Raw genomic sequence first — 44,668 nt, forward strand, 5'->3', positions numbered from 1 at the left:
ATTATTTTAATGGCGGATAGACAAACGGCTGGCGGCTATCCGAAAATCGGACAAGTTATCACGGCTGACTTAGGTAGCTTGTCGCAAGTGAAACCGAATGCGAAACTATATTTCAAGCTCATTACACATGCAGAAGCCGAGCGCGAACTCATCGCCAAAGAAGAACTGATCCATCAAATCAAAATTGGTATCCAGCATAAACTCAACTACTAAAAAAACCTATGCGCTTCAGCATAACTGAATCACAAAGGTCTACTTTATCCTATATATCCAAGCTGCCTAGAAATTTCTGAGGCAGCTTCTTTCACTTTAGGAACCAACGTCTTCAAATTCTCTTCCTGATAATTCGCTTCAATGCCCGCGATACTGATTCCGGCAATCACTTCACCACTAAAATCAAAGATCGGTGCCGCCACAGCCGAAGTGAAATCCTCAAGCTCCGAATTACTGAGCGTATAGCCATTGCGACGCGTCTCCTCGATAGACGCAAGCAATGATTCCCGATCGGTATACGTACCGTTCGCAAACTGCTGCAACTCCGTCTTATCCAAATACTCCGCAATATAGCTATCCGACAGATTCGATAAAATAATCCGCGAACACGCCCCTGCATAAAGCGGACTGCTTCTCCCGACCGCAGTATATAAACGAACCTTCTGATATGTATCAATCTTCTCCACGTAAATCGCCTGATCCCCTTGCCTCACAATCAAGTTGATCGCTTCCTTCACATCATTGTGAAGCTCTTCCATAATCGGATACGCAATCTTTCGGATATCCAACCGCTTCGAAACGAGGCTGCCGTATTTGAGCAGCAATAAACCGAGACGATACTGTGAATCCGCGCCTTTCTCGAGAAACTTCATTTCTTCGAGTGAAGATAGCATGCGGTAGACGGAGGATTTAGGAATTCCCGATAGGTCGATGATTTCTTGGAATGTTAGGGCTGGGTGATCGACGAATAGGTTGAGTATGTCTAGGGAACGGACTACTGTTTTGTTGTTTGTGCTCATGTGGGCTCCTTTCTATTCAGTAATCGCTTCAATATTTTTGATAAGTAATATGACTGATTATAGCATTGAAGTTGTGGGATTCCTAGGTGGTGTATATTTTGTAAACCATCCTAGTACTTTCGAATATAAAGGAAGTAAAAGTTATTTACTTTCTCGAGCAGCTTCCACAAACCTCTCAAACAACCTCAACGAAGTCGCATCATCCCGCTTCACCAATGCCTCAGGATGCCACTGAACCCCTACAAAGAATCTGTGTTCCGAGCTCTCAAACGCTTCAATCACACCATCCTTAGCCATGGCGGTCACAACTAAAGGCGCTTGTATCTCCTTAACAGCCTGATGATGCAACGTATTCACCCGAATCTCCGAAGTACCTGCACATTCCGCAAGCTTACTATCTGGAACAATATCCACTAAATGAGTAGCAAATTCTAAATCCGTCAGTTGATGATGCTGCAATAAATCATCTGCTAGTTGCGCGTGGATGTCTTGATAAAGCGTACCGCCAAATGCCACATTCATGATTTGGTACCCTCTGCATATCCCGAGTACCGGCTTGTCTCGTTCCGCCATCGCTTTAACTAGCGCAAGCTCCATCTCATCACGCTGTGGAAATACTTTGCCCAGCTTCCGATGCGGCTCTTCTCCAAATAGTGACGGATCAACATCTTCCCCGCCAATGAGTAATAACCCGTCCAAATGAGTACACACCTCATCAATCGCTTCCATGCCTACCGGTAAAATGATTGGCACTCCACCCGCACGACGTACAGCTGTTATGTATCTGGTCTGGACCAGTGTATCTCCTTTTTCATCTATGTCTGATGTCACTCCAATGAATGGCTTCAATTCGGTCACCCTTTCCTTCGCTACTATCCTACATAGTTACGATGTATGCTATACCCCGATCTGCAGTACGTTAACCGAACGTGATTCCTTCATACTATAAATGTATCATGTTATACTAGTAGCACTTGTTAAAAAAGGAGTTTTTACTTATGCACTATGAATTACTATTATTCGATTTAGACGATACATTATTTGATTTCAATGAAACAGAAAAGCATGCGCTCGGCAACACGTTTAATTCTTTCGGTTTGCCAAATGGCCTGGAGCAGTATCGCGACACATACCGTGCAATCAGCTCCGTCATCTGGGATGATCTAGAACAAGGCCGCATCACGCTCGAGGAATTAAAAGTAGAACGTTTTCGACGCCTATTCCAAGAGCATGAACTGGAACTGGACGCACATCGTTTTGGAGAGCTATATATTGAAAACCTTGGACATGAGTCACACTTAATAGAAGGCGTGGAAGAAATGTTCGTAAGTCTAGAGAACTACCGTCTGGCGATCCTTACAAATGGCTTCACATTGGCTCAGTACGCACGTATCGCAGGCTCACCGCTGCGTAATACCTTTGAAGCAATTATTGCATCCGAACAGACAGGCTTCAAAAAACCGCAACCTGAAATTTTTGAGTATACTTTCGACACACTCGGGATTACAGACCGCTCAAAAGTTTTGATGATCGGTGATTCATTGACGTCTGACATACAAGGCGGGATCAACGCAGGAATTGATACGTGTTGGTTTAACCCAGAAGGCAAAGAAAACCGTACTTCGATTACACCTACTTATGAAATTCGTTCGTGGAAGGAATTCAGTTTCGGTCGTAAGACGGTTAAAAACTGATACTCGCTATACAAAACTGCTTCGGCATCCCGGAGCAGTTTTTGTATCGTATTCATGATGCCTTTACTCATGCCCATACAAACGATAATACTGTTCCAACCCCTCAATCAAGCGCTCCGTCCGCTTCGCTGTATACGCTTCAAACGAAGGATCTTCCAGTTCTTTAACGAGCGACCATAACGACCAGAGAAAGTCCGACTTCAACTTTTGCAGATCCAGCGACTGTTTGGAATCAGCTGGCAAACCGTAATAATCGAGTAACAGTTGCTCTTGCTCCTCACTCAACTCACGTTCCAAAATAAACGCTGCCAAATCCCATTCCGGCAAATAATTCGCACTGTACTCCCAGTCGATCAAAAGCAACTGCTTGGCCTCATTCTGAATAAAATTCCCCGTCACCGAATCCATATGACACGGCACATACTCCTGTCGCTCCCCTTGCGTCAAATTCCGTACCCGTTCCTCCAACAACACATAAAGCGAAGGCATTTCAGTCAACGTACTTTTATACTTCTCGACCTCTTCCCAATAATTAAAGCGATTCGTAAATTCCTTTTCAGACGAATGAAGCGTAGACAACACCTCCGCAACTTTTTCCAAATACTCCGAAGTCACAATTAGATCCCGCGTTAGATTAGCCGTCGCATCGTAATACGGTGTCATTTTAATGCCGTCATCAGTAAACACCACATTATCGACTGTCACTCCGATTTCAGCCGCAATTCGTTGATTCTCTTTTTCATGCTGGCGGTTAATAATGTCTTCAAACTCATGTGCCGGGAAACGTAAGACATATTTTTGTCCTTTGTGTTCGACAAGGAAGTTCAGGTTAGTGAGACCGCCTAGTCTTTTTATATAGGATAGTTCTTGGATTAGATACACTTTTTCGCTCCTTTGTTTTTCGTATTGTATGCTTGCCGATCTGCTAATAGATTTTCGTATGGAGTTTAATTATATCAGATATGAAGTGAATTCAAACTATTGCGACTACACGAAAATAGTTAAAACTAATGAGGTAGACTAACACATTCTAGCGAAGAATTATTTTAGCGTACCTATGTTGATTCTACTTGGTGTCATCCTTCACTCATCATATAGAGTTATTTTTCAAAAAGGATACAAGTAATTTGGAGATTGATTGTATCTGGCGGGGTTTTACTTCTACAAGAGGTACAAACAATGCGATCGTGGATGAATTTATGTGTAGTGGCGAACTGGGGGTTGAACTGGCTTCCTGTTTCGTCATGCAACTAATTTATAACTACATGTGCGACGTCGAGATTCATCTCGACAATGGTCTTATTCTTTATATTTAAAGTTCTTTTAAGTTCTTTGGTTATTGGCCGTCCCAAAGTGGGATACGCCATCGTACCAGTGTGATACAGCATAGCGTTCCATTGTGGGTCGACAGTCATCTCAGGTTGGATGGGTGCTACGTCCAATAATGAGTCAGCCGGTATTTCATATAATAGGGAGGCTACAATTTGACACATAATTCTAACGATCTCATAACCTCCAGCCAACCACTTTTATGTAACAACTGTTACATAAAAGTGGTTAATTTAAATAACCCCTAATTGGAAGGTCTTCGAAAATGTTATATGTGATATCATTGTAGCGTATGGAACAAAGGAATTTATTTTTTAAAAGGAGGACTTCATCAACTTGGGCCTTATCGTAGCCATGATTCTCGTTATTATTGTTTTGGTTGTCGGACTGATTTTGACCCTATCCGTTGCTAATTCCAGTACGGATTCCAAGAATAAAAATTACAGTAGTAAAAAAAGTTTTTCTAATTTGCTGTGGATTTATGTTTTATCAGTACCCGTGATTATTGTATTGACTGTTATCGCTATATTTATATTTTATTAACGCTGGAGGACGGTTTGGGAGTACTGAAGAAGCATATTTTTTTCGAGTCTCAGTAACCGTCTTGATTTTTGCGCATCTATGCATCACACAAATCGTAAACGATTCTGAATAGCTTCGAAATTGTTTAATGCACAGGTGCGTATATTATAAACTTCACTAACCTTCAAAAAAACACCTTGATTTGAAGCTGTTTTTCTTATATTTCATTAACTAACGCATCCCTGATTTTCACACATCATCATCATCTTCTTCTGTGATATCAAATAGGTCTAAAGCATCCACCCCATCGCCATCAGTTTGTTCATCCAAATGTGCCTCTTCTTGTAAACGCGCTAATTCTGCTTCAACTTGATCCTTTATCTCGTTGCCAAGTCTTTGTAAAAATTCTACCTTTAATTGTGGTGACCAACTTCCCCTTCTTATATTATCTTGGTAACAATCAATTAAAGTAGGTAACAATTTAATATAAGTATAGATAGCAATGTTATTCTGCAATCTTTCTTCATCAAGATTCAACCAAATCCCTTGATATTCCTCTTCCCAAATTCTACATGTTCCTGTTAGGCTAATCTCTAACAAAAACACTTCTCCGTTATATTGAAGTTGCGGGCGCACTGCTTTTAAATTTTCGTTGTTAAATAGGAAAGCAAGCGTACCTAAGATTGTTGATATTCTTCTGCCATTACCTCTCATTGCATTAATATTATCTCTGGTTTTACCCGTATAACTTTTTAGTGCTGTTACATATAAATTATGGACAGGAGATAATGGTGATTCTCTAAGATCTATAAACTTCCTGAATATCCAGTACAGTAAATCCTCTGTTAGAGTCGCTTCTACGGCAGCAAAATTACCCCATTGTTCTGCTGGTAGACAATCCCTAATTATAGTGCCTGCACGACCTTTTCCGGTAAATACTATACCTCGGACCAAATTATTGTACTCAAACAATAATACTTTAGTTTGATAAACATTTATTCTTTTTTCTCGAGGTCTAAGTTGTCCTTGTGAACTAAACCAAAATTGGGCATTTCTGGATCTCTCGGTTATACAATCCACAATTACATAATTTATCTGATTACCATCTACTTCTAAACTTTCCGGATTGTTAATATCAAAACCGTTAACCTGATTAATTACGGCAATTAAAGGTTCATCCTCCCAATCTTCGGTCGTTATAATTGGTCGCGAGTCTCTTATTAAGTTAATAGCTTCATTCAAATCTTCTAAACCTGTAAATTCCCACATTGAGAAACTTTTCAAGTTAATCACTCCTAATCTACGATCTTGTAGAAATAATATTATGATGACTTTCTTCTATTTCAAATAATAAAAAGATTAGGATATATGCAGCTAATCTGCAGTACCACCGAGTAGAAGCGGGTTTGATTTCAGAAATCAAATCTCCTTCTACAAACGATGTTGCATTTGACCACATTTCTGCACTTATATAAAGACATGAACTTGTAGATCTAGCTTGAGTCCCTTTATCTAACGAAATTGAAATAAAATCAATATTTGTTAAATCAAACGTGTCTTCGTGAAAATTACTTTTGTTTCTAATTTCAAAAGTTACCCAATGCGGGATGTGTATATATAAATTTAACCCTCCTAAAGAATTAAATATTCTCTTAATTAGAAGGTTACGATAGTCCATCTTTACATCAATATCTACTTTCTTTCGTTGCTGAAGTTGTCCCAGCGCTAAATATGTAGTGTCTTTTCTATCTTTATTTTTTACACTAATCGCGAAGTTTCCAAAATGACGATACAACTCTATAGCAAGATTAATAATAAATATGATAATTGCTTGGTTTATTATAAAAGCCGTAGCATCTTTTGATATTGAATTAAAAAATTTCTCGTTAAATAAATCTTTAAATAGATTTAAAGGCTCAAAACCGAAAAAGTAAACAAGCCCTATTGCAATAATAGGACTTCCAATTGTTAAACTTTTTATTAGTCTTTTTCTAAGCTTGAAAATACTAATCATTAAAACACCTACTCAATACTTTTCATCATATTAATTACTTGTTCTTTAACAATTTCATCATCAATTAGAAGCACTCCATTGTTATAAAGGCTCACTTCTACTTGAATAGGTGATGTCTCCGATTTAACTCTTATACTCAAATCCTTTATATCAATACTTTCATCGGTAATAATCCATTCTAATTCAGCAAAAAACTTACTGACTATTGTCTGTTTCTCAAATAATTTTTTTTCAGCATTAACTCTTTGTCGATAATGGGAAATTATTTCTTGGTTCTCTTCTGGAACAGACTCTAAAAAATTTAGGGAGTTAATAAAATAACCAGACTCAATACTGTAATTAAGTACCTTGAAAAACTTCTCTGGTGTCATAATGTATTGTTTTACAGGCATATCTTTTACTGTTTCAAGCACTTTTCTATAACCATTTTTTCCGTAGTCATAAGGGATGCCAATTATATCAACACTGAATTGGATTATATTTGGAAACTTTTCGACTAATTTTTCCATCGTTGATTCACCTTTATAAACTCTGAATAATTTCAACTGTAACATAGCACCCCTCCTTACCACGAGTATACCTGTATTCTACAGTGGATATATATGTATAAGCAATTAATATCATTTTTTTTGTATTTTGATTTCCATAACATTATTCATTGCACTAGCGTGTGTAACAATTGTCCGAACAATCTTTGTATCGAAAGACATCAATAAAATCAGCTTGTTTAAATATAAGAGTCCCATCAATATCTTTGGTATATGCAGAACGTATCAAGTCATCAGTTAGTAATAGGCTTATCAATTCTTCATCGTAGTCTTGAATCGCTTCAATAATTTTATATTTGTCAATATAGTTGTCGCACTTTACTCAATTCCTAGATTAACTACTGATTTGATGTTAGCTCAAAGGTCCCAACACAATTCGGAAACAATTCTGAATTAAAATAAAGTTGTATGGGGACCTGGTACCAACACATTAAACTCTCTTATCTGATTAAACATCTCTTTCGCTATATTCGTATCTCGGATACGCGACTCAGCCGCCACCAGGTTTTCGACGTTGGTATCATTTGATCTTATTTACCTGTGCATCACACAACTTGAGATCAATTCAGAATAGTTCCTGAATTGTGTGATGAACAGGTGCGTATTTGAATTCACTCACCGCAACAACCCCAAAACCGCTTCATGCCTTTGCTTATCATGCCCAGCCAGCGTCTGTCCCACCTGCGTCAGCATCTGCAGTTTCGTACTGTTCATTAATTCCTTCGCTACATCCACATCTTCAATCCGACTCAGTGCAGCCATCATGCTTTCTTCTCCTACTCGCAAGTTCGCCGCAATATGCTCTAGGCTGTTCTCTACAGCTCCGACGTTTCCGAGCTCTCCCAGTATAAAGTTCATAGACCGGTCAATGATCTCTAGACCTTTCTCCGCATGCTCAGCGGTGCGGATGCAGACAGCGCTCATGTCGACGAGCAGGTTATCAAACGAGGCAATATTCAAGACTTTGTTGTTGCCCGAGTTGCCACCTACCTGGAAGGTGTAGGAATGACCTTGTTTACCTGTGCATCACACAACTCTGACACTATTTAGAATCGCTTCTAAGTTGCGTGATGCACAGGTATGTCCCACTAAACAAAAAGTAGGCATCACGTCGTTCAATTCACCGATTACGAAGGAAAAACACTAAGCGTAATTATGAGCTTATGGAAGGTGACCGCTGAAGAAATTGCCGATATATATAAATCTCGTTTGGCAATTGAATTATTTTTTCGTTAGATTAATTAAAACTTGAACATCCCAGTACTGTTCGGAACAATAGAAAATGCAGTCTTTAACTAGCTTTTTGCGGCACTTATTGCGTATGTCTTACTCAAATTTCTGCATTTGTACGAAAGTAAAGAAGTACACTGTAAACCCCTGTCATTCGCAGGTTTTTATCGCCTTCTTCTTTGTGAAGTTTATCCATTTAATGGATTAATTTTTCCGGAATATAGTGAATTAACAAAGGCAGATCAGTCATGTCGGTTTGTATAATTATGGCTAATCAACACGTATGATAATTTAGTGAAATAATCTATATGTAGCTTCTTCGTATAGTAAGGAAGGTACCAGGTCCTGGCACAAATCGGGAACAATTCTGAATTAAACTAGAGTTGTGTAGGGACCTGGTACCAACATATTAAGGTTCCTCAATTGATCTTGAAACGATGAACTTTCCGCATCTTCTGTATTAGATTTAGACTCAGGAAATAATGTTTCTAACAGATTATTTGCGACTTCTAGTTCCCCATGAATAACCTTGTTTCTTATTTGAGCTATTAATTTATAAGAGTGTTTGTTCTTAATCAACGAAGCATCTATTGAATGCATAAAAGTTAAATTGTTTTTTTCTATCTTATTATTTTCTAGGAAAAACGGTAATTTACTTGCACATTCATCTGTTACATAGTATTTCTTCTTATTATTATCATATCTACTTTTTGATAAAAGTATTGTTTCAATTATCGAGAAGAATAGTAATAACTGAGAGTAACTTGATTCATAGCTTTCTCTAAGTGCCATAGTACTTTGGATAATTAAATGCCATAGTGATTTGAAGCCATGTCGTTGTGCATAAGTTTCCATCCCCTCAACAAATTTCATTACATTATCAACATTTAAATTCCTATAGTAGGATTTAAAATATGTAAAGAAAAAGTATAATTCCGTATCAAAACTGTTTTCATTAGTTCTGTCAATATAATCACCGTATACATCTTTTAGTAAAGAACTATCATAATGCTCTGTGTCAATACAAAGATATTGATCTTCAACTTGAAATAAACGTACATTACCTTTTCTAAAAAAACTATCTGGGTTATTCTTTAAATATTGCAATTCAGCCTTTAATGATGAATCTAACTCTTGATATTCTTTTAACGATAAAGCTAATTTCTTAGATAAAAGCATCATTACCAACGCCTTCCATATTAATATTAATCCTTTCGGTTAATCATGTTTAATTTGATAATTTGTAATTAAGACCGCTAATAATTCTGCAACGACTCAATCACCGCCTTATGCTCCTCTATCTCCTTCTCCAACTCCCGCGTTTCTTCCCCACTAAGCCAATACTTCGACGCGTACTCCGCAATCTCTCTCATTTTATACAACCGCTTCTCTATCTCTTCCAATATTCGATCCTGCTGTTTAACCTGCTCCAGTTGTTGTTTCAACCGCTCGATTTCCTCTGAGTTATCCTTCATTTGCTGCTCCTCCTTTACATTTTTATACCAGTTCTACTTTCAGATTATAATTAGCTATTTATCCTCCAACATAATATAATAAGAACATATATTCTTATCTTGTAGGAGGGCTAGCTATGACGATTGGAAAATTGATGTACTCAACGAATTCAAGATCTTACGGCTTTTTACTGGAAGATGGTAAAGCGGCAAAGGAACAATACACTACCAATTGTAAGAACAGTAATCTACAAATAAATTCATCTTCCTCTTCTACTGAACAATTAAACAGTCTGCTTTGTGCCTTGCTTCTCGATAGTGGACGTATTATATCTTCCGCTACTAACCGCAAGTATTTTCGGTTTTCTTTCCATGTAAAACACAGTGAATGGGCTCATTCCTGTTATCAACAGTTAAAAGCGTATGGACCGGACTTTGTTATAGAGAAAGAACAGACAACAGATACGCGGAGTGAACTCGGCTTTACAGAGCGTATAGTGATTGAATCTGCGCCTAATCCTAACGCAGAGGCGTTACACACTGCTTGGTATCAGAATGGCTTCAAGGGTATTCCTCTGGAGTTTGTTGAACAACATATGACGGCTAAGACACTTGCGTGGTGGTACCAGGAATCCGGACACTTGAAAGTGAAAACTTGCGGCACGTTGGAGAAGTTGATCCTCTCCACCGAGCAATGGACCGAGGACGAGCTTCCATTACTTCAATACGCATTAAATAGAAAATTCAATATGCTGTTTGCGATAGATGGGCAACGAAGACTTATTTTATATGACCAGCTGCAAATCAAATACTTTCTTAGCCTCGTTACACAGTGGATCCATCCTGTGTTCGCCTATAAAATCAGGAATGCAGATGTTCACAAGTCAATCGCGAAACGGACGACTATACGTTTGCCGAATCATATATCCATTCCCTCACCTACTAAAGAAATCAATCAAATAATTCAGCAATACGCCTCCTCGATTGAAGTGACAAACGATAATTTCCAAAGGCTAAACTACGCCAGGCAAGAAGACAATGAATCCAAACGCTACCAAGTGATCCTAACTGAAGAAAATCGAGACATTCTTTGTTCCGTCCAAGCATCAACAGGTTTAACTTTAGGTGAGATTGTGCAGGAGTGCTTTCATCAACAGAATAGCCTTTCTCCTCGCCCGTTGAATACGTTAGATGATCTTTCGACTACACAGCAAAATATTATGCTTGGTTCTATCATTGGAGATGGTACATTAAGACATACTGCTTCTAAATCTATGGGAATCAGAAGCAGTTATCATGAACATTTTTCTATTAAACAAAAAGAATATCGCGCTTGGAAAGTGATGAAACTTCATCCTTATCTTGAATTTAAATGTAAAGGTACTGTTATTGAATCAAAAGTTAGTAACTTATGGAGTACACTACAATCTGATTTTTATGCCGAGAAAGTTAAAGATAAAAAAAGAATCAAGCGCTTGCCTGTAAACCAACTTGCTAATTTAAACGATTTGCACAGTTTGGCGACTATCTATATGGATGATGGCTCTCTATTGCTATCTACACGAGTGAATCATAATTATAGAAAGATTTACGTTACGCCGCATGTAGCATTGTATTTACAAAGTTTTACTTTCAAAGAATTGTTGGTGTTAAATGAACAAATTAAAAAGCTGACCAGCGCAGAATTTGTTCTTACTGGACTGCCAAATGGCAATGGCTATTATTTACGTACTAGTCGCACCGCTGACACTCTACAATTCCTTCAGGATATAGAACCCATCGCCATCACATGTCCTTCTATGAGTTATAAAACAAACTGGCGTTACCGCTTCTATATGGAAAAACAAAGATGGCACTCCAAGCACCCTGACTATCAATTAATAGCAAGCTCCAGAAATCGAATGCGTGCTTACTCTTCAGATGAAATAGCAACTCTAAAGCGTATGAAACAATCCGGCAACACTGATCAGCAAATAGCTGATGCACTTGGACGCACCTACTGGTCAGTTGTTTATAAAGCAAGTGAACTACGAAGTCAAAATTTGCTATAGAAAAAGAGACTTCTTTTCAGAAGTCTCTTTTTTGATACAAAGGTTCTATTAACGTAATAGTTGTAGAACGCCCTGAGGAGCCTGGTTCGCTTGTGAAAGCATTGCTTGTGCTGCTTGAGTTAAGATATTATTCTTTGTAAAGTCCATCATTTCTTTTGCCATATCCACGTCACGGATACGTGATTCTGCGCCAGTTAAGTTTTCTGAAGAAGTTCCAAGGTTATTGATTGTGTGTTCAAGACGGTTTTGGAATGCACCTAATTCAGAACGTTGTGATGATACAGTTTCAATTGCATCGTTGATTACTTTGATTGCAGCAGTAGCTTTTTCGTGTGAAGATACATCCAAAGCTGCTTCTTTGCTTGTGTTGTTTGTACCATTGTTAACATTGTTTGTAGCTGAGAAGCCGTCTGCTCCTGCTTTACCTGTAATACCTAGTGCTTCAGAACGCATATCTGCAACTTCAATAGTCATAGATTGACCTTTGTTTGCTCCTACTTGGAAGTTGGCTTTGAACTTATCCTGAACTCCACCGTCAGTTACACGTATGGCATTTCCAGCTGGGCCGCCTTCTTTTGCAGTGATATTTAACTTACCAGTACTTGCGTTTTCTGAGAACACTACGTCTTTAACTTGCGGACCAGCTTGATCAACAATAGCTTTAACAATTTGTGATCCAGTTGATGCTCCACTGATATTAACGCCTATGCCGTTTCCAGTATAAGCCCCTTTATCTGCATTGTAGAGTTCTATCTGCTTGTCACCAACAGTAAAGCCTGTTCCTGCAAAATCTTTAGTAGGAGCTGTGCTAAAATCAACCGCATCAGTCACTGATGCTTTAGCATTTACTGTAGTACCAACAGAAGCACCAGTAGCAGGCACTAGAGCAGTAGTACCACCTGTAGCTGCAATGTTTCCTGCCGCACCAGCTGCCAACCCAGTTTTAGTTGCTTCCACAGTCAACGCAGCACCCGAATTTGAAGCTGTAAAGTTACCTTTTAAGTTTTCATTCTTTGAGATAACTTCTTTTAATGCTTCGGCAAGAGCTGCTGCTGATTTAGTTGCATCAGGGGAAGTGACATCCACATTAACTGTTGCACTGTTACCAGTAACATCAAATGATTTCCCACCTTCACTAGCAGTGGTATTAGCTGCAAATGTAATAGTGATTTTTTCACCATTTAACGTGAATTCTGCGGTTTCTGTAGCAGCTGCTGCTTTAGCAATTGTCATCGTTTGTGTCGCTTCAACAGTAGTTGTTGCTCCATTAATTAAATTAGCGTTTTTAGCTGTGCCAGTTTCAGTTAAATTATTTTTCCCGTCACCCTTTAAAAGAGCCTGAGTATTAAATTCAGTAGTATTACCAATTCGGTTAATCTCTGAAGATAAATTGTTCATTTCTTTTTGGATTTCCTCACGGTCAACGCCAACGTTAGTATCGTTTGCTGCCTGTGTAGCAAGCTCACGCATACGTTGAAGAATATCGTGTGTTTCGTTCAAAGCACCCTCAGCTGTTTGAATCATAGAGATTCCGTCTTGTGAGTTCTTTTGTGCCATATCCAAACCGCGGATTTGTCCACGCATTTTTTCAGAGATTGCTAGTCCTGCTGCATCGTCTCCGGCTTTATTGATCTTAAGACCAGAAGATAGTTTCTCGATGTTATTAGCTGCTGCTGCGTTGTTTGAACCTAGTTGGCGGTGCGTGTTCATCGCTGCCATGTTGTGATTAATAATCATTATAATTTCCTCCTTGAGTGTTTGTTGGGTACACGTCCATGTGTCCCTTATTTTTTTCAGCGGTTTCGAGATTCGGCCGAAACTCTCTCGCCCGCTTACACTACTAATATCGGATGAGTAACTAGAGTGTTTAGCGTTTTACTAAATCTTTTTTAGTTATTTTCATATATGAAGAAAACGTGACGTTCTCTCTAAACATCGTAAAGTGACTTATTCTTTATCCTCAAGATTTTTATACCAGTTGAGATCGAGTGTTAGTGATTCAGTATTGGTTTCTTTAATGGATTGGATCAATTCACCTCGTACAATATCTACTGATTTCGGTGCTTCAATGCCAACTCTTACTGTATCACCTTTTATTTCAAGGATTTTGATTTTTATATTGTCTGCGATTTGAATAGTTTCGCCCGCTTTGCGTGATAGAACTAACATATTATTGTTTCATCCCGTCAGTTATTTTTTCTTTCATTCCGTTCAATCTTTTTATATCAACTGGATGTTTAATTAAATACCGCTTATCATTTAAAACTGCCTGCTTTGCTTTTCTATTTTTGGTTTGGAATAACAATGGTGCTTGTAAGTTTATGGTCGAATCTTCAAAAGGTTCTTTAATGAATATAATCCCTAGTACCATTAGTTCCTCTGGATTTCTGACTTCCAGTAAATCCACAGTCGGATCATCGATTTTAAAGTCGTAACCTTCAACCAACTTATATGGATTGGCAACTACAAATGCAATACCTGCTTCTTTTGTTGACTGAAGGACTTGAAACTCGGGATTATCGCCAATTGGTAATAGAACAAATTCTTCTTCATCCTCAAATCCTGGAAGCCCTTTAGGGAAATGCCAGGCCAGTGAAAGATCCACTTTGATTATGTCGTGAAACTTCGTTTTTATTTCTTTTAGTTGTTGTACCATTAGTAAAATCTCCTTTTAGTCATATTTATAATTGAAATTCATCTAGTATAATGATATAGCTGAATATACGATAAAGTTAATCTATCTGAATTCAAAATAAAAAGAACGGTTCTACACCGTTCCTCCAATTAACACTTGTAATACCCAGATCTACTTTAAAAGTCTTTATATTCACACTACACTTTCCAATCTATTTGAATAGATCCGTATTGTTGCATCTCAACAGATACTTTGCCAGGAGTGTAATCATGGATCGGCTTATTTATTTGCGCATCTATTTTAGGTTTCTGCGGTGTTACGTTAATATCCAGTGAGCCTGGAGTGATCTCCATTTGGATTTTTGAACGATCACCAACGAATCTTACTTCAATCTTAGCCATCGGTTTCTCAGAACTCTGTTGAATGATGTCTGCTAAGTTTGCACCGTTCTCAATCTTCATTAGTTGCTGACCTTCCTCTGCACGGCGACCAGATCCTTCTAGAGCTTTTTGCTTTCCGTATTGCGCATTTTCAGCAGTCCGGCGAAAAATACTTTTTAAATCGATATCTGCACGATTTTCTGTTGTGTCGATTGATAATTGTGGTCGTGTGGTAGACATTTCTAAAATGGCTGCTGGTTGTTCAATACTTAAAGTTGCTTTTGGTTGTTGTATTTCCTGAATTGGTTTAGTAACTTGGAGATTAATTTTTGCAGGCGTTGTTTGAATTTGAAGTTGTGGCATGTTCAATTCTTTCACTTCCTTCGCTATTTTATATAAAAACAGCTAACAATTTTCCAATGTCCGCCTAAACCTTTAGCGTAAGAAATCCATTAATGATGGTTGCATGATTCTTGCCCCAACCGATAATGTTGCGCGATGTATGGATTCCGAAGTAATCAAATCTGTAATTGTTTTTTCGTAATCCACGTCTTCGTTTTGAGAACGTTGCTTTTTGGCAGCACCCTCCTGCATTTCCAAACGATTATGCATAAGTTCAGCACGATTGGACCGTGCACCGATGTCTGCCCGTTTTGATAAGACAACATCCATTTGATTGTCAATATCCTCAATCATTTTGCTGAAACTTTCTCCGGTAGCGGATGAACCTGTTGCTGTTAGGTCTTTTACCGTCTCCAACATATCATCAATGTCTTTAAACATTTTTGTTACGTCTGTACTAACACGCAAACTAACCCCATCGAACACTTCAATTTCTACATTACTTTTAAAAGAATCGCCTTGTTCAAAACCTTTGCCGACACCTGCATCATTTCCCTTATTATATAGAGGTCGGTCCGTCATACTACCGCTAAATATATGCTTGTCTCCTACTTTGGTATTAGCGACGTCTTGTAGATGTTCACGTAATTGACTAATTTCTGTTGCTATTGCTTTTCTATCGTTTTCTGTCATTGCACCCGTATTTGAAGCATTTGTAGCGAGCTCTTTCATTCGTTGTAATACTTGCCCTACTCCATCAAGCGCATCATCCGAACTATCGAGCCAGTTATTCACTTCGCCCATATTCTTCTGAAATTGCTCAACTTTGTCGACTTGCATCCCATACCCCATCCCCTTCATAACGACAACAGGATCATCGGAAGGACGAGTAACTTTCTTACCAGTATTCAATTGTTCTTGTAGTTTACCCATTTTATTATAGCTGCCTGATAAGTTACGCAGCATATTTTGAGATAGCATAGATTGTGTTACACGCATGAAGATTCCTCCTTAGTTATCTGCCGACTGTACCCATTCCGTTGATGATTTTGTCGAGTGCTTCGTCCATCACGGTAATCATGCGGGCAGATGCGTTGTACGCTTGCTGGAAGCGGATCATGTCGGTCATTTCTTCGTCGAGTGAGACGGAACTGATCGAGTCGCGTCGGTTGGAAACGGACAATAGCAATGCACCGGAGCTGTCTGTCATTTTGATTGCTTGTTGACCTTCTACACCTAGTTGACCAATTGTTTGTGCGTAGAAACTTTGAACACTGGATCCATCTAGTCCATCCAGTTTAGCAAAGAATACATCACTAAGCAGCTTAGCATTTTGACCATTTCCTACTTCTGCATTGTTCTCTGGTGAAGTAGAAGCAGCCAATAAGTTGGAGTCTTTTCGAATAGCTTCATTTACAGCTATATTACTCGCAGTGAATTTATTGTTTGGTGGATTGCTAGGTGGATTACTCGTAACAAAGAACGGTTCCCCCGCTGCACCTTTCAAATCAGTTCCATTCTCATGTACTTCATTAAATGCATTTGCAAATTCATTCGCCATTTTATCTAGTCTTGCCATCATATCTGGATATAAACCTTTAACGCCAGTTGGTGTATTATAACCGTATGAGTCTACAAGCGACTTCATTTCTCCGCTTTTGACCATATCATTGACTGATAGTTCCTGGCCATTTGCTGGCCCACCACTGAATGTGAATCCTGTCATGGGATCGGGCATAGGTCCCTCATCAACTTTTCCATCCACACTCAGTTGAGACACTTCATTTTTCTGCAATACTGTTATAGACTCGCCAGAAGTTTTAAACTTGATCGTGACCGTACCTTCCGCAATCGCAGGAGCTCGTCCACCAGTGGGTTCATAACTCGTTTCAATCGGTACCAAACTAGACAACTGATCAAGCAAGCCATCACGCGCATCATATAAATCATTCGGTAAATAGCCATTCGGCTCTACAGTAGCAATTTGTTTATTCAACTCACCAATTTGACTAAGCAAAGAGTTGATCGTCTTCGTACCAAAGTCAATCTCATCACCTAAGTTCCCTTTAATCTCAGAAACAGATTTAAAAATATAGTTAAACGAATCTGCCACCGCAGCCCCACGCTCCACAACCACCGCACGAGCTCCACCGTTCTCCGGATTCGCCGCAAGTGTCTGCAAAGATTGCCAAAAGTCGCTCATAGACTGCTGTAACCCATACTCCGAAGGCTCACCAATCACATCTTCCATCTGCGCAATCGCATTCGAGCGCGATTCCCAGTACCCTAACTTCGTCGATTCACTACGAAACTGATGATCCACAAACGAATCCCGAATCCGCTGAATACTGCCTGCTTCTACGCCTGTCCCAAGAAATCCTGGCATCGTTCCTGCGTTCATTCCTACTCCTGGAAACCCAGAAGTCGCCTGCATATTTACGCGCTGACGTGAGTAGCCAGGCGTATTCGCGTTTCCTATATTATGTCCTGTCGTATAAAGAGCGGTTTGCTGTGTATACAAACCGCGTTTGCTTGTTTCTAAACCCATAAATGTAGAGCGCATAGTATGATGTCCTCCTTATGCTTGGGAGTCGAATGAGGAGAGCTTCGTTTTCGCTCCGCTTTGTGACTGCCCTTGTACTTCGTTTTTTGAATAGTTGACGGTTTCCGGACGCGGACGGACCATGTCCAGCGATAGATTCACAAATTGAAGAGATTGGTACGTTAGCTGCTGATTGAGTTCGTTCTGTTGTTTCAACTCATGAATCGCATGCAGGAGACGGTCCCTCGCCTCTGCTAACTGTTCTTTGTCCGGAATGCTTGCTAGTTCAATCAATTGCGTCATAGTTGGTTCAGCAGGTACTGCACTTCCTTGTGCGGTTAAATACTGCTTCACTTCCTGCACGCGCTTCTGGTCCATTTGCACAATAGCTGCTAAGTGAGATTGCTCCTCCTTCAACAGCTGGTCAATTCCCTCGATGTCGCCGCTTTTCAGCAATGCGGTCTTATCGTTTGAAAGACGGAGCAAGCTCGTATGCAGTTTTTCCAGGTGACTGAGCGTTGTCAAAATTGGTTCAATGGACATGTGTAACCCTACTTTCTTTATAGCTTATTAAAGTACGACAGCATATTCGAAGCGAGTTTGCTCGCATCTACTTGATATTCTCCAGACTGTACTTGTGCTTTCAATTCCTGCACACGTTGTTGTCTAGCCGATTCAATCGGTGAAGCTGCGGATAACTTTTTCGCTTCCGATGAAATTTCAATCTTGTCTGTTTTCACCTGGCTCGCTTGTTTCGTTTGATCGACTTTCATTTGTTGACTTCGGTATGGGTTGACTGCTTGTGGTTTAAATCCTTCTACTTTCATACGTCTCGCTCCTTTCAAATTTTGCGTGGTATTTGGGTCCTACTCTTTATTTCGGCAGATTTACCGAAACGTTTAGAGGCATTTCGAACGAAAAAACGAGCAGTACCAACTGCTCGTATCGCTTGCTTGTCATCCTCGTTCTTTTCGTGCATAGTATGTGCCTCGATCTTGCGCTTTAATGGCTTCTCGAAGCTCTGTTGCCGCATCAAACGTCTGCAAGTCAGCCTGAATCTCTTCCGTACATTTGTCACAGATCTTGCCAGTCGATGTTAATGCGCCACATCGATCACATGGATAGCCAAGATTCGGAAATAGTGCAGGTTGCAATCTGCCTTTACGTACCCATTTATGGAGTAATTCCTGTGTAACGCCTGTTACTTCGACGATGCGATCGATATTCGCCGCACGGTTTTCGCGTCTGCGCAAAAATTTATAGACGTTTTCGTACATCGTCTCTTCTGTTTGTGCACACGTAGGACAAACTTCCCGCAATCCCGTGTAATTAAACATACTGCCACATGTCGGGCAATTTCTTGCTTCCGCCATCTCCATCACTTCTCTCTTATAGGTCTAAATAACGTCACAGCTTCTACTCGGTGTACTCCACGCTGTTTCAGTGCTCGTGCCGCGTGACGCAATGTGGTACCCGTCGTGTAAATATCGTCCACAAGCACATACACTGCTTCATTACTTGGTATATCGGCCGTTACCTGAAATAGTTCAGTCATCGCCAAGCGTTCGCTACGTGATTTTTCGCCCATGACCGATTCCGTCGTTTTCGCAAGTAGTAATTGATACGAAATATTCGCTGCTTCTAGTAACGCATCCACTTGCGAAAAGGTTCGTTTCTTTTTATTCGTAGGATGCATCGGGATCGGTACGATGATCTTTTTCGGATCACGTAGTACTTTCCGTAGCGGTTGCGCGAAAACGTCCGCCAGCGCCACGTCCTGCATGAACTTGAACTGATGCAAGTACTCTCTCGCTGCTTCATTATATGCATAGAGCGAATGAACAGAATCGAGTACGTCATCTTGTTCGATACAATCAATGCGTTCGAACTTCTCAAAACAGGTGGGACAAGCAGACAGGTCTTGTTGAATACCGAGGAAGTGTTGCCAAGTGGGCTGGTCGTTGAGTAGTGTGTCGCAGAGTACACACGTCATTGCGGTACCTCCGTGCGATTCAGCTTGCGGATTTCCCGCTTCGCTTCATCCATGGCGCGTGTAATGCCTTGATGGAACAGTACGAAGTCGCCTGACGTATTCGGCACGGATCGACCGACGCGTCCTCCGATTTGGATCAGCGCGCCTTTATTGAAGATCGTTTGCTCCGCTCCGACAACCGCCACTTGCACGTTCGGTATCGTAATCCCTCGCTCGAGAATCGTTGTCGTCAGAAGACCCGGAATCTCTTTCTGTCGAAGCAACTGCACTCGCTCTTTCCGGTCATCATGTTCCGCGTGCACAGCACAAATTCGTTCGTCGAGTTTCTGGAATAACGGTTCCGCTAGTTCCATCAGTTCAATCTGATGGAAAAAGATGAGGAATGGTTGTTGCTTGTCAAGACGTTCGGTCGTCCAGCGTAGTAGTTTCACTGGAATGCGTTTCTTTTTCAGCTGCTTCTCGTAATTCCATAACGCTTCATTACGCGGTACAGGTAGTGGCTGGCCGTGATAACGTCTTGCAAGAACCGAGATATTGCCTTGCTTTTTATTCATAGTAAGCAACTGACTCGAAGGGGTCGCCGTGACGAAATGAATCGGTGCATGAGGTTTTGCGGCTTTTCGGACCGCCCGCTGCAACGTTTCATCCGCTGTATACGGAAAAGCATCGGCTTCATCCACAAAAATCGCATCGAACGCTTCGTGAAAACGATAAAGCTGATGGGTCGTTGCGAGGATTAGCTGGGCATCGAAGTGTTCTACTTCCGCCCCTCCATATAAAGCTTCTACTTTCGTATCTGGAAAGGCTGTAGTTAAACGAGGCAGTAATTCGAGAATGACGTCCACTCGAGGCGCTGCGAGACAAACCCGTTTGCCTTCCTTCAATAGATAGTGAATCGGCTGGAATAACATTTCCGTCTTGCCCGATCCACATACCGCATACAGTAGATGGGATATCCCTTGTTTCGTACTTTCGAGTAATTCAGTCGTCGCTTTTTGCTGGGATGGTGTTAAATTGCCTTGCCAGTTCATGCGGTGTTCTGTCGGGTACAGGGGTGGCGTGCCTGTCCATGTCAGTAAATCAGAACAGCATGATACCCGTCCCATATTGAGACAATTTCTGCAATAGGCACAGCTTGTTTCGCACTGCGCACAAGTAAATATCGTGAATCGTGCTTGATTATCGTTATGGCAACGCTGACACGTATAGTGATGACCATGCCAAGTCGTTTTCGTTTTGACGCCTTTTTCTATATGGATATCACCTTGACGGATTGCTTCATCAACGGCTTCTTCCGGAAACGGCAACAAATGGCGCAGCCAGATGCGGCCTGCCAAGAATTGCTGTATTTCTTCGGTCATACACGTCCCCCTATTCAGGTTCCGCGTCGTTTCACCCAACCGAGTCCCATGGCCCCTTCGCCAAGATGCGTGCCGATAACCGGGCCAAAGTGGCTAATCGTGAAATCGACGTTCGGATGTTTTTCTTCTAATTGTTTCTTCCATTCTACTGCGTCGTCATAGCGATTCGCATGAATAACTACCGCATCGAGCAATTGATTCTTTGCGTCTTCAGATAGTAAGTCTGAAATACGCTTCATTGCTTTTCTAGTCGTGCGGATTTTCTCGAATGGCACGATGATTTTATCTACAAAGTGTAGGATCGGTTTTACTTGCAGTAGTCCGCCAACGAGCGCTTGTGCCCCAGATAAACGCCCGCCACGTTGAAGATGCGTTAGGTCGTCCACCATGAAATAAGCTTTCATCGAATGTTTCATTTCGTCGAGTTCTGCAAGGATCGCATGCGGGTTGACACCTTCATTCGCCAGTTGCGCCGCACGGATTGCGTAGAAGCCTTGGGGATAGGCCGAGATTTCTGAGTCGAACGCCAGCACTTCTATTTCCGGTACGAGCTCGGCAGCCTGTACAGCGCCCATATAGGTTCCGCTGATGCCGCTTGAGAGGTGGATGGAAATGACTGCGTCGTAGTCTTTCGCCAGTTCGCTGAATAGTGTTTGGAAGTCACCGATGGCGGGTTGTGACGTTTTCGGCAGCGGGCCTTTGCCACGTACCATGTCGTAGAATGCTTCGGTTGTGAGGTCGGCTTCTTCTTTGAATTCTTTGCCGTCGATGGTTACGAGTAACGGGATGGTATGGATCCCGAGTTCTGCTTTTATGTCATCCGGCACATACGCCGTCGTATCTGTCACAATCGCTGTTTTCAATATGATCAACTCCTGCCTTTTATTCTACCTGAAATTAATGGAGTTGGCATCTGTAAAGGGGACATTGGGCACGGTAGAGGATTTGCGCTTCAGAGGGGGACGCTTTCCGGAGGGCGTGGCTTGAGCTTCCTCGTCCGCTTCGCTACCTGCGGGATCTCAAGGCGCACGCTGATCCTCTCGGAGTCGCCCCCTCTTACGCTTCAATCCTAGTTTTAGTGGGGCGGCACTTCATGTCGTTCATTGAATTTAGGCTAGATATCTAGTTCAAGTTCAACACAAGACTTTGAACTGCCCCAATCAGAAAGAGGACACTAGTGAAGCGGAGTGGAAGGCGGCGACTCGGGGAGGATCAGCTCGACAGGTAAGACAACCAAAAGAGAGCGAAGCGAACTGGTTGGCTTACCGCGGGCCCTCCCGAACGCGTCCGCCTGGAACGCAGCGTAACGATGCCCTTCCCCTTCCAACTCTCTAAAACTGACGAAATAAGCCCTTTCATGCTATCTTGTAACTAGACTAGACACTTCAAGGAGGCGTTTGACCATGCAAGACATTATCTACGAACAAAAAGACGCAGTAGCCTACGTAACACTCAACCGACCTGACTCTATGAACGCATTTAACTACCAACTACTACTCGAACTCGGGCAAGTAGTCGAAGGCATCCGGATCGACCCCGACGTGCGAGCAGTAGTATTTACAGGCAGCGGTGACCGAGCATTTAGCGTGGGCGCTGACTTAAAGGAACGCAAGACGTTGACGGAATCCATGGTCCGTCGAAATCTGAACAAGATCGGTGACGTCTTTACGATGATCGACCAACTCCCCCAGCCAACCATTGCGGTCATCAACGGCTTTGCATTCGGTGGTGGCATGGAACTTGCATTAGCTTGTGACTTCCGGATTGCGGCAGACAGTGCGGTGATGGGATTGACGGAAACTGGACTCGCGATTATTCCAGGAGCTGGCGGCACGCAGCGGTTGCCTCGGTTGATTGGTGAATCGAAAGCGATGGAGCTGATTTTGACAGCACGACGCGTGTCTGCTGAAGAAGCGTTGTATTTAGGTATGGTGACGCAGAAAGCGCCTTTAGATTCATTGGAAGACACGGTGAATACGTTTGTGGATTCATTGCTTGCTAACGGGCCGATTGCGATTCAGCAGGCGAAGTTTGCGATCAAGCAAGGGATGATGGCAGACTTGCAAACGGGGCTCGCGATTGAGCGGAAGGCATATGAGATGACGTTGCCGACGGAGGATCGTGTAGAAGCGTTGATTGCTTTTTCGGAGAAGCGGAAACCTGTGTTTAAGGGTAAGTAATGGTTTTGGGATAGAGCGGATGAATGACCTGATAGAGCACTCAGCTTGACGCATAGAGCGAACAAACGACCTGATAGAGCACTCAGCTTGACGCATAGAGCGAACAAACGACGCGATAGAGCACTCATCATGTCCCATAGAGCGGATAAACGGCCGGATAGAGCGCTTAGCGTGTCCCATAGAGCGAACAAACACCCCGATAGAGCACTCACCCAACAACTATGAGCATCACTTAACGAACGCTTTGGTGTTTGAAAACAATTTAACAACTTCCCTATCAAAGCTGGCCGATACCGATGTGGCGAAGGAAATGATGACATTTGTCCAGCAGGATATTCGTTCAAAGGGTGATCAGATGTTGATCAACTCGGTGAATAGTAATTTGAAAGATACGGTTTCGTTGTTGAAATAAGCAAAAATCCTTCCGATTAATGATCGGAAGGATTTTTTATGTTGTCGCATCTAGGATTTTGCCCGACGATACCGGCAGCCCAGGCGACCTTCGTCAAGATAGCGGTTGCTCCTTGGCGGTCGGCTTCGTGGACGGCGCGGATGTAGGCGCTGTTTGATTCTTCGACGATGTATTGCGGTTTGACGTTGTTGAGCGTCATGGCGAGTACGTCGTTCATGCAGTGGTCGCATGTGCACGGCATGTTGAGTTCGTTTTTATACTTGGAAATGACGTCACGTACGACGACTTCCATAATGTTATGCACTTTCATAGCGGGATACTCCTTCACACTTAGAGTAGTGGAGATTGGAGACTCAGATAAATAGATAGTGTTCTGAAAACCGTTGATTTCCGTTGCAGGCGGACGCGTTCCGGAGGGCGGGCGGTGAACCACACCCCTTCGCTTTGCTCGCAGGGTGTTTCACCTGTCCCGCTGATCCTCCCGGAGTCGCCGCCTTCCACTGCAATCAACTAGTTAGTAGTGATACTTTATTAAGTTCAATGACATACGATCTTTAAAACCAAGTACAAAGAAATTAGTACTTAAAATGCAAGTATTATTTCTAAGTGTCTTCCACTACCAAAGTAGGGAATGGGGCGGAAGACGGGCGACTCCTGGGGATCAGAGTGATCTTGAGACCCTGGACTGAACGAAGTGAGGGAAGCGGCTCAAGATCACTCCCCCGGAAAGCGTCCCGTCTGGAGCCCCATTCCCAGAACCACTATCCCCCATCAAGCCTCACTTATTTAGAAAGAATAATCTTCTTCTTCAATAGCTCTTTACCCGAAATACCAGGCTTCGTCATCTCGAACGGATGTAGAATCGTATCCAAATCTTCTTTAGACAGGATATTTCTCTCGATACAAATCTCGCGGATTGACTTGTTCGTCAGCAACGCCTCTTTCGCAATCTCAGACGCCACTTCATATCCAACGTGAGGATTGATCGCTGTGATGATACCGATACTCTTCTCCACGTACTCTTCCAAGTGCTCGACGTGTGCCGTGATGCCGTCTAGACAATAATCGCGGAATACGCCGAATACGTTTGTCATGATCTTCAATGACTGCAGCAAGTTGAACACGAGCACTGGCTCCATGACGTTTAATTCGAACTGGCCAGCTTCAGATGCCAAAGCGATTGTCATATCGTTACCGACTACTTGGAACGACACTTGGTTCATGACTTCTGCCATTACTGGGTTGACTTTACCTGGCATGATGGATGATCCAGGCTGTCTTGCAGGTAATGAAACTTCGGATAAACCTGTGCGTGGACCGGATGCCATGAGGCGCAGGTCGTTACAGATTTTCGACTGGTTCAGCATCGTGCCGCGAAGTGCTGCGGATACTTGAACGTACGAGTCTGTGTTTTGTGTTGCGTCCACTAGATGTGTAGAAGACTTTAGTTCGAAGCCACTGTTTTCAGAAAGGTAGCTAGCTACTTTTTTGATATAGAGTGGATCCGCGTTTAAGCCTGTTCCGACAGCTGTTGCGCCCATGTTGATTTCATATAAGTAGACGCGTGATACACGAACGCGTTCGATGTCGCGACGTAGTACCATTGCGTAGGCTTCGAATTCTTGTCCAAGACGAATTGGAACCGCGTCTTGCAAGTGTGTACGGCCCATTTTCAAGACCGATTGGAACTCGATGGACTTTTTCAAGTATGTTTTATGAAGGGATTCCATCACTTCTAATAGTTTATCTACTTTCATTAATGTCGCGATATGGATGGCTGTTGGGAATGCGTCATTTGTCGACTGCGCCATGTTCACGTGCGTGTTCGGGCTAATGATGTCATATTCGCCTTTTTGGTGGCCTAGAATTTCAAGCGCACGGTTGGCGATGACTTCGTTTGCGTTCATATTGACGGACGTTCCTGCTCCACCTTGGATCGGATCGACGAGGAATTGGTCACGCAATGCGCCATTGATTACTTCTTCAGACGCCTGGATAATCGCTTCGGCAAGATTCGCGTCCAATTGACCAATGTCGCGGTTAGCTTGTGCAGCTGACTTTTTAACGATTGCGATCGCACGGATCAAGTCGCGGTTGACGCGATAGCCCGTGATCGGGAAGTTTTCAGCTGCGCGCAATGTTTGAATTCCATAATACGCGTCTTGTGGTACTTTCTTGTCACCGATAAAATCCGACTCTATTCTGTATAGTAATTGCTCTTCCATCATGCAGAACCTCTTCTCAAGTAGTTTTTAGATGTTTAATTCGTCTCTCATTATACACACAATATTTCGCATGTATAGCGGTTCGGGCATACAATCTCATATTACCTTATAGATATCGTTTAAACCACCCGGTAATCTCTTCTAATCGTGCAATTCGTAGATTTGGTTTCCCTGTTCTTGACAAATTGTGATCAGATTCGGGGAAACGGACAAATTCTGTCTCTTTACCTAAATCTTTCAGCGTAATATACAATTGCTCCGCTTGCTCGATTGGACAGACGAAATCTCGTTCTGCATGAAGAATCAATAACGGTGTCTCGATATTCTCCGCATATTTCAGCGGGGATTGCTTCCATAACTTGTCGACGTCTTTCATTCCGGCTTGTAAATGCCAGTCGGTGAAGTAGTAGCCGATATTCGATACGCCGAAGAAGCTGATCCAGTTACAGATCGACCGTTGCGTGACGGCTGCTTTGAAGCGATTGGTATGTCCGACGATCCAGTTCGTCATGAAGCCACCATAACTCCCCCCTGTTACGCCAAGACGTGTTTCGTCAATCCAGCTTTCAGTTTTCAACACTTCATCCAGCCCTGCCATGATATCTTCGTATCCACCGCCACCGTAATCGCCACGCACTGCATCGACAAACGCTTGACTATAGCCATGACTGCCACGTGGATTGAGGTAAAGAACGCCATAGCCTTCCGTTGCTAACACTTGCATCTCATGGAAATACGTAAAGCCGTACATCGCATGCGGTCCACCGTGAATTTCGACGATCAACGGATACGTTTCACCTTCTGTAAAGTTCGCTGGCTTCATGAGCCACCCTTGGACGTTTGTATTCCCATTCGTATAATGGATCGTTTCAGGCTCCACCAACTGTACTTTCTTCAGCCAGTCTTCATTGAATGAAGTCAACTTCGTCCGTTCGCCCGTCGCTATCGTTTGACGATACAGTTCCCCTGGGTTCGTCATCGTGCTAACCGTTAGCAAAGCGAATTCAGCATTACGTGCGACATCATAGCCGTAGACATGCTCTTCTTCGCCCGTCGCGGGATAGACCGCACCGTCAAGTGTAGCCGCATATAGACGAACGTCTCCCATACTCGATAGTTGGAAATAAAGTTGCTCGTCTTCCGTCCAGACGACACCTGGTGCAATCGTTTGCTGCAAGTGATCAGATATACTTTCGTCTCCGATCGGTGCATCGATACCTGCTGTCAGATTCATCGTCTGACCGTTTGATTGGTCATAGACGAATACATCTGCCTGCGTAACATTGGCGAATGTCAAAGCATAGCCTGTATACGCGATATAGCGATCGTCTTTTGAGAATGCAACCTCGCCGAAGTATCCTTGTTCGTCGAGGATCACCGTTTCGTTTTTCGTCTCGATGTCTACGAGTACTAACGGTAAACTAAAGTCATGATCGACGTTTTCATTGCGATTGACGGCCATCACCAATTGCTTGCCGTCATGCGACACCGCCTCAAGCGTATGATCGAATGGTTCTGACGTAAAATCAAAGATGGTGCAAGTTGCGATGTCGACATAGCCGATTTGTGTGTACACCTCTTGTGGCAATACCCCGACGAAATCCGCTTTGTATTTCATGTTGGTTACGCGGATCGGCTGTGGCATGTTACCTTCTTTTTTCTCCGTAGTAGAAAACGTTTTGCCCGTTCTAACAGCCCCTGTAAACCAAATTTTCTTGCCGCACGGTGACCATTCGAATGAATCAATTCCTTCTGTACAATTCGTCAATGCGCGTGCTTCTCCGCCAGCCTTTTGCATGACATAGAGTTGATCCGTCTCACTACGATTCGATATAAACGCGAGTTGTTTGCCGTCCGCAGACCATTTCGGCGCACGTACTTGCTGTTTGCCATACGTCCACCGGGTCACGACTCCTGTCTCCAACTCGATATGGTGAATAGCAGAATAATACGTATTGTCTTTTCTATTTAGCTCCGTTACCGTAAATACCGCTTCTTGATCATTTGGTGCCAGTACCGGATTCGTTACGGATTTCGTTTCGAATAAATCTTCAATTGCTACCTGTCGTTTTTTCATCTAATCCCTCCTATTACTTGAATGTATCTTCCTAAACCATAACAAGACGATACTCCTCTTGGCAATGGATGTGTGAAGAATGAACGACAAAAAAACGAGTGATCGACGGTTACCGTCTACTCACTCGTTTGATTTGCTATTATATTTTGATTTGATCTTTTAGTGAACGGCGCAGAATCTTACCTGTCGTGTTCTTTGGCAATTCATCCAAGAACTGAATGGACTTCGGAACTTTGTACTTCACCAAACGTTTCGCACAGAATTCTTGCAACGACTCTTCCGTCGCATCCGAACCTTTCTTTAATACTACATAGGCTTGTACTTCTTCACCGAAATTCATATCCGGCACGCCAACGACTGCCGCTTCCACAATATCGCGATGACTGAACAGCACTTCCTCTACTTCACGAGGATAAACGTTGAATCCACCGACGATGATCATATCTTTCTTGCGGTCTACTATATAAAAGTAACCGTTTTCATCGCGTCGCGCCAAGTCTCCTGTATAGAGCCAACCGTCACGGATTGTAGCAGCTGTTTCTTCAGGCATTTTATAATAGCCTTTCATGACATTCGGCCCGCGTACAATTAATTCGCCGACTTCATTGTCAGGCACTTCCTCGCCCATTTCATCGACGACTTTATTCTCGACATTCATGATATTCGTCCCAATCGATCCCGGAACGCGGTCGCGATCTAATGGATTGAAACAAGTAACCGGCGAAGCTTCCGATAGACCATAGCCTTCTGAAACACGCACTTGGAATTTCTCTTCGAAATCATGAAGCAATGAAACCGGCAATGAAGATCCACCTGAAATAGCCAGTCTGATAGATTCAAAGTCTTCTGTTCTTCCCTCTGGATATTGATAGAGGAAGTTGTACATCGTAGGCACTCCCGCAAATACTGTTGCTTTCTGCTCGCGAATCATATGGAAGATTTCACCTGGGCTAAAGCGCGGCTCCAGTAAAATTGTCGCACCTTTAACGAGTGGTGCATTCGCAACTACTGTTAACGCGAATACGTGGAACAAAGGCAACGTGGCTACGATTTTATCGTTTTCTGAGAAGCCTAAATAGTCCCCTACATCACGTGCATTCGAGAAGATATTTTTGTGTGTCAGCATAGCACCTTTCGGACGACCTGTCGTTCCAGATGTATACAAGATGATAGCGCTTTCATTTTCGTCAACTTCCACCACTTCCGTCAATGGTTTCGATTGCTTCATCAAAAGGCTAAATGGATGAACTTTCGGCTTAACCGAATCAGGCAATGCAGCTAACTTCTCCCCTGCATCCGGACTCATTTCACAGACGACATAGTTCTCAATCGTCGGGAAGGACTGGCTCGCTACTTCTACTAGTGGCAAGAGTTGATCGATCGCAATAACGGCCTTGGCGTCGCTATTTTCCAGGATGAATGAAATCTCATCCGGTGTGTACAGCGGATTAATCGGCACAGCTGTCGCTCCGATTCGCATAGTGGCATAGAGTGAGATTAGGTAGTGTGGCGTGTTACCAAGAAGGAATGCCACTTTGTCACCGTGTTTGACTCCTAGGTCTTGTAGCGCGTTGGCGAACATGGATACGGACATGTCGAACTCTGCGTATGTCGTGTCTTTCCCCATGAAGTGATAGGCAATTTTACTTGGCTTGGTCTGCGCTGTTTGTCGGACGCTCGAAACTAGATTCATGCTTTCATCTCCCTAACAAGTGAATGAATAACCATTCAGTAATTCATTCATTATACTAATAGAATAATTAATTGGCAAGAGTTTACTGAGAAATTTGTATTCTTTATTTATTTGGGTAGGCTGGCAGGGTGTTGGGGTGGGGATTTGCGCTTCGGAGGGGGACGCTTTCCGGAGGGCGTGGCTTGAGCCGCTTCCTTCGCTTCGCTACGTCCAGGGTCTCAAGGCACACGCTGATCCTCTCGGAGTCGCCCCCTCCTACGCTTCAATCCCTTACATAGTGAGTAGGTGACACTTTTTGTTGTGCATTAAAGTAAGTGTTGTAATAGGTTTTGAACTTCAATACTTGAATCTAAATAAGTAAAGACAAAACAATAATTCAAATACAACGTTCAATGAGTGATTTAAGTAACTGTACTATCAACGTAAGGATGGAAGCGGAAGTTGGGGGCGACTCCCGATGGATCAGCTCGAAAGGAGAGACAACCAAAAGAGAGCGCAGCGAACTGGTTGGCTCACCGAGAGCCCATGGGAAAGCGTCCCCCAACTGGAGCTTCCATCCCGAACCACTCACAAACTCACTCACCACTTTTAAGCACTTGCACTTGCACTTGCACTTGAACTTGAACTTGAACTTGAACTTGAACTCAAACTATGTAAAAACAAAAAACACCCACTCCCTAAGAAGTAGGTGCCTTAATATGTGCAATGTAACGCCAGCGGATCAAATAGAAATAGAAAATCTGCATCAGCGCAAAGCCGCAGAGCACGAGCGCCAGCTCCTTGACAATCGAAATCTCAGCCAGCGCATCCCAAATCACCTGCAACGACAAAAACGCAAACACACTATGAATAAACGACACACCCCACGGGAAGAAAAACTGCGGGATCAACTGTCGATTCACAATCCTCTTAAACTCCCGATCCGTCATCCCAATCCGCTGCAACACCGCATACTGCCGTCGATCGTGCGTAAGTGACGTATACAATCGGAAATAGATAAAACTGCCCGACGCGAGGAAAAATACCCCGGCAAGCAACAAGCCGATAAACAGCAGCAACGAGAACGTCATACGGATATGCGAGTAATTCAGGCCCGGATTCTCGAACTCATACCGCACCGGATCGCGATCTTCAAGCACTAGTCCTGCGAGCACTTGCGCATTGATCGACAGTCCGATTTCTCGTGTTTCCTGCCAGTCCCAGACGTTAAACGCATAATAATTAAACGCCAACGAACCACGACCTGCTTGTTCTTCAATGCGGTCGAAATCCAAATGATTCACGACGATCGTATTGAGTCCAAGTGCGTTCGGTGGAAATAATTTATACGGATAGACCCCTTCAATTTCAAGCGATACTTTGCTGTCGGCCAGTTCGGTATTGACTGATTCCGTCGACAATTGATTTGCTGCGGCGGCGGTTGCCGGTAGGAATAGCGCATGCCCTCTCCGTAATGATAGAGGTTTCTCACCAAAGGTTGCGGCCAGTTCATTCAGATCGGACAACTTGACGATATTGACTTTGTTCTTTGTGTAGGAAGACTGCTGCTCAAGTACGCGGAAACGCACAGCCCAGTAATCCAAACCTTGTTGTTCGAGTTCATTCGTCAGTTGAGCGATATGTGGGTACTCGAATTCATTATGCGGCAAACTTTTATACACTAGACCGAGTGGATTCACTTCGCGGTATTGCGAGGCGAATGACGTCAGCGACGCGAGAATACCGACGGACATGAATGCGATCGTCGACACAATGGTGACGATAAAGAACATCCGCGCGTTTTCTTTCAACCGTACGATGCTTTCCGAGATCGAGATCATCCAGTAATCGCGCCAGAAGAATGTCTTTTGCCGTCGCAGTGCATGCAATACGAGCGGCAAGGTGTCCGTGAAAAAGAAATAGGTTCCGATCGTAATGAGTGGCGGTAGCAAGAAGAACAGGCTGATAATACTCGAGCGCGATACGAGTGCCGCCATCGCGTAAGCCATCAGCAACAGCACGACGCCGAAAACTCCACGGCTTTTCGAGTACGAATAAACAGACTGAACCGCCATGTCTCCATTTAATAAGTCCGATACTTGTCCTTGCTGAATGAATACGGGTGCGATATATGAAATGATAGCGAATAAACTAAGAAATGCACCCATCGTCAGTACGAATGGTTTCCATGACAGATAAAGCGGTAATATCGGAATCTGTACAATCGCTTTGACAATCATAAAGAAAAACTTCGAGAACATGAAACCGAGGAATATTCCGCTTATGATAGAAGCAAATCCGAGTAGCATCGTCTCGATGAAAATCAGTCGATGCAGTTGGCGTTTTGCCATTCCGAGAAGCAGCAATACCCCGAACTCTTTAGATCGTGCCTGCAAAAACGCACGCATCGAATAGAATAGAAAAAACAACGTGAAAATGAATAGAATGAGTTCCGCTATTCCCATACCAAGTACGGAAATCTCTTTTAGAAAGGAGTTTTCAATTGATGGATGGAATAATAACATGGAATAAAGAAAAAAGACCATGACAGAAAATACACTCGCCATGAAAAATGCCGCATACACTCGGCGATTACGTAAAACATTACGGTAAGCGAACTGTCGAAAAGTCATTCACATTACCTCCAAGTAATGACAACACATTCAAGATACGCTGGAAAAAGGTCTGCCGGCGTTCATCTTTGTAAATTTCATTGAAAAACTCACCGTCTTTAATAAACAATACGCGGTCACAGTAACTTGCGGCAATCGGGTCATGCGTCACCATGATGATCGTCGTCTTTTCATGTTGGTTAATATGTTCGAGTAATTCGAGCACATCTTTCGCAGACTTTGAATCGAGATTTCCTGTCGGTTCATCCGCCAGTACGATGCTCGGCTGATGAATGAGCGCTCTTCCAATTGCCGTACGCTGTGCTTGCCCACCCGATAATTCGTCAGGTCGACGCTCGAGAATGTCTGCCAAGTTTAGCTTGTTCGCCATATCGTCCACGCGATTTTTCATTACATCAATCGGCAATCCGTCAAGAGTAAGTGGCAATACGAGATTTTCTTCCACTGTCAGCATTTGCAGTAAATTGATTTCTTGGAAGACGAAGCCGATTTGCCGTCTGCGAAATAGCGCAATGTCATTTTGACTGAGCTTTTCGGGCTCCACACCGCCTATCACAATTTTGCCGGTAGTTGGAATATCTGTCGCCATTAATAAATTCAGCAATGTGGTCTTCCCACTCCCAGACGGTCCCATGATGGCGACAAATTCTCCTTCTTGCACATCGAAATCTAGTTGATTCAATGCACGATGGATCACTTTACCTTCATAGATCTTCGTTACATCTTCCATCTTAACGACTGGTTGCGTCATCTTACTGTTCACCCGCCTCTCCGTCTTTAAATAATAAGGCGATCGTCGTGCCTTCCCCTTGTTTCGAGGTAATCGTCAATTGATGACCGAGTTTCTCACATACTTCCGATGCGATATACAGCCCCATCCCTGTTGACTCGCCAGACAATCTGCCGTTTTCCCCTGTGAAGAAAGCTTTCGTCACACGGTGTAAGTCGGATGCCGGTATCCCGATTCCTTCATCGACAATCTCTAGACACAGTCCTTCTGGTTGCTGAACTGCATTGACATAAATTTTCTTTCCTTTTTCAAATGTATATTTCACTGCATTCGTAATGAATTGATTGAGCATGAACTTGATCCACTTTCGATCGGTCGCAACGGTTAAATGATCATCAACGTTCAACACAGGGAACAAGCCATTCGTAATAAAGAGACGTTTGTTATCATTGAGTACTTCTTGCAACACTTGTCTAAGTAAAAGACGCTCAATTTGCATATCCTCTTCAAACGTTTCAAGCCGTGCATTGACCAGGACGTTTTCCAATCCATTTTGGATGCGTTCGACTTCCTGCTCGATACTCTTCTTATCCATTTCATCTTCTTGCAATAATAATTTAATGACCGAGATCGGTGTTTTCATTTGATGCACCCATTGATTCATGAAGTGCATATGACGATTTTGCCCATCATACAACGTCTGTACTTCACGCTGATATAGGCGGTACAGTTCACGTGTAAATTCCGTCGTCATTTTATGTTCGGGCGTCAAGACGTGCCGGATCAATGCGTCTTCCATCAGTTTCGGCTTTTCCACGATTTTCGTATAAAATGTTCGTCGCATGATGAATTTTGCCACTAAATAGCCCGTCGTAAATAAAATACTCATCGCAACCGAATAGATCGCTGTATTCGGATTTCGGAAGCCGTCGAGCCAAAACAACAGTAAAATGAACGACACGAGTGCGATTTGGAACACCATGAACGGGATATGTTCTCTAATGAACAGCGTGAATGCTTTCATTAAGCTTCCGACTCCGGCATGAAGCGATAGCCAGCTCCACGCACTGTTTCAATCCAGGACTGCACGTTGTAGTCGGTTAATTTCTTGCGTACTCTCGCCATATTAACGTTGAGCGTATTTTCATCAACGAATGACTGATCATCCCATAGTTCTTCAAGCAATTTTTCGCGCGACACGACTTTTGGCGACTCACTCATCAGCATTTCCAAAATAACGCACTCTTTCTTTTGAAGCGGAATTTCTTCCTCCCCTTTTTGCAGCGCCATCCGTTCTATGTACAACGTCAAATCACCGGATACAATAATACGCTCCGACTGACTGGGCGAATATTCCCCGAATGACCGACGCAAATGGCTTTTAATTTTCGCCAGTACAATTTCATAATGGAACGGCTTCGTAATGAAATCATCCCCGCCATTTTCCAGCGCAAATACTTGATCCATATCGCCAGAACGTGCTGAGATGAAAATAATCGGACACATCGTATGCTGTCGTAATTGCCGGCACCAATAATAGCCGTCATAGATCGGCAAATTGATATCAAGAAGCACTAGATGTGGATTGTACGCCACGCATTCTTCGACCACTCGATCAAAGTCCTGAATGATCGCGACTTCATACTGATATTTCTCAAGCGTTCCCGCCAATAATTGTGCAATTTTCAAATCATCTTCCACAATGAATATTCGATGTTTCACCGTAACCCCTCACTTTCTCGTTATGCCTAGTATACCGTATTTCCGAACGCACATAAATGAATCTCTCGTATTCAAAAAACGCATGCCCCGTAAGACATGCGCTGTTCCTTAATAAATAACATTGACGAATTCTTCTAGCTGAATTCCGCCTAGAATCTTCTCGACGTCCATTGATTTAAGTGCTTCCGTAATCGCCTGACGCTCATATTTCAAGCCAATTAAACGATTTTCAATTTCCTTTACTTCCCCAACGCCGAAAAAGTCTCCGTAAATACTGACGTTTTCGATCAACCCTTTTTCTACTTGCAGGCGAACATCAATGCCGCCAACTGGGAAACGTTTTGACTGCTGCAAGTTGAACTTCGGTGAACGACCGTAGTTCCACTCCCAGTTACCATAGCGCTGAGCAGATAATTCACGGATCTTCGTCCAGTCTTCATCAGTCAACACGCGGTATTCAATGTTTTCTTCTCCATCGAACATAGAATTCAAGATTTCTTGTCTAAACTGTTCAATTGAAATAGGTTCTTCGAGAAACTCGGAAATATTCGCGACACGACTGCGAATAGATTTAATGCCTTTTGATTCGATCTTGTCCTTTTTCACTTTAAGTGAATTCACGACACCTTCCATATCTGTATCAAACAGCAATGTGCCGTGACTGAACATGCGATCTCCTGTTGCGAATTGTGCATTGCCTGAAATTTTACGGCCATCAATCAAAATATCATTGCGCCCAAGCAATTCCGCTTTGATACCCATTTTTGCCAGCGCGTCTGTTACAGGCTCCGTAAACTTTTTAAAGTTACGGAATGATTCTCCATTGTCTTTCGTAATAAAGCTGAAGTTCAAGTTTCCTTTGTCATGGTACACAGCCCCACCGCCAGAAAGTCTACGCACTACATGAATGCCTTGACGATCTACGAACTCCGTATTGATTTCTTCTACGGTGTTTTGATTTTTCCCGATAATGATAGAAGGTTCATTGATATAGAACAGTAAATACGAATCTTCGTCTACATCCATCGTATTGAGCACATATTCTTCAATGGCTAGGTTAATACGTGGGTCTGTAACGCCTTGATTATCGATAAATTTCATACTTTCTTCTCTCCTCACAAAATTGTCACATTTATTTTTAGTATATTCTTTCAATTCAGAACGTTTAAAACCACTTGAAAGCACGCCACAAAAGGCTTGAATCCATTTTAACAGAACTATAAATGAAATGTTGACTTTCAGCACCTGTTATAATACACTGTGTATATACCAAAGAGTTATACAACAAACAGAAGGGAATTGATTGAATATGGTAGAAAGCATTGTAGAATTTTTCAAGAACTTGCCGGCGAAGGTTTGTGCGACTTGTGGAACTGAAATTGAAGAACAGCATGAGTGTTACTCTAATCACTGTGATCACTGCAACCTAAAATAAAACAAAACTTCTATTCGGCGGATATTCCTATATTCGCTTTTTTTATGCGGAAAATACATAGATAAACGACACTGCGTACTCTCTGTACAACTAAAAAGCCGTACAACAAGTCGATGAACTTGGTGTACGGCTTCTACTATTTTATTTGAACAAACTCGCGATTACTTGATCTTTCGCTACGACTCCTTGATCGATACAATCAGGCAAGCCGACTCCTTTATAAGAAGCTCCCGCAAGTTGGACCATTGGGAATTCATCGTGCAATTCTTCCCTCGCACGCAAAACCTTCTCTTTATGGCCTACGCGGTATTGCGGTCGATCGTCTTTCCAGCGTGTGATGATACAGAATTCCGGTTCGCCTTTAAGCTGCAGAATGTCTCCTAAGTCTTTACGGACAATCTTCTCTATCTCAGCATCGGGTAAGTCCACGATCGCTTCTTCCCCAACCCGTCCGACGAATGCTCGCACCATCACTTTATCGTCTGGCGTCGTCGTCGGCCACTTGCGATTGAGAAGTGTACATGCCGTGATCGAATGATTGCTACTGCGCGGAACTAAGAACCCCGTACCGTCTATATCCTTCTTCATGGCGTCTTTCGGGTACCCTAGAGCTACCGTTGCAACTGAAGTCGTTAAAATCGTTCCCAATTCTTTCAACAAACCATGCGGCTCAAACAATCGACTCGCTACGGTGTGGCTTGTCGCCATAATGACCGCATCAGCTTCAATTTGTCGCTGATCATTTAATGTGAGGACCGCTTGTTCACCATGTTTTTTTATCTTGGTAACGCGCGTGCCTTTCATAATCGTCACATCGGTCAGTTGTTGTTCAAGCGCTTCAACCAAAGTTTCCAGTCCATACTTGAACGTATGGAACACGCCTACCTTTTTCGAACTGTGACTGTTCTTTTGTGGCAGTTGCTTAGGTTGGCTTTTCTTCATCCCTAAAATCAGACTACGGTGTTTTTTCTCCACTTCATAAAACTGTGGGAATGTAGATTCCAAGCTCATATGATCGATATCTCCTGCAAAAACACCAGACAATAAAGGTTCAATCAAGTTCTCCACTACTTCAGTGCCGAAGCGACGTCGGAAAAACTTCCCGAGTGGTTGATCACCTATTACTCCAGATCGCGGCAAGACCAAATCGCCTGCCGCCCGTAATTTACCACTTAAGCTGAATAAGCCTGATGCGATAAACGGTTTGACTTCTGTCGGGATTCCCATGACAGCACCCGCTGGAATTTTATGCATTTGATTATGGAGGAAAATATACGCTTGCCCTGTCGCATTACGGACGAGTTGATCCGCTATACCTAAATCAGCCGCTAATTGGTCTACACTTTGTTTACGGATCAAGAAGGAGTCGGGACCGCGTTCGATTACGTAGCCATCTCGACGGACTGTTTGGATTTTTCCACCTAGTTCTGTTGAAGCTTCAATCATGGTGATGTCTATAGGAAGTCCTTGTTCACGAGCGTCTTTTTGCATATAGTACGCTGCAGCGAGACCTGTGATGCCGCCACCGATAATGACTACTCTTTTTCGTTCACTCATGTCCTTTTTTCACTCCGATCCATTTGAATTCATTTCGTTGCGTGTAATTGATCCATTACAGCATCCGCCATTGCATCAATGAATAAAGGATCGATGTTCGGCATAGCAGGTCTGTGGTACGCTGCGCCGATATCGTCACATACAACTTTACACTCGTAGTCGTTATCAAATAAAACTTCCAAGTGATCGCATACAAAACCTACTGGTGTGTAAACGAATGACGTATATCCTTTTGTTTCATGCAATTCACGTGTTAAATCCTGAACGTCAGGACCTAGCCAAGGATCAGGCGTTTGCCCTTCACTTTGCCAACCGATTGCGTATGTTTTAATGCCTGCTGCGTCTGTAATCATTTCCGCTGTCTCTTTTAATTGATCAGCATATGGGTCACCGTTAGCCAAAATCTTTTCAGGTAACGAGTGTGCTGAAACAATCAAGCATGTATTCTCACGTTCTGCTTCATCCATTGCATCGTATGTTTGACGCAATTGATTCGTCCAGTATTCAATGAATTTCGGCTGCTTGTACCAGCTTTCAACTGAAGTCAGATGGATACCGTGCTTGTCCGCTTCCTCTTTCGCACGACCGTTGTATGATTTAACGGAGAACGTAGAGAAATGTGGCGCCAAGACAATCGATACAGCTTCTGTAATGCCGTCTTTATGCATTTCTTGCACAGCATCCTCAACGAATGGCGCAATATGCTTTAAGCCAATATATACTTTGAATTCGATTTCATCTTGTACTTCATTCATGCGAGCGCCTAATGCGTTTGCTTGATCGTCCGTAATCTTCGCAAGTGGTGAAATGCCTCCGATTGCTTCATAGCGATTACGTAGATCTTCTACTTGTTCCGGAGCCGGTGGACGGCCTCTACGGATGTGTGTGTAATACGGTAATAGATCGTCATAGGAGTTTGGTGTTCCGTACGCCATAACGAGTAAGCCCATTTTCTTTTTCGTCATCATTTTCACCTCATGGTTGGATTGTTATTTCGAACGTAATTCTTTACTATATTCATGTACGAAAGCTGTTAAACGCTTCAATGTTGCAGGTTTTACGTCAGGGAATACGCCATGGCCCAAGTTGAAGATATGGCTTCCGTGTTCTACACCTTGTTCAACAATAACCTTCGCACGTTCTTCGATGACGGACCAGTCTGCCAGTAACATGGAGGGATCCAAGTTTCCTTGCAAAGGTTTTGTCATACCGCGTTCGCCCGCTTCTTTAATAGACAAGCGCCAATCCAGTCCGACTACATCAACTGGTAGGTCATGCCATTCATTCGCCAAATGACTTGCGCCAACTCCGAATGTAATCAACGGAATGTTTAACTTACGTAGTTCCGTGAAAATACGAGTCATTGTAGGTTTAATGAAGATACGGTAATCGGATACATTCAATGCGCCAACCCATGAATCGAATATTTGCACGGCTTTCACACCTGCGTTAACTTGTGCTGTAATATAACTAATCGTCATATCAGCTAGCTTATCCATCAATGCAAACCACGCTTGTGGCTCAGATACCATGAAGGACTTTGTCAGGTTATAGCTCTTTGAAGGACCGCCTTCGATCATATAACTCGCTAGTGTAAACGGTGCGCCCGCGAAACCAATCAGTGGGACATTCAATTGCTCTTGAGTCAGCATTTTTATCGTATCCAAAACGTAAGGAACTTGCTCTTCTGCTGAAAACTCCCCTAAGTTTGCGATGTCTTGTGCTGAACGGATGGGATTTGAGATAACAGGGCCTACGCCTGATTTGATTTTTACGTCTACTCCGATTCCTACAAGTGGTGTTACAATATCTTTATATAAAATAGCTGCATCTACATCATATTGATCTACTGGAAGCTTTGTTACATACGCACATAATTCAGGCTGATGCGTAATTTCTTCCAAGGAGTATTTCTCTTTGATTTTAAGATATTCCGGCTGTGAACGTCCTGCTTGACGCATGAACCAAACGGGCGTGTGATCTATTTGCTCGCCTCTCGCAGCGCGTAATAACGTATCATTAAAAGTTGACATATTCAGAGATACCTCTTTCCATTTTTATAATTTCGTTCGCGAAACTCATATACGTTCTCATGATAAACCGTTGACAAGTCAATGTATAGTGAATTGCGCCTTTGTCATAATTTTGTGCTTAGACTAGAGGGACTTCTGTCATTTTTCCGACAATCATTCCTAACTTGCTTGCTTTTAATGTGTTTGATACAAGAGATTTTAGGGAATTACTAAGTGTAGAATCATACACTGGATAAGAGTGTCCTCATTACACTCTGACGATTGTTACTAGCCAAAGGAGGAAAATTACATGAATATTTATATGACAACTGGAACTATGGACTTTATGGAAAAGGTAAAAGATCAGTACGTAGATGAAACCATTCACTTAATGAATGGTGCCGGCACTACACTGTTGCTACATGAAACAAATGGCAAGAGCGTGTTTCAAACACCGAGGAAGTTTGAAGTAGTAGGATCTTTCGGACAACTGACAGAACCAGGATTCTTTGCAATGGATAATGTCGCGGTGACAGATGAAGGTAAACCAATTTTCGAACATCAGTACAAGCATATGGGAGAAAAACTTCAAAACATGCCTGGTTTCATCGCATTCCGTTTATTGCGTCCTATCGGCAATGATACGTATACATTGCTAACAGAATGGACGGATCGACGTCTGTATGAAATTTGGTATAACTCCCCGGGTAATCAGTTATCCGACAAAACGGACTTCAAAGATGCTGGCGGTGCTGCACAACATATTTTCACAAGTGCTCCATACACAACGCATTATAAAACACCTACTGAAGAGGTTTGACGTTTTTACGTCAAATCTTTTTTTATGGTCAGTCCTCTAGATCTATCATTTCATTCAATTCTACTGCAATATGTTTCGACACCCGAAGTTTGCGATGCGTCTGTTCGCTTGTTATACTAAACGAGATGATTGATTTATTTGTATATTTGAGAGGGGACTTATAATGAGAGAACAATTATTTCAGAAATTAGAACAATCGTACGACGATATGGTAGAGATACGTCGATATTTGCATATGAATCCAGAGGTTTCATATAAAGAAACGAAGACTGCTGCCTATATCGCTGACTTTTATAAACAACTTGGCGTAGAAGTACGTACTGGTGTTGGCGGCAACGGTGTCGTAGCACGAATCAAAGGTGCGAAGCCTGGAAAAACAGTGGCTTTGCGAGCAGACTTTGATGCATTGCCTATTCAAGACCAAAAAGATACACCTTACGCCTCCACTGTGCCAGGCGTTATGCACGCTTGTGGGCATGATGGCCATACTGCCACTCTCCTTCAACTAGCAAAAGCGATGAATGAAATGCGCGATGAGCTATCAGGAGAATATGTATTTATTCATCAACACGCAGAAGAACTAGCTCCAGGTGGCGCTATTGCGATGATCGAAGACGGTTGTCTAGAAGGCGTCGATGTGATTTTCGGTACGCATCTTTGGTCACTACTCGAATCAGGCGTAATCCATTACTGTGCAGGTCCAGTCATGGCTGCGGCAGATCGATTTAACATTACCGTTCAAGGGGCTGGCGGACATGGCGCTGCTCCACATCAAACAAAAGATGCGATCGTAATCAGTTCACAGTTAGTAACGAATCTTCAACAAATCGTCTCAAGACGCGTTGATCCAATCGAATCAGCTGTTCTATCCGTCGGTTCATTCGTTTCAGAAAATGCCTTTAACGTCATTGCGGATCAGGCAGTTCTAGGCGGTACCGTTCGTACATTCACAAACGACGTACGTGACTTGATGGAAAAAGAAATCAAGCGCGTAGCTGAAGGTACAGCGATTGCAAACGATTGCGAAATCACCGTGGAATACTTCCGTGGCTATCCAGCAGTCGTCAATCACGAAAAGGAAACGGACTATCTAAAAGCAGTGGCTGAATCTATTCTTGGTTTAAAAGGCGTAGAAGAAATGCAACCTCAAATGGGCGGCGAAGATTTTGCTTACTATCTTGAAAAGATTCCAGGTACGTTCTTCTTCACGGGTGCACAACCAGCAGATGCTTATCCACATCATCACCCACGTTTTGATTTTGATGAACAGGCTATGATGGCAGCGGCTAAGACATTGGGCGCAGCGGCTATTGATTATCAGAACTAAATAACTGCAAGTGACTGAAGACATGCCCTTGGAAAGTGGGTATGGTCTTCAGTTTTCTTGTGTTGGGGTTTGATGATGTGGCGGTAGTCCATAGTAAGTAGGAGTCGGCATGAGTTGTTGTTTTACGAGTGCTTTTCTTTTCGTTGTTTTGTGCAGAGGTAGTGGGTTGTCTGGCAATGTAAGTGGGGCGATCATTGGCCCCACTTCGGCGGTGGTGGATGGCTTCCGCAATGAGCCAGACAGGAAGTGCGCCTGGCTGTCTCATTACTACGCCTACCACTGGCAGCCGCCTGCGTTAGATTGGGTGTAGGGCAGTTCAGGTACTTGTTTTTCGAGTACACGGTTTTTTGTTCGCACTAGTAAGTAGGATACGATGTTGGGTAGTGGTTTTTGCAACCCCTTACTCTTCCTTGTTTTATGCAAAGGTAGTAGTTTGACTGGCAGAGTAAGTGGGGCGGGCATTGGCCCCACTTCGGCGGTGGTGGATGGCTTCCGCAATGAGCCAGACAGGAAGTGCGCCTGGCTGTCTCATTACTACGCCTACCACGTGCAGCCGCCTTCGTTAGATAATGTGTAGGGCAGTTCGGATACTTGTTTTGCAAGAATAGTAACTAGTACCACCCAGTCACTGGTTTTATCTACTATAAACCACAACCAAACTTGGTAAATACTTAGTAGCGCAGGCACAACTGCGGGGTAGGCCGTGGCCATGAGACAGCTAGCAGCTCCACCGCTAGTTGGCTCATGGCTGGAGGCAATCCCCCAAGTGCCTGTGCGGGTCCTAAGCGCGACACTCACTACTTTCCATGCACAAGCCAATGTCGAGCCGCGATCCAATCTAAACGTTATTTACTTTTACAACATAGAAGACATGTTGCGCGAAGTCACTGGTTTTCATCTTCTATAAACCACAACCAAACGTGGTAAGTACTTAGTAGAGCAGGCACAACTGCGGGGTAGGCCGTGGCCATGAGACAACTGGCAGCTCCACCGCCAGCTGGCTCATGGCTGGAGGCAATCCCCCACGTGCCTGCGCGGGTCCAAAGCATGACCCTAACTACCTTCCATGCACAATCCAATCTCGAGCAACGATCCAATCTATCTGTTACGTACTTTTCCAGAACCAAAGATAAGTATCACCGTTCCACTGTCTTCATCTTTTATAAACCACAATCTAACTTGTCAACCACTTAGTAGCGCAGGCACAACTGCGGGGTCGGCCGTGGCCATGAGACAGCTAGCAGCCCCACCGCTAGTTGGCTCATGGCTGGAGGCAATCCCCCACGTGCCTGCGCGAGTCCAAAGCATGACCCTCACTACTTTCAATGAACAAGCCAAACTCGAGCAACGACCCCAAAACCTTACATCATCTAGACTTAGACTGCTGATCCATACCAGCCAGCCTCTTCACCAACTGCTCCAACAACACCGGCATCTCCTTGAACGCACTATTAATATGCAAACGCTCCGTCTTCTGATGCGCATCCTTACCAAACGGCCCCACATTCAACACAGGAGCAGTCAGCTTCCGCATATCCTCAAACGGAATCGAATACGTATCCCCATAGACCGGTGTATTGTCCGCAAACGCCATCCAATGATTCTCCTCATCCTTGTAATGCACATAACTCAAATCACAAATCCCATTGAAATAATGCACCTGATCGAGCGTCAGATCAAACACCTTCGCACGTTCTTGCAGAAACTCGATAGACTCGATGACAAGCGGATCGTCCGACGAGTTAACTGCAGGATAATAAGGCGGCGCATAGAACAGCACCGTTGCCGGTCCAAGTTCTTGGCACTCCATCATCAACGTATCTACAATACGAATACATTGTTCACGGTCATCCCATTCTTCCTGCAATAGCACTTCTTGTTTCAATCTGCGCACTTCATTCGTTCCTAATTTACCCTCGGCGTATTTTAATAACTCTTCAAAACGTAATACACGAATGTCCCCTAACGGCTCGGCTGATTCACGGTCACAAATCGCTTTATAATGTTCATTGCATTGCTCCATCGCTTCATTCGCCACTTGTTCGAATAAATCCATGATTTCTGCAGCTGTCTGCTTGAACAAAAAGACATTGTATAGCGCGGCCGCCCGCTGTGGTGTTTGTGTAGAGTACTGGATCTTTAAATCCTTTTGATGCAGCGTGACAGGAAGTGGTGTAGATTCCTCCTGATGCACTTCACGGAATAGTGGATTCCATTCCATCCGATGCGTTAAAAACGAAGCCATATAATCTGCAGTAATACCTTTTAACGGTTCGCCAACATGCGTTTCTTTCCCATAGAACAAAGCGGACGGCATGATTTTTCCGATTGTACCCGAATATATATATTCCTTCGTATCCGCGGGTCCTTGTGAAAATGAAGGCTCTCCATTTAAGAATAATTTATAGTGGCGTCCTTCTTGTTCTTGCAGACGCACCAGTTCCTTTACAGCAGCTCGCATTCCCGCTGAATTCACTTCCTCATCTGGAACTGTACATAGCAATAAATTTATCGGCCACTGCTCTAGACTCGCTCGCTCAATCAACTGAATATGTAAAGCCAAGCCCATTTTCATATCCATCGTACCTCTGCCAAATAAATAATTTCCTGATTCCAAATCAATACGCGCAGCTTCAGGCAACGTATCTTTGTCTTCCAATAGCTTCTTTGTTAGTTCTTCGGGATAGAATGCGAGTGGTTCAAGTGCTCCATATTCGTCTGTTTGTACAGTATCGAAATGACTGATCAAAACGATAGT

The 44,668-nt window shown here is 43.1% G+C and carries 49 protein-coding genes and 1 pseudogene; 9 read left to right on the forward strand and 41 right to left on the reverse strand.

Features of this window, described 5'->3' with window-relative positions:
- Nucleotides 1–213, forward strand: a pseudogene (locus tag Q7P97_RS13200) (KipI antagonist); the annotation flags it as partial.
- 44 nt (nucleotides 214–257) lie between these two features.
- Here the strand turns inward: Q7P97_RS13200 and Q7P97_RS13205 are convergent.
- Together Q7P97_RS13205 and Q7P97_RS13210 are read right to left on the reverse strand one after the other, a co-directional pair.
- Nucleotides 258–1,013, reverse strand: a complete 756-nt coding sequence (locus Q7P97_RS13205; protein WP_303969732.1) for an IclR family transcriptional regulator — start codon at nucleotides 1,011–1,013, stop codon at nucleotides 258–260.
- A 141-nt stretch (nucleotides 1,014–1,154) separates the two neighbouring features.
- Nucleotides 1,155–1,871 (reverse strand): gamma-glutamyl-gamma-aminobutyrate hydrolase family protein, encoded by a 717-nt coding sequence (locus tag Q7P97_RS13210; RefSeq protein WP_303969734.1) that lies wholly within the window; start codon nucleotides 1,869–1,871, stop codon nucleotides 1,155–1,157.
- A 140-nt stretch (nucleotides 1,872–2,011) separates the two neighbouring features.
- Between Q7P97_RS13210 and Q7P97_RS13215 the strand changes: the two genes are divergently transcribed.
- Entirely contained in the window at nucleotides 2,012–2,707 is a 696-nt protein-coding gene (locus tag Q7P97_RS13215; protein ID WP_303969737.1) for a YjjG family noncanonical pyrimidine nucleotidase, read from the forward strand.
- 63 nt (nucleotides 2,708–2,770) lie between these two features.
- Here the strand turns inward: Q7P97_RS13215 and Q7P97_RS13220 are convergent, their stop codons facing one another.
- The gene (locus Q7P97_RS13220; protein WP_303969739.1) at nucleotides 2,771–3,589 is read right to left on the reverse strand and encodes a choline/ethanolamine kinase family protein; all 819 of its coding nucleotides are present in this window, start codon (nucleotides 3,587–3,589) and stop codon (nucleotides 2,771–2,773) included.
- A 783-nt stretch (nucleotides 3,590–4,372) separates the two neighbouring features.
- Here Q7P97_RS13220 and Q7P97_RS13225 point away from each other — a divergent pair.
- Entirely contained in the window at nucleotides 4,373–4,579 is a 207-nt protein-coding gene (locus Q7P97_RS13225) for a BshB3 potential contributor to bacillithiol synthesis (protein WP_303969741.1), read from the forward strand.
- Between the two features lie 228 nt (nucleotides 4,580–4,807).
- On the opposite strand, the gene Q7P97_RS13230 is transcribed toward Q7P97_RS13225, so the two are convergent.
- The 7 genes from Q7P97_RS13230 to Q7P97_RS13255 all read right to left on the reverse strand — a co-directional run bounded on the left by Q7P97_RS13230 (nucleotide 4,808) and on the right by Q7P97_RS13255 (nucleotide 9,825).
- The gene (locus tag Q7P97_RS13230) at nucleotides 4,808–5,842 is read right to left on the reverse strand and encodes a hypothetical protein (protein WP_303969743.1); all 1,035 of its coding nucleotides are present in this window, start codon (nucleotides 5,840–5,842) and stop codon (nucleotides 4,808–4,810) included.
- A gap of 16 nt (nucleotides 5,843–5,858) precedes the next feature.
- Nucleotides 5,859–6,572: a hypothetical protein gene (locus Q7P97_RS13235; RefSeq protein ID WP_303969744.1), complete on the reverse strand. Its 714-nt coding sequence runs from the start codon at nucleotides 6,570–6,572 to the stop codon at nucleotides 5,859–5,861.
- 8 nt (nucleotides 6,573–6,580) lie between these two features.
- The gene (locus Q7P97_RS13240; protein WP_303969746.1) at nucleotides 6,581–7,126 is read right to left on the reverse strand and encodes a hypothetical protein; all 546 of its coding nucleotides are present in this window, start codon (nucleotides 7,124–7,126) and stop codon (nucleotides 6,581–6,583) included.
- 109 nt (nucleotides 7,127–7,235) lie between these two features.
- Entirely contained in the window at nucleotides 7,236–7,376 is a 141-nt protein-coding gene (locus tag Q7P97_RS15580) for a site-specific DNA-methyltransferase (protein WP_369684286.1), read from the reverse strand.
- A gap of 359 nt (nucleotides 7,377–7,735) precedes the next feature.
- On the reverse strand, nucleotides 7,736–8,044 hold the full coding sequence (locus Q7P97_RS13245; RefSeq protein ID WP_303969748.1) for a flagellin: 309 nt from the start codon (nucleotides 8,042–8,044) through the stop codon (nucleotides 7,736–7,738).
- 678 nt (nucleotides 8,045–8,722) lie between these two features.
- Nucleotides 8,723–9,532 carry a hypothetical protein gene (locus Q7P97_RS13250; RefSeq protein WP_303969750.1) on the reverse strand — a complete coding sequence of 270 codons (810 nt, stop codon included), beginning with the start codon at nucleotides 9,530–9,532 and terminating at the stop codon, nucleotides 8,723–8,725.
- A gap of 74 nt (nucleotides 9,533–9,606) precedes the next feature.
- The gene (locus tag Q7P97_RS13255; protein WP_303969752.1) at nucleotides 9,607–9,825 is read right to left on the reverse strand and encodes a hypothetical protein; all 219 of its coding nucleotides are present in this window, start codon (nucleotides 9,823–9,825) and stop codon (nucleotides 9,607–9,609) included.
- Nucleotides 9,826–9,941: 116 nt separating this feature from the next.
- Here Q7P97_RS13255 and Q7P97_RS13260 point away from each other — a divergent pair, with 116 nt between their 5' ends.
- Nucleotides 9,942–11,855 (forward strand): hypothetical protein, encoded by a 1,914-nt coding sequence (locus Q7P97_RS13260; protein ID WP_303969753.1) that lies wholly within the window; start codon nucleotides 9,942–9,944, stop codon nucleotides 11,853–11,855.
- Nucleotides 11,856–11,903: 48 nt separating this feature from the next.
- Here Q7P97_RS13260 and Q7P97_RS13265 read toward each other — a convergent pair whose 3' ends face one another.
- The 12 genes from Q7P97_RS13265 to Q7P97_RS13320 form a co-directional block, all read right to left on the reverse strand.
- Nucleotides 11,904–13,592 carry a flagellin N-terminal helical domain-containing protein gene (locus Q7P97_RS13265; RefSeq protein ID WP_303969754.1) on the reverse strand — a complete coding sequence of 563 codons (1,689 nt, stop codon included), beginning with the start codon at nucleotides 13,590–13,592 and terminating at the stop codon, nucleotides 11,904–11,906.
- A 210-nt stretch (nucleotides 13,593–13,802) separates the two neighbouring features.
- The gene (gene csrA / locus Q7P97_RS13270) at nucleotides 13,803–14,024 is read right to left on the reverse strand and encodes a carbon storage regulator CsrA (RefSeq protein ID WP_303969756.1); all 222 of its coding nucleotides are present in this window, start codon (nucleotides 14,022–14,024) and stop codon (nucleotides 13,803–13,805) included.
- Nucleotide 14,025: 1 nt separating this feature from the next.
- On the reverse strand, nucleotides 14,026–14,511 hold the full coding sequence (fliW, locus tag Q7P97_RS13275) for a flagellar assembly protein FliW (RefSeq protein ID WP_303969758.1): 486 nt from the start codon (nucleotides 14,509–14,511) through the stop codon (nucleotides 14,026–14,028).
- 176 nt (nucleotides 14,512–14,687) lie between these two features.
- A complete protein-coding gene (locus Q7P97_RS13280; RefSeq protein WP_303969816.1) occupies nucleotides 14,688–15,233 on the reverse strand; it encodes a DUF6470 family protein in 546 nt (181 codons plus the stop codon).
- Nucleotides 15,234–15,305: 72 nt separating this feature from the next.
- Nucleotides 15,306–16,211: a flagellar hook-associated protein FlgL gene (gene flgL / locus Q7P97_RS13285; protein WP_303969760.1), complete on the reverse strand. Its 906-nt coding sequence runs from the start codon at nucleotides 16,209–16,211 to the stop codon at nucleotides 15,306–15,308.
- A gap of 16 nt (nucleotides 16,212–16,227) precedes the next feature.
- Nucleotides 16,228–17,775, reverse strand: a complete 1,548-nt coding sequence (gene flgK / locus Q7P97_RS13290) for a flagellar hook-associated protein FlgK (protein ID WP_303969762.1) — start codon at nucleotides 17,773–17,775, stop codon at nucleotides 16,228–16,230.
- Nucleotides 17,776–17,790: 15 nt separating this feature from the next.
- Nucleotides 17,791–18,297, reverse strand: a complete 507-nt coding sequence (locus Q7P97_RS13295) for a flagellar protein FlgN (RefSeq protein WP_303969764.1) — start codon at nucleotides 18,295–18,297, stop codon at nucleotides 17,791–17,793.
- A 17-nt stretch (nucleotides 18,298–18,314) separates the two neighbouring features.
- Nucleotides 18,315–18,581: a flagellar biosynthesis anti-sigma factor FlgM gene (gene flgM / locus Q7P97_RS13300; RefSeq protein ID WP_303969766.1), complete on the reverse strand. Its 267-nt coding sequence runs from the start codon at nucleotides 18,579–18,581 to the stop codon at nucleotides 18,315–18,317.
- 129 nt (nucleotides 18,582–18,710) lie between these two features.
- Nucleotides 18,711–19,127, reverse strand: a complete 417-nt coding sequence (locus Q7P97_RS13305; protein ID WP_303969818.1) for a TIGR03826 family flagellar region protein — start codon at nucleotides 19,125–19,127, stop codon at nucleotides 18,711–18,713.
- 5 nt (nucleotides 19,128–19,132) lie between these two features.
- The gene (locus tag Q7P97_RS13310) at nucleotides 19,133–19,747 is read right to left on the reverse strand and encodes a ComF family protein (protein ID WP_303969768.1); all 615 of its coding nucleotides are present in this window, start codon (nucleotides 19,745–19,747) and stop codon (nucleotides 19,133–19,135) included.
- The gene (locus Q7P97_RS13315; RefSeq protein WP_303969770.1) at nucleotides 19,744–21,108 is read right to left on the reverse strand and encodes an ATP-dependent helicase ComFA; all 1,365 of its coding nucleotides are present in this window, start codon (nucleotides 21,106–21,108) and stop codon (nucleotides 19,744–19,746) included. Before Q7P97_RS13315 ends, Q7P97_RS13310 begins: the two co-directional genes overlap by 4 nt.
- Nucleotides 21,109–21,122: 14 nt before the next feature.
- Complete coding sequence (locus tag Q7P97_RS13320) at nucleotides 21,123–21,971, reverse strand: DegV family protein (RefSeq protein WP_303969772.1); 849 nt, start codon at nucleotides 21,969–21,971, stop codon at nucleotides 21,123–21,125.
- Between the two features lie 540 nt (nucleotides 21,972–22,511).
- Here Q7P97_RS13320 and Q7P97_RS13325 point away from each other — a divergent pair.
- Together Q7P97_RS13325 and Q7P97_RS13330 are read left to right on the forward strand one after the other, a co-directional pair.
- On the forward strand, nucleotides 22,512–23,288 hold the full coding sequence (locus Q7P97_RS13325) for an enoyl-CoA hydratase-related protein (protein ID WP_303969774.1): 777 nt from the start codon (nucleotides 22,512–22,514) through the stop codon (nucleotides 23,286–23,288).
- A gap of 247 nt (nucleotides 23,289–23,535) precedes the next feature.
- Nucleotides 23,536–23,700 carry a hypothetical protein gene (locus Q7P97_RS13330; RefSeq protein WP_303969776.1) on the forward strand — a complete coding sequence of 55 codons (165 nt, stop codon included), beginning with the start codon at nucleotides 23,536–23,538 and terminating at the stop codon, nucleotides 23,698–23,700.
- Nucleotides 23,701–23,716: 16 nt separating this feature from the next.
- Here the strand turns inward: Q7P97_RS13330 and Q7P97_RS13335 are convergent, their stop codons facing one another.
- From Q7P97_RS13335 to lplA, 9 genes are all read right to left on the reverse strand, one after another.
- Nucleotides 23,717–24,010, reverse strand: a complete 294-nt coding sequence (locus tag Q7P97_RS13335) for a late competence development ComFB family protein (RefSeq protein WP_303969778.1) — start codon at nucleotides 24,008–24,010, stop codon at nucleotides 23,717–23,719.
- Nucleotides 24,011–24,482: 472 nt separating this feature from the next.
- Nucleotides 24,483–25,928: an aspartate ammonia-lyase gene (aspA, locus tag Q7P97_RS13340; RefSeq protein ID WP_303969779.1), complete on the reverse strand. Its 1,446-nt coding sequence runs from the start codon at nucleotides 25,926–25,928 to the stop codon at nucleotides 24,483–24,485.
- A 103-nt stretch (nucleotides 25,929–26,031) separates the two neighbouring features.
- The gene (locus Q7P97_RS13345; RefSeq protein WP_303969781.1) at nucleotides 26,032–28,002 is read right to left on the reverse strand and encodes a S9 family peptidase; all 1,971 of its coding nucleotides are present in this window, start codon (nucleotides 28,000–28,002) and stop codon (nucleotides 26,032–26,034) included.
- 139 nt (nucleotides 28,003–28,141) lie between these two features.
- A complete protein-coding gene (locus Q7P97_RS13350; protein ID WP_303969782.1) occupies nucleotides 28,142–29,695 on the reverse strand; it encodes a fatty acid--CoA ligase family protein in 1,554 nt (517 codons plus the stop codon).
- 677 nt (nucleotides 29,696–30,372) lie between these two features.
- Complete coding sequence (locus Q7P97_RS13355; protein WP_303969783.1) at nucleotides 30,373–32,307, reverse strand: FtsX-like permease family protein; 1,935 nt, start codon at nucleotides 32,305–32,307, stop codon at nucleotides 30,373–30,375.
- Nucleotides 32,279–33,058 (reverse strand): ABC transporter ATP-binding protein, encoded by a 780-nt coding sequence (locus tag Q7P97_RS13360; protein WP_303969785.1) that lies wholly within the window; start codon nucleotides 33,056–33,058, stop codon nucleotides 32,279–32,281. Before Q7P97_RS13360 ends, Q7P97_RS13355 begins: the two co-directional genes overlap by 29 nt.
- A 1-nt stretch (nucleotide 33,059) precedes the next feature.
- The gene (locus Q7P97_RS13365) at nucleotides 33,060–34,061 is read right to left on the reverse strand and encodes a sensor histidine kinase (protein ID WP_303969787.1); all 1,002 of its coding nucleotides are present in this window, start codon (nucleotides 34,059–34,061) and stop codon (nucleotides 33,060–33,062) included.
- Nucleotides 34,061–34,759, reverse strand: a complete 699-nt coding sequence (locus tag Q7P97_RS13370) for a response regulator transcription factor (RefSeq protein WP_303969789.1) — start codon at nucleotides 34,757–34,759, stop codon at nucleotides 34,061–34,063. The genes Q7P97_RS13365 and Q7P97_RS13370 overlap by 1 nt, the downstream gene beginning before the upstream one ends.
- Nucleotides 34,760–34,867: 108 nt before the next feature.
- On the reverse strand, nucleotides 34,868–35,860 hold the full coding sequence (gene lplA, locus Q7P97_RS13375) for a lipoate--protein ligase (protein WP_303969791.1): 993 nt from the start codon (nucleotides 35,858–35,860) through the stop codon (nucleotides 34,868–34,870).
- Between the two features lie 208 nt (nucleotides 35,861–36,068).
- Between lplA and yhfH the strand changes: the two genes are divergently transcribed.
- The gene (gene yhfH, locus Q7P97_RS13380; RefSeq protein ID WP_085429090.1) at nucleotides 36,069–36,194 is read left to right on the forward strand and encodes a protein YhfH; all 126 of its coding nucleotides are present in this window, start codon (nucleotides 36,069–36,071) and stop codon (nucleotides 36,192–36,194) included.
- A 141-nt stretch (nucleotides 36,195–36,335) separates the two neighbouring features.
- Here yhfH and hemY read toward each other — a convergent pair whose 3' ends face one another.
- The 3 genes from hemY to hemE are packed head-to-tail and all read right to left on the reverse strand — an operon-like array spanning nucleotide 36,336 to nucleotide 39,784.
- Nucleotides 36,336–37,751 carry a protoporphyrinogen oxidase gene (hemY, locus tag Q7P97_RS13385; RefSeq protein ID WP_303969793.1) on the reverse strand — a complete coding sequence of 472 codons (1,416 nt, stop codon included), beginning with the start codon at nucleotides 37,749–37,751 and terminating at the stop codon, nucleotides 36,336–36,338.
- Nucleotides 37,752–37,780: 29 nt separating this feature from the next.
- Nucleotides 37,781–38,716, reverse strand: a complete 936-nt coding sequence (hemH, locus tag Q7P97_RS13390) for a ferrochelatase (RefSeq protein ID WP_303969795.1) — start codon at nucleotides 38,714–38,716, stop codon at nucleotides 37,781–37,783.
- Nucleotides 38,717–38,740: 24 nt separating this feature from the next.
- A complete protein-coding gene (gene hemE / locus Q7P97_RS13395) occupies nucleotides 38,741–39,784 on the reverse strand; it encodes a uroporphyrinogen decarboxylase (RefSeq protein WP_303969797.1) in 1,044 nt (347 codons plus the stop codon).
- Between the two features lie 289 nt (nucleotides 39,785–40,073).
- Here hemE and Q7P97_RS13400 point away from each other — a divergent pair, with 289 nt between their 5' ends.
- Nucleotides 40,074–40,583, forward strand: a complete 510-nt coding sequence (locus Q7P97_RS13400) for an antibiotic biosynthesis monooxygenase family protein (protein WP_303969799.1) — start codon at nucleotides 40,074–40,076, stop codon at nucleotides 40,581–40,583.
- Nucleotides 40,584–40,746: 163 nt separating this feature from the next.
- Complete coding sequence (locus Q7P97_RS13405; protein WP_303969801.1) at nucleotides 40,747–41,910, forward strand: M20 metallopeptidase family protein; 1,164 nt, start codon at nucleotides 40,747–40,749, stop codon at nucleotides 41,908–41,910.
- On the opposite strand, the gene Q7P97_RS13410 is transcribed toward Q7P97_RS13405, so the two are convergent.
- From Q7P97_RS13410 to Q7P97_RS13440, 7 genes are all read right to left on the reverse strand, one after another.
- Complete coding sequence (locus Q7P97_RS13410) at nucleotides 41,891–42,190, reverse strand: hypothetical protein (protein ID WP_303969803.1); 300 nt, start codon at nucleotides 42,188–42,190, stop codon at nucleotides 41,891–41,893. The genes Q7P97_RS13405 and Q7P97_RS13410 overlap by 20 nt on opposite strands.
- Nucleotides 42,184–42,306, reverse strand: coding sequence for a hypothetical protein (locus tag Q7P97_RS13415; RefSeq protein ID WP_303969804.1), 123 nt, complete (start codon nucleotides 42,304–42,306; stop codon nucleotides 42,184–42,186). Before Q7P97_RS13415 ends, Q7P97_RS13410 begins: the two co-directional genes overlap by 7 nt.
- Nucleotides 42,307–42,325: 19 nt before the next feature.
- Nucleotides 42,326–42,457, reverse strand: coding sequence for a hypothetical protein (locus Q7P97_RS13420; protein WP_303969806.1), 132 nt, complete (start codon nucleotides 42,455–42,457; stop codon nucleotides 42,326–42,328).
- Entirely contained in the window at nucleotides 42,451–42,729 is a 279-nt protein-coding gene (locus Q7P97_RS13425) for a hypothetical protein (protein ID WP_303969808.1), read from the reverse strand. Before Q7P97_RS13425 ends, Q7P97_RS13420 begins: the two co-directional genes overlap by 7 nt.
- A gap of 65 nt (nucleotides 42,730–42,794) precedes the next feature.
- On the reverse strand, nucleotides 42,795–42,959 hold the full coding sequence (locus Q7P97_RS13430) for a hypothetical protein (protein WP_303969810.1): 165 nt from the start codon (nucleotides 42,957–42,959) through the stop codon (nucleotides 42,795–42,797).
- Nucleotides 42,960–43,092: 133 nt separating this feature from the next.
- Entirely contained in the window at nucleotides 43,093–43,218 is a 126-nt protein-coding gene (locus tag Q7P97_RS13435) for a hypothetical protein (protein ID WP_303969812.1), read from the reverse strand.
- A gap of 58 nt (nucleotides 43,219–43,276) precedes the next feature.
- The coding region (locus Q7P97_RS13440) for a M20/M25/M40 family metallo-hydrolase (protein ID WP_303969814.1) at nucleotides 43,277–44,668 on the reverse strand (1,392 nt) is incomplete at its 5' end.

The organism is Sporosarcina ureae (assembly GCF_029267015.1).
GTDB lineage: Bacteria > Bacillota > Bacilli > Bacillales_A > Planococcaceae > Sporosarcina > Sporosarcina ureae_D.

Coding starts and splice junctions, on each gene's coding strand:
- csrA (WP_303969756.1), bottom strand. CDS start 14,024: ATGTTAGTTCTATCACGCAAAGCGGGCGAAACTATTCAAATCGCAGAC.
- Q7P97_RS13355 (WP_303969783.1), bottom strand. CDS start 32,307: ATGACTTTTCGACAGTTCGCTTACCGTAATGTTTTACGTAATCGCCGA.
- Q7P97_RS13325 (WP_303969774.1), top strand. CDS start 22,512: ATGCAAGACATTATCTACGAACAAAAAGACGCAGTAGCCTACGTAACA.
- Q7P97_RS13365 (WP_303969787.1), bottom strand. CDS start 34,061: ATGAAAGCATTCACGCTGTTCATTAGAGAACATATCCCGTTCATGGTG.
- Q7P97_RS13345 (WP_303969781.1), bottom strand. CDS start 28,002: ATGAAAAAACGACAGGTAGCAATTGAAGATTTATTCGAAACGAAATCC.
- Q7P97_RS13245 (WP_303969748.1), bottom strand. CDS start 8,044: ATGAGCGCTGTCTGCATCCGCACCGCTGAGCATGCGGAGAAAGGTCTA.
- Q7P97_RS13435 (WP_303969812.1), bottom strand. CDS start 43,218: ATGCTTTGGACTCGCGCAGGCACGTGGGGGATTGCCTCCAGCCATGAG.
- Q7P97_RS13205 (WP_303969732.1), bottom strand. CDS start 1,013: ATGAGCACAAACAACAAAACAGTAGTCCGTTCCCTAGACATACTCAAC.
- Q7P97_RS13305 (WP_303969818.1), bottom strand. CDS start 19,127: ATGGCGGAAGCAAGAAATTGCCCGACATGTGGCAGTATGTTTAATTAC.
- Q7P97_RS13360 (WP_303969785.1), bottom strand. CDS start 33,058: ATGACGCAACCAGTCGTTAAGATGGAAGATGTAACGAAGATCTATGAA.
- yhfH (WP_085429090.1), top strand. CDS start 36,069: ATGGTAGAAAGCATTGTAGAATTTTTCAAGAACTTGCCGGCGAAGGTT.
- Q7P97_RS13295 (WP_303969764.1), bottom strand. CDS start 18,297: ATGTCCATTGAACCAATTTTGACAACGCTCAGTCACCTGGAAAAACTG.
- Q7P97_RS13350 (WP_303969782.1), bottom strand. CDS start 29,695: ATGAATCTAGTTTCGAGCGTCCGACAAACAGCGCAGACCAAGCCAAGT.
- Q7P97_RS13335 (WP_303969778.1), bottom strand. CDS start 24,010: ATGAAAGTGCATAACATTATGGAAGTCGTCGTACGTGACGTCATTTCC.
- Q7P97_RS13315 (WP_303969770.1), bottom strand. CDS start 21,108: ATGACCGAAGAAATACAGCAATTCTTGGCAGGCCGCATCTGGCTGCGC.
- fliW (WP_303969758.1), bottom strand. CDS start 14,511: ATGGTACAACAACTAAAAGAAATAAAAACGAAGTTTCACGACATAATC.
- Q7P97_RS13280 (WP_303969816.1), bottom strand. CDS start 15,233: ATGCCACAACTTCAAATTCAAACAACGCCTGCAAAAATTAATCTCCAA.
- hemE (WP_303969797.1), bottom strand. CDS start 39,784: ATGTCAACTTTTAATGATACGTTATTACGCGCTGCGAGAGGCGAGCAA.
- flgK (WP_303969762.1), bottom strand. CDS start 17,775: ATGCGCTCTACATTTATGGGTTTAGAAACAAGCAAACGCGGTTTGTAT.
- Q7P97_RS13215 (WP_303969737.1), top strand. CDS start 2,012: ATGCACTATGAATTACTATTATTCGATTTAGACGATACATTATTTGAT.
- Q7P97_RS13250 (WP_303969750.1), bottom strand. CDS start 9,532: ATGATGCTTTTATCTAAGAAATTAGCTTTATCGTTAAAAGAATATCAA.
- Q7P97_RS13400 (WP_303969799.1), top strand. CDS start 40,074: ATGAATATTTATATGACAACTGGAACTATGGACTTTATGGAAAAGGTA.
- Q7P97_RS13255 (WP_303969752.1), bottom strand. CDS start 9,825: ATGAAGGATAACTCAGAGGAAATCGAGCGGTTGAAACAACAACTGGAG.
- lplA (WP_303969791.1), bottom strand. CDS start 35,860: ATGAAATTTATCGATAATCAAGGCGTTACAGACCCACGTATTAACCTA.
- Q7P97_RS13310 (WP_303969768.1), bottom strand. CDS start 19,747: ATGACGTGTGTACTCTGCGACACACTACTCAACGACCAGCCCACTTGG.
- flgM (WP_303969766.1), bottom strand. CDS start 18,581: ATGAAAGTAGAAGGATTTAAACCACAAGCAGTCAACCCATACCGAAGT.
- flgL (WP_303969760.1), bottom strand. CDS start 16,211: ATGCGTGTAACACAATCTATGCTATCTCAAAATATGCTGCGTAACTTA.
- Q7P97_RS13240 (WP_303969746.1), bottom strand. CDS start 7,126: ATGTTACAGTTGAAATTATTCAGAGTTTATAAAGGTGAATCAACGATG.
- Q7P97_RS13265 (WP_303969754.1), bottom strand. CDS start 13,592: ATGATTATTAATCACAACATGGCAGCGATGAACACGCACCGCCAACTA.
- Q7P97_RS13430 (WP_303969810.1), bottom strand. CDS start 42,959: ATGCTTTGGACCCGCGCAGGCACGTGGGGGATTGCCTCCAGCCATGAG.
- Q7P97_RS13405 (WP_303969801.1), top strand. CDS start 40,747: ATGAGAGAACAATTATTTCAGAAATTAGAACAATCGTACGACGATATG.
- aspA (WP_303969779.1), bottom strand. CDS start 25,928: ATGATGGAAGAGCAATTACTATACAGAATAGAGTCGGATTTTATCGGT.
- hemH (WP_303969795.1), bottom strand. CDS start 38,716: ATGACGAAAAAGAAAATGGGCTTACTCGTTATGGCGTACGGAACACCA.
- Q7P97_RS13260 (WP_303969753.1), top strand. CDS start 9,942: ATGACGATTGGAAAATTGATGTACTCAACGAATTCAAGATCTTACGGC.
- Q7P97_RS13235 (WP_303969744.1), bottom strand. CDS start 6,572: ATGATTAGTATTTTCAAGCTTAGAAAAAGACTAATAAAAAGTTTAACA.
- hemY (WP_303969793.1), bottom strand. CDS start 37,751: ATGAGTGAACGAAAAAGAGTAGTCATTATCGGTGGCGGCATCACAGGT.